The sequence below is a fragment of the Eisenbergiella massiliensis genome (genome assembly GCF_003435485.1).
The window spans coordinates 230,685-288,355 of the sequence record NZ_QVLV01000003.1 but is presented as its reverse complement, the minus strand read 5'-3'; the positions used below and the strand labels follow the sequence as shown (position 1 = coordinate 288,355).

At 49.8% G+C, this 57,671-nt stretch carries 49 protein-coding genes (1 of these 49 only partly in view); 37 read left to right on the top strand and 12 right to left on the bottom strand.

The window, feature by feature from the left end:
* The first annotated feature begins 231 nt into the window (after nt 1–231).
* The 15 genes from DXC51_RS06420 to DXC51_RS06340 all read left to right on the top strand — a co-directional run bounded on the left by DXC51_RS06420 (nt 232) and on the right by DXC51_RS06340 (nt 17,941).
* Nucleotides 232–1,914, top strand: coding sequence for a glutamine--tRNA ligase/YqeY domain fusion protein (locus tag DXC51_RS06420; RefSeq protein WP_330413810.1), 1,683 nt, complete (start codon nt 232–234; stop codon nt 1,912–1,914).
* Nucleotides 1,915–1,988: 74 nt separating this feature from the next.
* Complete coding sequence (gene pdxR / locus DXC51_RS06415; RefSeq protein ID WP_021638179.1) at nt 1,989–3,404, top strand: MocR-like pyridoxine biosynthesis transcription factor PdxR; 1,416 nt, start codon at nt 1,989–1,991, stop codon at nt 3,402–3,404.
* A gap of 24 nt (nt 3,405–3,428) precedes the next feature.
* Nucleotides 3,429–4,841 (top strand): aldehyde dehydrogenase, encoded by a 1,413-nt coding sequence (locus tag DXC51_RS06410; protein WP_278336970.1) that lies wholly within the window; start codon nt 3,429–3,431, stop codon nt 4,839–4,841.
* Nucleotides 4,842–4,934: 93 nt separating this feature from the next.
* Entirely contained in the window at nt 4,935–5,312 is a 378-nt protein-coding gene (locus DXC51_RS06405; RefSeq protein WP_025488793.1) for a DUF3783 domain-containing protein, read from the top strand.
* Nucleotides 5,313–6,301: 989 nt separating this feature from the next.
* The gene (locus DXC51_RS06390) at nt 6,302–7,285 is read left to right on the top strand and encodes a LacI family DNA-binding transcriptional regulator (RefSeq protein ID WP_021638192.1); all 984 of its coding nucleotides are present in this window, start codon (nt 6,302–6,304) and stop codon (nt 7,283–7,285) included.
* A 664-nt stretch (nt 7,286–7,949) separates the two neighbouring features.
* Nucleotides 7,950–9,302, top strand: coding sequence for an ABC transporter substrate-binding protein (locus DXC51_RS06385; RefSeq protein ID WP_117530771.1), 1,353 nt, complete (start codon nt 7,950–7,952; stop codon nt 9,300–9,302).
* A gap of 179 nt (nt 9,303–9,481) precedes the next feature.
* A complete protein-coding gene (locus DXC51_RS06380; RefSeq protein WP_021638196.1) occupies nt 9,482–10,366 on the top strand; it encodes a carbohydrate ABC transporter permease in 885 nt (294 codons plus the stop codon).
* Nucleotides 10,366–11,226 carry a carbohydrate ABC transporter permease gene (locus tag DXC51_RS06375; RefSeq protein ID WP_021638197.1) on the top strand — a complete coding sequence of 287 codons (861 nt, stop codon included), beginning with the start codon at nt 10,366–10,368 and terminating at the stop codon, nt 11,224–11,226. Before DXC51_RS06380 ends, DXC51_RS06375 begins: the two co-directional genes overlap by 1 nt.
* Before the next feature lie 127 nt (nt 11,227–11,353).
* Entirely contained in the window at nt 11,354–12,919 is a 1,566-nt protein-coding gene (locus DXC51_RS06370; RefSeq protein WP_102287804.1) for an alpha-amylase family glycosyl hydrolase, read from the top strand.
* Between the two features lie 134 nt (nt 12,920–13,053).
* On the top strand, nt 13,054–14,043 hold the full coding sequence (locus DXC51_RS06365; protein ID WP_021638199.1) for a LacI family DNA-binding transcriptional regulator: 990 nt from the start codon (nt 13,054–13,056) through the stop codon (nt 14,041–14,043).
* 21 nt (nt 14,044–14,064) lie between these two features.
* The gene (gtfA, locus tag DXC51_RS06360; RefSeq protein WP_102287805.1) at nt 14,065–15,513 is read left to right on the top strand and encodes a sucrose phosphorylase; all 1,449 of its coding nucleotides are present in this window, start codon (nt 14,065–14,067) and stop codon (nt 15,511–15,513) included.
* A gap of 138 nt (nt 15,514–15,651) precedes the next feature.
* The gene (locus tag DXC51_RS29455; RefSeq protein WP_180998150.1) at nt 15,652–15,822 is read left to right on the top strand and encodes a hypothetical protein; all 171 of its coding nucleotides are present in this window, start codon (nt 15,652–15,654) and stop codon (nt 15,820–15,822) included.
* A 48-nt stretch (nt 15,823–15,870) separates the two neighbouring features.
* Nucleotides 15,871–16,527, top strand: a complete 657-nt coding sequence (locus tag DXC51_RS06350) for a ThuA domain-containing protein (protein ID WP_025488804.1) — start codon at nt 15,871–15,873, stop codon at nt 16,525–16,527.
* Between the two features lie 90 nt (nt 16,528–16,617).
* Nucleotides 16,618–17,310, top strand: a complete 693-nt coding sequence (locus DXC51_RS06345; protein ID WP_102287807.1) for an SDR family NAD(P)-dependent oxidoreductase — start codon at nt 16,618–16,620, stop codon at nt 17,308–17,310.
* A gap of 22 nt (nt 17,311–17,332) precedes the next feature.
* Nucleotides 17,333–17,941 carry a hypothetical protein gene (locus DXC51_RS06340; protein ID WP_102287808.1) on the top strand — a complete coding sequence of 203 codons (609 nt, stop codon included), beginning with the start codon at nt 17,333–17,335 and terminating at the stop codon, nt 17,939–17,941.
* A gap of 96 nt (nt 17,942–18,037) precedes the next feature.
* Here the strand turns inward: DXC51_RS06340 and DXC51_RS06335 are convergent, their stop codons facing one another.
* The 3 genes from DXC51_RS06335 to DXC51_RS06330 form a co-directional block, all read right to left on the bottom strand.
* On the bottom strand, nt 18,038–18,889 hold the full coding sequence (locus DXC51_RS06335; RefSeq protein WP_021638205.1) for a hypothetical protein: 852 nt from the start codon (nt 18,887–18,889) through the stop codon (nt 18,038–18,040).
* A gap of 413 nt (nt 18,890–19,302) precedes the next feature.
* Nucleotides 19,303–19,386: a putative holin-like toxin gene (locus tag DXC51_RS30715; protein ID WP_408608844.1), complete on the bottom strand. Its 84-nt coding sequence runs from the start codon at nt 19,384–19,386 to the stop codon at nt 19,303–19,305.
* 90 nt (nt 19,387–19,476) lie between these two features.
* Nucleotides 19,477–19,686 (bottom strand): hypothetical protein, encoded by a 210-nt coding sequence (locus tag DXC51_RS06330; RefSeq protein WP_021638206.1) that lies wholly within the window; start codon nt 19,684–19,686, stop codon nt 19,477–19,479.
* A gap of 287 nt (nt 19,687–19,973) precedes the next feature.
* Here DXC51_RS06330 and DXC51_RS30255 point away from each other — a divergent pair, with 287 nt between their 5' ends.
* The 10 genes from DXC51_RS30255 (at nt 19,974) to DXC51_RS06285 (ending at nt 30,994) form a co-directional block, all read left to right on the top strand.
* On the top strand, nt 19,974–20,099 hold the full coding sequence (locus DXC51_RS30255) for a hypothetical protein (protein ID WP_278336589.1): 126 nt from the start codon (nt 19,974–19,976) through the stop codon (nt 20,097–20,099).
* Nucleotides 20,100–20,171: 72 nt separating this feature from the next.
* Nucleotides 20,172–20,525, top strand: a complete 354-nt coding sequence (locus DXC51_RS06325) for a hypothetical protein (RefSeq protein WP_102287809.1) — start codon at nt 20,172–20,174, stop codon at nt 20,523–20,525.
* Between the two features lie 91 nt (nt 20,526–20,616).
* Nucleotides 20,617–21,225 (top strand): hypothetical protein, encoded by a 609-nt coding sequence (locus DXC51_RS06320; RefSeq protein ID WP_102287810.1) that lies wholly within the window; start codon nt 20,617–20,619, stop codon nt 21,223–21,225.
* The gene (locus DXC51_RS06315; protein WP_102287811.1) at nt 21,222–21,821 is read left to right on the top strand and encodes a TetR/AcrR family transcriptional regulator; all 600 of its coding nucleotides are present in this window, start codon (nt 21,222–21,224) and stop codon (nt 21,819–21,821) included. Before DXC51_RS06320 ends, DXC51_RS06315 begins: the two co-directional genes overlap by 4 nt.
* 10 nt (nt 21,822–21,831) lie before the next feature.
* Nucleotides 21,832–22,917, top strand: coding sequence for an AraC family transcriptional regulator (locus DXC51_RS06310; protein ID WP_102287812.1), 1,086 nt, complete (start codon nt 21,832–21,834; stop codon nt 22,915–22,917).
* 16 nt (nt 22,918–22,933) lie between these two features.
* Nucleotides 22,934–23,974 carry an AraC family transcriptional regulator gene (locus DXC51_RS06305; protein ID WP_102287813.1) on the top strand — a complete coding sequence of 347 codons (1,041 nt, stop codon included), beginning with the start codon at nt 22,934–22,936 and terminating at the stop codon, nt 23,972–23,974.
* Nucleotides 23,975–24,352: 378 nt separating this feature from the next.
* Complete coding sequence (locus DXC51_RS06300) at nt 24,353–26,032, top strand: extracellular solute-binding protein (RefSeq protein WP_102287814.1); 1,680 nt, start codon at nt 24,353–24,355, stop codon at nt 26,030–26,032.
* Nucleotides 26,033–26,206: 174 nt separating this feature from the next.
* On the top strand, nt 26,207–27,142 hold the full coding sequence (locus tag DXC51_RS06295) for an ABC transporter permease (protein WP_102288586.1): 936 nt from the start codon (nt 26,207–26,209) through the stop codon (nt 27,140–27,142).
* Between the two features lie 23 nt (nt 27,143–27,165).
* On the top strand, nt 27,166–28,038 hold the full coding sequence (locus tag DXC51_RS06290; RefSeq protein ID WP_102288587.1) for a carbohydrate ABC transporter permease: 873 nt from the start codon (nt 27,166–27,168) through the stop codon (nt 28,036–28,038).
* 139 nt (nt 28,039–28,177) lie between these two features.
* The gene (locus DXC51_RS06285; protein WP_117530773.1) at nt 28,178–30,994 is read left to right on the top strand and encodes an alpha-L-rhamnosidase; all 2,817 of its coding nucleotides are present in this window, start codon (nt 28,178–28,180) and stop codon (nt 30,992–30,994) included.
* 228 nt (nt 30,995–31,222) lie between these two features.
* On the opposite strand, the gene DXC51_RS06280 is transcribed toward DXC51_RS06285, so the two are convergent.
* From DXC51_RS06280 to DXC51_RS06265, 4 genes are all read right to left on the bottom strand, one after another.
* On the bottom strand, nt 31,223–32,305 hold the full coding sequence (locus DXC51_RS06280; protein WP_117530774.1) for an immunity protein Imm33 domain-containing protein: 1,083 nt from the start codon (nt 32,303–32,305) through the stop codon (nt 31,223–31,225).
* A gap of 56 nt (nt 32,306–32,361) precedes the next feature.
* Entirely contained in the window at nt 32,362–33,141 is a 780-nt protein-coding gene (locus DXC51_RS06275; protein WP_117530775.1) for a sugar phosphate isomerase/epimerase family protein, read from the bottom strand.
* A 260-nt stretch (nt 33,142–33,401) separates the two neighbouring features.
* A complete protein-coding gene (locus DXC51_RS06270; RefSeq protein WP_117530776.1) occupies nt 33,402–34,037 on the bottom strand; it encodes an ATP-binding protein in 636 nt (211 codons plus the stop codon).
* 261 nt (nt 34,038–34,298) lie between these two features.
* Entirely contained in the window at nt 34,299–35,060 is a 762-nt protein-coding gene (locus DXC51_RS06265; protein ID WP_102287821.1) for a DUF6062 family protein, read from the bottom strand.
* A gap of 598 nt (nt 35,061–35,658) precedes the next feature.
* On the opposite strand from DXC51_RS06265, the gene DXC51_RS06255 reads away from it, so the two are divergent.
* The 4 genes from DXC51_RS06255 to DXC51_RS06240 all read left to right on the top strand — a co-directional run bounded on the left by DXC51_RS06255 (nt 35,659) and on the right by DXC51_RS06240 (nt 40,428).
* Nucleotides 35,659–36,354: a hypothetical protein gene (locus DXC51_RS06255; protein ID WP_243003140.1), complete on the top strand. Its 696-nt coding sequence runs from the start codon at nt 35,659–35,661 to the stop codon at nt 36,352–36,354.
* Nucleotides 36,355–36,520: 166 nt separating this feature from the next.
* Nucleotides 36,521–37,768, top strand: a complete 1,248-nt coding sequence (codB, locus tag DXC51_RS06250; protein WP_025488833.1) for a cytosine permease — start codon at nt 36,521–36,523, stop codon at nt 37,766–37,768.
* 68 nt (nt 37,769–37,836) lie between these two features.
* Nucleotides 37,837–39,072 carry a cytosine deaminase gene (gene codA / locus DXC51_RS06245; RefSeq protein ID WP_117530778.1) on the top strand — a complete coding sequence of 412 codons (1,236 nt, stop codon included), beginning with the start codon at nt 37,837–37,839 and terminating at the stop codon, nt 39,070–39,072.
* Between the two features lie 87 nt (nt 39,073–39,159).
* Entirely contained in the window at nt 39,160–40,428 is a 1,269-nt protein-coding gene (locus DXC51_RS06240; RefSeq protein WP_025488835.1) for a uracil-xanthine permease family protein, read from the top strand.
* Between the two features lie 254 nt (nt 40,429–40,682).
* Here the strand turns inward: DXC51_RS06240 and DXC51_RS06235 are convergent, their stop codons facing one another.
* Genes DXC51_RS06235 through DXC51_RS06225 form a run of 3 tightly spaced genes read right to left on the bottom strand, consistent with a single transcriptional unit; the run spans nt 40,683 to nt 42,668 of the window.
* Nucleotides 40,683–41,771 carry a DUF4097 family beta strand repeat-containing protein gene (locus DXC51_RS06235; protein ID WP_117530779.1) on the bottom strand — a complete coding sequence of 363 codons (1,089 nt, stop codon included), beginning with the start codon at nt 41,769–41,771 and terminating at the stop codon, nt 40,683–40,685.
* The gene (locus tag DXC51_RS06230) at nt 41,758–42,354 is read right to left on the bottom strand and encodes a DUF1700 domain-containing protein (RefSeq protein ID WP_025488837.1); all 597 of its coding nucleotides are present in this window, start codon (nt 42,352–42,354) and stop codon (nt 41,758–41,760) included. Before DXC51_RS06230 ends, DXC51_RS06235 begins: the two co-directional genes overlap by 14 nt.
* A complete protein-coding gene (locus tag DXC51_RS06225) occupies nt 42,351–42,668 on the bottom strand; it encodes a PadR family transcriptional regulator (RefSeq protein WP_021638261.1) in 318 nt (105 codons plus the stop codon). Before DXC51_RS06225 ends, DXC51_RS06230 begins: the two co-directional genes overlap by 4 nt.
* 367 nt (nt 42,669–43,035) lie before the next feature.
* On the opposite strand from DXC51_RS06225, the gene DXC51_RS06220 reads away from it, so the two are divergent.
* The gene (locus DXC51_RS06220) at nt 43,036–45,849 is read left to right on the top strand and encodes a cation-translocating P-type ATPase (RefSeq protein ID WP_021638262.1); all 2,814 of its coding nucleotides are present in this window, start codon (nt 43,036–43,038) and stop codon (nt 45,847–45,849) included.
* A gap of 91 nt (nt 45,850–45,940) precedes the next feature.
* Here the strand turns inward: DXC51_RS06220 and DXC51_RS06215 are convergent, their stop codons facing one another.
* Nucleotides 45,941–46,255 carry a helix-turn-helix domain-containing protein gene (locus tag DXC51_RS06215; protein WP_025488839.1) on the bottom strand — a complete coding sequence of 105 codons (315 nt, stop codon included), beginning with the start codon at nt 46,253–46,255 and terminating at the stop codon, nt 45,941–45,943.
* Nucleotides 46,256–46,410: 155 nt separating this feature from the next.
* Here DXC51_RS06215 and DXC51_RS06210 point away from each other — a divergent pair, with 155 nt between their 5' ends.
* The 6 genes from DXC51_RS06210 to DXC51_RS06185 all read left to right on the top strand — a co-directional run bounded on the left by DXC51_RS06210 (nt 46,411) and on the right by DXC51_RS06185 (nt 51,607).
* Entirely contained in the window at nt 46,411–46,644 is a 234-nt protein-coding gene (locus tag DXC51_RS06210; protein WP_021638264.1) for a sporulation initiation factor Spo0A C-terminal domain-containing protein, read from the top strand.
* A 359-nt stretch (nt 46,645–47,003) separates the two neighbouring features.
* Nucleotides 47,004–47,630, top strand: a complete 627-nt coding sequence (locus tag DXC51_RS06205) for a TetR/AcrR family transcriptional regulator (RefSeq protein ID WP_025488840.1) — start codon at nt 47,004–47,006, stop codon at nt 47,628–47,630.
* 183 nt (nt 47,631–47,813) lie between these two features.
* Nucleotides 47,814–50,432: a calcium-translocating P-type ATPase, PMCA-type gene (locus DXC51_RS06200; RefSeq protein ID WP_117544115.1), complete on the top strand. Its 2,619-nt coding sequence runs from the start codon at nt 47,814–47,816 to the stop codon at nt 50,430–50,432.
* Nucleotides 50,433–50,633: 201 nt separating this feature from the next.
* Nucleotides 50,634–50,813: an AAA family ATPase gene (locus DXC51_RS30560; protein WP_021638268.1), complete on the top strand. Its 180-nt coding sequence runs from the start codon at nt 50,634–50,636 to the stop codon at nt 50,811–50,813.
* 66 nt (nt 50,814–50,879) lie between these two features.
* Entirely contained in the window at nt 50,880–51,023 is a 144-nt protein-coding gene (locus DXC51_RS06190; protein ID WP_162162446.1) for a hypothetical protein, read from the top strand.
* Nucleotides 51,024–51,181: 158 nt separating this feature from the next.
* Entirely contained in the window at nt 51,182–51,607 is a 426-nt protein-coding gene (locus tag DXC51_RS06185) for a VanZ family protein (RefSeq protein WP_025488841.1), read from the top strand.
* Nucleotides 51,608–51,646: 39 nt separating this feature from the next.
* Here the strand turns inward: DXC51_RS06185 and DXC51_RS06180 are convergent, their stop codons facing one another.
* Nucleotides 51,647–54,022, bottom strand: coding sequence for a glycoside hydrolase family 2 protein (locus DXC51_RS06180; protein WP_117530783.1), 2,376 nt, complete (start codon nt 54,020–54,022; stop codon nt 51,647–51,649).
* A gap of 471 nt (nt 54,023–54,493) precedes the next feature.
* Here DXC51_RS06180 and addB point away from each other — a divergent pair, with 471 nt between their 5' ends.
* A protein-coding gene (gene addB, locus DXC51_RS06175; RefSeq protein ID WP_117530784.1) for a helicase-exonuclease AddAB subunit AddB crosses the window boundary here: on the top strand, nt 54,494–57,671 show its 5' portion. Its footprint extends 305 nt past the window's final position; only the first 3,178 of its 3,483 coding nucleotides appear in the window; its start codon is at nt 54,494–54,496; the stop codon falls past the right edge of the window.

Genomic DNA, 57,671 nt, shown 5'->3' with positions numbered 1-57,671 from the left:
AGATAATTTTTAACAGCTATTCAGCAGGTCTGCGCATCGGCTGCGCAGATCATGAAAAAGTGCAGCGCCGGAAGGTAAAAATCCGCCTCTGTAGGCGATGGGACATGGATTTTTACATTTTTACCCGCCGCTGAGATAATGCAGTTACAGATTATAATAAAGTATGGTTCAAGGAGGGAGTACCCGCCGGAAAGACAGGCAGCGCAGGCTTACAGGAGCTGTGAAGGCCGTATGGGCGGGAAAAAGAGCATGAGCAGTGAGATAAGCAAGAATTTTATTGAGCAGATGATTGACAAGGACCTGGCAGAGGGTGTCTATGATACGGTGCATACCCGTTTCCCGCCGGAGCCCAATGGCTACCTGCATATCGGACATGCCAAGAGCATCCTTTTAAACTCCGGTCTGGCAAAGGAATACGGCGGAAAATTCAATCTCCGTTTTGATGATACGAATCCCACCAAGGAAAAGCAGGAATTCGTGGAATCTATTAAGGAAGATGTGAAGTGGCTGGGCGCAGACTGGGAGGACAGGCTTTTCTTTGCCTCCAATTATTTTGACCAGATGTATGAGGCTGCTGTTAAGCTGATCAAAAAGGGAAAGGCTTATGTATCCGATCTTTCCGCAGAGCAGATCAGGGAATACAGAGGTACGCTGACAGAGCCCGGCAAGGAGGATCCTGCCAGCGCAAGAAGCGTGGAAGAAAATCTTACGCTGTTTGAAGATATGAAAAACGGCAGGTATGCCGACGGGGAAAAGGTGCTGCGCGCCAGAATCGACATGACCTCCCCGAATATGAACATGCGTGATCCGGTAATTTACCGTGTGGCGCATATGAGCCACCATAATACGGGAGATAAATGGTGCATTTATCCCATGTATGATTTTGCCCATCCCATTGAGGACGCGATTGAAGGGATTACGCATTCCATTTGTACGCTGGAATTTGAGGATCACAGGCCGTTGTATGACTGGGTTGTGAGGGAACTGGAATATCCGCAGCCCCCCAGGCAGATCGAATTTGCAAAAATGTACCTTACCAACGTGGTAACGGGAAAACGTTATATCAAGAGGCTGGTAGAGGAAGGCATCGTGGACGGCTGGGATGATCCCAGGCTTGTTTCCGTGGCTGCCCTTAGAAGAAGAGGCTTCACGCCGGAGTCCATCCAGATGTTTGTGGATCTTTGTGGTGTATCCAAGAGCAACTCCTCCGTGGATTACGCTATGCTGGAGTACTGCATCAGGGAGGATTTGAAGCTGAAGAAGCCCAGAGTCATGGCGGTTCTGGATCCTGTTAAGCTGGTGATTGACAATTATCCGGAAGGACAGATTGAGATGCTGGAGGCTCCCAACAACCTGGAAAATGAGGAACTGGGAAGCCGTGAGATTCCTTTCGGGAGAGAGCTGTATATCGAAAGAGACGATTTTATGGAAGAACCGCCAAAGAAGTATTTCCGTCTGTTCCCCGGCAATGAGGTGCGCCTGATGAACGCATATTTTGTGACCTGCACGGGCTTTGAAAAGGACGAAGACGGCAATGTGACGGTGGTGCACTGTACCTACGATCCGGAAACCAAATCCGGCAGCGGCTTCAATGCCCGTAAGGTGAAGGGAACCATTCACTGGGTATGCGCAGATAAGGCCTTCAAGGCTGAGGTGAGGCTGTATGAGAATATCATTGATGAGGAGAAGGGCGTTTATAATGAAGACGGCAGCCTGAATTTGAATCCCAATTCTCTGATCGTGAAGGAATGCTATCTGGAGCCTTCCCTGAAGGAGGCGGCTCCTTATGAGAGCTTCCAGTTTGTAAGGCAGGGCTTTTTCTGTGCGGACTATAAGGATTCCAAACCGGGCGCGCCGGTGTTCAACCGTATCGTATCCCTGAAGAGCTCTTTCAAGCTGCCCAAACAGGGCTAAGCCGGGAAGGCGCTTTCCAATTACTGGGTGATGCAGTATCACAGGAGGACCTGTGATATGCAGCAGGTAAAAATATGAATGATTTGGCAATACAGCTGACGGAGGACGGCAGCAGACATCTGTATGAACAGATTTACGAATACATCAGAGATGAAATTAAGGAGGGGAAGCTTCTTGCAGGAGAGAAGCTTCCCTCCACGCGTTCCCTGGCGGAATATCTGCAGGTGGCGCGCAGCACGGTGGAGCTTGCCTATGGGCAGCTGCTATCGGAGGGGTATATAGAAGCCTCCGCTTACCGGGGCTATTATGTGTGCCGGGTGGAGGAGCTTTACCAGATGATGTCGGAGCTTTCCCGGGAGAAGGGGGATGGCGCTGACAAACCCGACCTGCAGCAAAAGCAGCAGAAGGCTTTTGATTACGATTTTTCTCCCAACGCCATTGACATGAGCGCCTTTCCCTTCGGAACATGGAGGAAAATAACAAAAGAGATTCTAAGCGGTGACAGGAAGGAACTGTTTGCGCTGGGAGAACCGAGGGGGGACAAGGATTTCCGCCTGACTATCTGCCGTTATCTTCATTCCTCAAGAGGGGTGAATGCATCCCCGGAGCAGATTATCGTGGGTGCGGGAAACGATTATCTTCTGCTTCTTCTGCAATACATTCTGGGCAGGGATATCTGTGTGGCCTTTGAAAATCCCTCCTACCGGAGAGCCTATCGTATTTTCTCGTCCTTTGCATCCGGGGTGGTGACTGTCCCTGTGGATGAAAACGGGATTTCCGTGAAGCAGCTGGCGCTTTCCGGAGCAAATGTAGCCTACTGTATGCCCTCCCATCAATATCCCACCGGCGTGGTGATGCCTATCGGCAGGCGGATGGAGCTTTTGAAATGGGCTGCGGGGGCGTCGGACAGGTATCTGATTGAGGATGATTACGACAGTGAATTCCGTTACCGGGGCAAGCCGGTGCCGTCCCTGCAGGCTTCGGATACGGCGGGAAAGGTGATTTATATCGGTACATTTTCCAAGTCCATAGCGCCGGCGATCCGCGTAAGCTTTATGGTGCTGCCGCCTGCGCTGCTGAAGCGGTATGAAAAGGAGTGCGGCTTTTTTTCCTCCACGGTGTCCCGGATCGATCAGACCATACTGAACGAATTTATACGAAGCGGCGCGTTCGAACGTCATTTGAACAAAATGCGCAAGCTGTATAAGGAAAAGCATGATATCCTCCTGGAGGAGCTGAAGCCTTTGTTGAAAAAATACCGTCTGTCCGGGGAATATGCGGGCCTGCATGTGCTGCTCACCTCCAGGGAGCATGTGGAGGAGGAAGCACTTTTACGGCGGGCGGAGGAGAAAAGAGTCAGGCTTTACGGGCTGCATGAAGCGTCGCTGGGACCCGCCCTGGAGCAGGAGGCTACGTTATTAATCGGCTATGCCGGATTGGGGAAAGAAGAGATCAGGGAAGGGATTGGCAGGCTTAGGGAAGTGCTGTAGGAACGGGAAACACAGTTGACGGAACTGTTACGGGAGCCGGGCGCAGTTGCTGAAAGGAGCAAGGGTATGGAAATAGAAGAACTGGTGCAAAGACAAAGGGATTTTTTCCGGACAGGGCGTACGAAGGACGTGGCCTTCCGCATAGCAGCCCTGCAGAAGCTGGAGAATTCCATCGTGAAATACGAAAAGGAAATCAATGAGGCGCTGTATGCGGATCTGCACAAATCCGCCTTTGAGGGCTACATGACGGAAGTGGGGTTATCCCTGAGCGAGCTTCGTTTTCTCATAAAGAACACGGCCGCGTGGAGTAAAACCAGACGGGTGCGCACGCCGTTGGCGCAGTTTCATGCCAAAAGCTATGTGGTGCAGGAGCCTTACGGCGCGGCGCTTGTCATGTCTCCCTGGAATTATCCCTTTATGCTGTCCCTGGAGCCTGTGGCGGGAGCCATTGCGGCAGGTAACTGCTGTATTATTAAGCCCTCGGCCTATGCGCCGGCAACCTCTTCCATTCTCAAAAGGATTATCAGCGAGACCTTCCAGGAGGATTATGTGGCGGTGGTGGAGGGCGGCAGGCAGGAAAACGCCCGGCTCCTGGAACAGAAGTTTGACTATATTTTCTTTACCGGAAGCGTGGCGGTGGGACGCCTGGTGATGGAAAAGGCCGCAGCCCACCTGACTCCTGTCACGCTGGAGCTGGGAGGAAAAAGCCCCTGTATTGTGGATCGGGATGCAAAGCTTTCCCTGGCGGCAAAAAGGATTGTGTTCGGCAAGTTTTTAAACAGCGGACAGACCTGCGTAGCCCCGGATTACTGTTTTGTCCATGAATCGGTGAAGGAGGAGTTCATCGGTTATCTGGTGAAATGGATTGATAAAATGATCGGGAAACAGCCCTTCAGCAACCCTGATTATCCCAAAATGATCAATGAAAAGCATTATGATCGGGTATTGGGTCTTGTGCAGGGCGAGAAGATTGTCACCGGCGGCTGCGGAAAACGGGAAACTTTACAGATCGCGCCTACGGTTTTAAAGGATGTAAGCCCGGATGCGCCGGTGATGCAGGAGGAAATTTTTGGGCCTGTGCTGCCGGTAATGACGTTCCGGGATATCAGCGAGGTGGAGCGGTTCGTGACGGACAGGCCCAAACCGCTTGCGCTGTACCTGTTTACAAACAGCAGGGAGACGGCAGATCGGATTACGGGCAGTCTTTCCTTCGGCGGCGGCTGCATCAACGATACCATCATCCATCTTGCCACTTCCCGTATGGGCTTCGGCGGCGTGGGGGCGAGCGGCATGGGCTCCTATCATGGAAAAAAGAGCTTCGAAACCTTCAGCCATGAAAAGTCCGTTGTGAATAAATCCACCTGGATGGATTTGCCTGTCCGCTATATGCCATATACGAAAACGAAGGATAAGCTGATGCGGAAATTTTTAAAATAATCTGACAGGGCGGCAGCTGTGAAGCACAAAACATTACAGTTCTGCCCGCTGCAGTGAAGGAAGCGCGTGCCCGGCACGCAGATGGGAGCGAATATGGAGAAAATGGTTCTGCTGTATCATTTTGAAGGAATCCGGCTGGCACAGGCGCATAAAGCCCTGGAAAAGCTGCCGTTTCGGATTCGTGAAGTAAAAAAGGAAGAATACGGATATCCGTTGGGCTATCTTGCCGGACTACCGGGAATCCTTCCGCTGGGAAAAGTATATGAAGGCCCCCAGCTGGAGCAGGAAATGGTGGTTTTTGCGGGATTCATCGGAGACGATATCGATAAGGCGCTGGACGCCTTCCGTCAGAACGGACTGGCTGGGGTAGGCCTGAAGGCTGTCCTTACGGAAACCAATCAGGTCTGGAGTTCCCTGCAGCTGTTTGAGGAGCTGAAAAAGGAACATGCCCAGATGCATGGGAAGCGCTGAGCATTTGAATGAGATCGGAGTTTCCCCCAATATATGGAAGCCTTTATATAACAGCAGCCTGCCGGGCTGCTGTTATATTGTGCGCCGACAGAGCAATATGAGCGGCTGGACCTGCAAAAATACAGATAAATTTTATGTAAATAAGGAATGTCAACCGCTTGTCATAAGAACATGCCGGAGAAAAATCGGACAAATTCGGCGCTGATTCCAGAAAGAAACATGACAAAGTGCGGAAAACGGCACAAGTGGTGAAAAAAAGAGGGTTAAAAAATTAACAAAAACTGAATCTGAAAAAGGAAACACTTGTGGAAAACAACGATTCTTATGACAACCGATTGACATAGAAAAAAAACCATGTTATTATCTAAGCACAGTAAGACATACCCCAATAAAAACACCGCTGTCTCCCCAGAACAGCTCCATAGAACACTTTTTCCCCCTCCCTTTTCTTTGTGTTTGGACAGTTGTTTGACGGCGGTGAACCCCCCCTTTTTTATAAATAAATTGTCTTGCTGTAAACAGCCCCCTCCCGATATCTTTCAACCCGGAAGATATCGTTACCATAGAAATAAGGGGCGCTCCAAAGGATTCCCCCCGGAGGAACGTCCCTAACCCCCCCCTTCTTTTTCATAATCCGGATGGGCCAGCGATGACCCATACGGTTTTTTTTGTTATAGAAAACTATGTGAGGAAAAAGTGTGGTTTTTGGGAGATGCAGCCTGGGATTTGCGTTGCGGCAGCCTTTTATGGCAACGGTCTGCATTTGGAACAGAAGATTGCGCCTTTCCTTCTTTATGATATAATAATGCTGAGACGACATTATAACTGTAAGGAAGTGCTTCAGGAGCGCTGAAATCCATCGCCAAAGGTGATTTAGAATGGATTTTAGCAGTAACTGTGAGGGATACTGAACAATTACGTATAATAAATAAAAATTCAGGTAAAGGATTGAAAAAGCGGCATTTGAAAGCGGCTGACCGGAGGAGAGTATGGCAACACTGAAGGATGTGGCGAAGGAAACCGGGCTGACTGTAAGCACGGTTTCCAGAGTATTGAATAATCGCGGCTATATCAGCGCAGATGCGAGGGAAAGGGTTTATGAAGCGATGAAGAGGCTGAATTATCAGCCCAATGAGCTTGCAAGATCCCTTTCCAAACAGACGACAAATACAATCGGTGTGATTGTGCCTCACATTGATCATCCTTATTTTGCCAGACTTCTGAGCAGTCTGGAAACGGCGGCTTACAAAAGCGGCTATAAGCTTCTTCTTTTTAATTCCGGAGAGCGGGACGAAAAAGAGGACAGATACCTGGAAATGTGTAAGGGCAGCCGTGTGGCAGGAATTATTCTGTGCAGCGGCAGGGTGGAAACGCAGTGTTTTGAAGGACTGGGCGTGCCGCTGGTTACGGTGGAACGGTTTCTTGAAAGCGGGACGGCTGCGGTGGAATGTGATAACCGCCAGGGTGGCCGTCTGGCGGCTAAACACCTTTTAGAGCGCGGTTGCAGGAAAGTGGTATATCTGGGCGGAGAAAATGAGGAAAATATGCCCGCTGATGACAGAGCGCTGGGCTTCATGGAGGTTTGTCTGCGCGAGGGCCTGGAGTTTCTGGATCCGGGACGGGAAAAGGATGCCGGGTTATATGCTTCCCTGGATTATCACAGCTATATAGAAAAGATACTGGAGGCTCATCCGGAGATTGACGGTATTTTTGCAAGCAGCGACGTTATTGCCGCTCAGGTCATACAGATCTGCGGCAAAAAGGGGATCCGTATTCCGGAGCAGGTGAAGGTGGTGGGCTTTGACGACTGCGGCCTCGCTTCCATGACCACACCGAGCATTACCACGATCCGGCAGCCTGTGGACGAAATGGCACAGCTTGCGGTGGAGATGCTTATCCGGGCAAACCGTAATGAACTGGTGCCAAGCCGTACAACCCTTCCGGTTACTCTGATACGCAGGGAGACTACCTGATACATTGCCGGACTGATGTATGGCAAAGATGTATGGCAAAAATTCATGATGTAATCTGTTGCGGACTGTTATATGATAATATGATATAGCCGGTTATACTTTCGTGCCTGTTTTTACAGGAAGCAGTATAAGCCGGCGTATTTTTTATCGGGTAAAAATCTGTCACATCTGTGTCTGTTTCACTTGTATGTAAAGTTCACTTTTTTTCCACAATTGATTTCAAAAGTAAAAAAATTACTGCCGGATACTTATTTTATCCGGCAGATGACGAGCCTGACGAAGAGGAAATGCGGCTGCCGGGGAAGGAAGAAACGGTGATTCTACAGGCTTAATGCTTCCGTTGCAGGCGTATAAAATATCAACAATAAGTGAATCGATTCACAAAATGGTGCAAAAATGTAAAATAACAATTTATGAATCGTTTTATATTTTCAAAGTGCACAATTATAGATGTATTTTATGAGGCTGAATATATAAAAATATCATTTATATACAAAAAAATTAAAATAAGTTATTGACAATTATATTGCAGGGTGGTATTGTTAAAGCACGATATGAATCGATTCAAGTTCATGCAGACAATTATTACAGAGTAAATGTGACATAATTGTAATCAGTAAGCAGAAGAGATATCTGCTACCCAATTTTAAGGAGGAGTAAGAAGATGAAGAAGAAATTACTCAGTGCAATTCTTTCAGTTGCCATGGTGGCAACAGTGCTTGCAGGATGCGGCGGGAGCAGCTCATCCACAGGTGAGAGCACAGCAGCGGGAGACAGTGCAGCAGCTGTGGAGGAAGGAAGCGCGGCAGCTTCCACGAATACATCCACGGACGGTGTGAAGATTACCATTCTGAATACCAAGAGCGAGATTCAGACACAGTGGGAAGAGCTGGCACAGGAATATAAAGAGCTGACAGGCGTGGATGTAGAGGTTTCCGTAACCGTCGGCGATTCACCTTCCCAGGATATTACCAAGAGATATGCTTCCGGCGAAGTACCGACCATCTTCATGGGAGACATTCAGGATATCATTATGCTGGATGAATATGCGCTGGACCTGTCAGGCGAAGACTGGGCCAAGGACGGCGGCTCCGATTACGGATGCAATTACAACGGCAGGCTGATTGGCTTCCCCTTCTGTATTGAAGCCCGCGGCCTTATGTATAACAAGACAGCAATTGAAGCGGCTACGGGAGAGGCCTTTGACCCTACGGCTGTGAAATCCCTGGATGACTTTACCGCACTGCTTGACAAGCTGGTTGCCGGCGGCATGGAAACACCGGTTGCCCTGAATATGGAAGACTGGTCACTGGGCGGACATTATCTGACACAGGTATATGAGGAACAGGACGGCACCCTGGAAGGCGCAACAGCATTCCTTGACGGCCTGAAGGCAGGTACTGAAGATTTGAAGACCAATGCAAGATGGAACTCCCTCATGGATACCTTTGATGTATTAATGAAATACAATATGAACGGCGCGGATCCTCTGGCAGCTGATTACAACAACAACGCCGTTTCCCTGGCAGAAGGCGACATTGCATTCTGGTTCAACGGAAACTGGGCATGGGCTGAAATGTCAGACTTTGCGGTAGAAGGAAGCGAATACGGAATTATGCCCGTAGCACAGCCTGACAGCTCCAACGGTGCAGTTGACAAGCTGGCCGGCGGCGCAAGCAAGTACTGCATGATTGATACCAAGTACAACAGCGAAGCACAGCAGCAGGCAGCAAAAGATTTCCTGAACTGGCTTGTATATGATGAAAAAGGACAGGATTTCCTTGTAAACCAGTGCAGCCTTGTTCCCGCATTCTCCAATATCACCATGGAAGTAACCAATCCCATGGGACGTTCCGTACAGAGCTATGCAAATGAAGGTAACCTGATTCCCGGATATCCGGAATATCCCGGAGACCACTGGAAAGAAATGGGCGCCGAGATGCAGAAGTACCTGGGCGGCCAGGAAAGTAGGGACCAGCTTGCAGACAACATTGCGGCATACTGGAAGGCACAGTAAATAGGTATATTTTTGAAATATGGCTGAAAACGAAGGGCCGGATCTGAAAGGGTCCGGCCCTTTTTTCCGGGGCGTGTCTGAAAATTATTAACAGCGGATTGTGGGCAGGGCATCACACCGGCTCCTGTAGTTTTCAGACGCGCTCCGGGTTCTCCCATAGAGAAGAGAGGAGCGATTCAATGCAGAATCAGAATAAGTTCCATTACAAAGCGATGATGTTTCTCAGCTTTGCGGGTCCTGCTGTAATATTGTTTTCAGCAGTAGTCATTGTCCCCTTCCTGTTTGGTCTTTATCTGACCTTCACGGGCTGGGACGGTATTTCCAGCAGCATTCCCTTCGTAGGGCTGGAAAATTATGTGGCGCTGTTCCAGGATGGAAGCTTTTGGGTTTCCCTGGGAAGGACCATCCTGTATGCCTTTGTTGCAGTAATCCTCGCCAATGTGGTGGCCTTTGGCCTGGCATATCTGGTGACGAGCAAAATAAAAGGAAGCAATTTTTTCCGGGCGGCATTTTTTACCCCTAACCTGATTGGCGGTATCGTACTTGGTTATATCTGGCAGTTCGTATTCAAGCAGGCGATTCTTGTAATCGGCGATGCCACAGGCTTCAGCCTGTTTTCCACCTCCTGGCTGTCCGACCCGATCAAGGCCTTCTGGGCATTGATTATCGTAACAGTGTGGCAGCTGTCCGGTTATCTGATGCTGATTTATATCGCAGGCCTTATGGGCGTATCCGATGACCTGAAGGAAGCGGCCAAGATCGACGGCTGTGATGAAAAGAAAACCACGCGTTATATCACCCTCCCCATGATGGCAGGAACCTTTACCATCTGTTTCTTCCTTGCAATCACGAGGGCATTTGTAACCTACGATGTGAACATATCCCTGACGGAAGGCGGCCCTTACGGTTCCACAACCCTGGCGGCCATGTACGTTTACAATATGGCATTCTCATCCAAGAAATACGGCCTTGGCCAGGCGGAAGCCCTAATCCTGTTCCTTGTAATTGCAATTATCGCAGTTACGCAGGCATTCATCGGTAAGAGTAAGGAGGTAGAAGCATAATGGATCTGAATACAAAAGGATTTATTAAGAAAAAAGTCTCTTTGGTATTAAAGATGATCGTATTGCTGGCATGCTTTATCATCTACATGTTCCCTTTTGTTATGGTGGTAATCAACTCCTTTAAGACAAAAAGAGATATTATCAAGGAACCTCTTGCCCTGATTGGAACGAACGGCGCATCCGTTACCAACTATCTGCAGGCCTTTACGAAAATGAATTTCCCCAGGACGTTCATGAACTCCCTGTGCATCACGGGTATCAGCGTTCTTTTGATAATCATTGTTTCTTCCATGTGCGCATACATTTTCGTGCGTACTGATTACAAGCTGAATAAAATTTTCTTTTCCCTGATGATTGCTTCCATGGTAATTCCGTTCCAGGTAATCATGATTCCGCTGGTTTCCATTTACGGCGGACAGCTGCACCTGCTGAACCACAGACTGACGCTGATTCTGATGCATGTGGGATTTTCCACGGCCATGTCTGTATTCATGTACCACGGCTTCATCAAGAGCAGTATCCCTTTGTCGCTGGAGGAAGCGGCGCGGCTTGACGGCTGCTCCAGGCATCAGACCTTTTTCCGGGTAGTGCTGCCGCTGCTTAAGCCTACCACGGCGACGCTGGTTATCCTGTATGCCATGGCCCTGTGGAATGACTTCCTTCTTCCTTCCCTGATTTTGACAAAGAAGGAGCTGTATACACTGCCCATCGCAACACAGATGTTCTATGGCACCTATTCTTCGGATTTGGGGCTGATTATGGCGTCCCTGATTATGGTTGTCATTCCGGTAATCATCCTTTATCTGTTCCTGCAGAAGTACATTATCGCAGGAGTGGTTGCCGGTGCGGTAAAATCCTGATTTTTTACGGAAAGGGCTTTTTCCCGGTTTTTCACCCGCTGTCCCGGCGGACGGCGGTGTGGGTAAGCCCTTTACACGATATATAAAAAAATGTAACCGTGATGGTACGGGACAGTGGGAGCAGAATATGGCTGAATGGTTAAAAAAAGCAATATTTTATGAGGTGTATCCTCAGAGCTTTAAGGACAGCAATGGAGACGGCATCGGAGACATTCCCGGCCTGATGGAGAAGCTTGATTATATCAGGGAGCTGGGGATGAATGCCATCTGGATCAATCCCTGCTTTGATTCCCCTTTTTATGATGCGGGGTATGATGTGGCGGATTACTACAGGGTAGCTCCCAGATACGGAACCAATGAGGACTTGAAGCGGTTATTTGAAAAGGCGCATTCTTATGGGATGCATGTATTGTTGGATCTGGTGCCGGGGCATACGGCAGTGACGCATCCCTGGTTCCTGGAATCCATGAAGGCGGAAAAAAACGAGTATACTGACCGGTATGTGTGGACGGACAGTCCCTATAAACGGATGGAAAATGTCCGGGGGATTGTGAGCATCCTTCGGGGGATTTCCCCCAGGTACGGAACCTGTGGGGTAAACTGCTTCAGTACGCAGCCAGCGTTAAATTACGGCTTTGCCAGGATAGATGATCCGGCGTGGCAGCAGCCGGTGGACGCGCCGGGGCCGCGGGCTTCCAGGGAGGAGCTGATGAATATCATGCGCTTCTGGCTGGGCCTGGGCTGTGACGGCTTCCGAGTGGATATGGCCGGTTCTCTGGTGAAAAATGATGATGACAAGACGGAAACCATCCGGCTGTGGCAGGAGGTAAGGGCTTTTCTGGATCGGGAGTTCCCGGAAGCAGTCCTGGTATCGGAATGGGGCAGGCCGGAGGTATCGCTGAAGGCAGGCTTCCATATGGATTTTTTCCTGCATTTCGGCGACACCGGTTATATGGATCTGTTCCGGACAGAGCATCCTTTTTTCAATGAAGAAGGAAAAGGGGACATTTCCGTATTTGTGAAGCATTATCAGGAAAATGAGAAGGCGTCCGGAGGAAAAGGTATGATGTGCATGCCCTCGGGTAACCATGACATGATCCGGATTTCAAAGCAGCTGGACACACGCCAGATGAAGCTGGCATATGCTTTTATCTACGCGCTGCCGGGAGCGCCGTTTCTGTATTACGGGGATGAAATCGGCATGCGTTATGTGGAGGATCTGGTTTCTGTGGAGGGCGGCTATGAGAGAACCGGGAGCAGAAGCCCGATGCAGTGGGATAAATCCACCAACGCAGGATTTTCCAGCGCGCCTGCTGAAGCGCTTTATATCCCTCTGGATCCGGGAGATGACAGGCCCGATGCGGCTTCCCAGATGGAGGAAACGGACTCTTTGTACAATACGGTAAAAAAACTGATTTCTGTGCGACAGGCCCACAGCGCCCTGCAGGGGGACGGAAAAATTGAATTTCTGTATGCCGGAGATCATACGTATCCGCTTGTTTTTGAAAGAAGCTCAGCAGAGGAAAAGGTGCTTGTTATCATTAATCCGTCGGGAAAGGAGCAGGAATGCCAGGTTCCCTGCGAGGGATCCTGGGAGGTTATTTATTCCTGCGGAGGGCTTCCGGTAATGGAAAGCGGGAAAGTGAAGGCGGCTGCCGTCAGCGCCTGCTGGATGAAAAAGACACTGATTTAAGAAAGTTTCTGATTGCCATTACAGTGAGGGCAAGGTATCATGATGACAGGAAGAGTGTCGAATTTTGGAGGAACGTTTATGAATTAACGGTTCCTGAAAAAAACGGACGGATATTCACTGGGAGGTAAGTAAGAATGGTAACGATTAAGGATGTAGCGGCGGATGCCGGCGTATCAGTGGGAACAGTATCAAAGGTATTGAATAATATGTATGTCAAGGCTGACAACCGGCGGAGGGTGGAGGAATCCATACACAGGCTTGGCTATCAGGTAAATACCTATGCCAGGGGCCTGAAGGCCCAGCAGACATTTACGGCGGCGATTATTGTTCCGGATTTAATCAACCCATTTTTTGCCCTGCTGGTGAATTATGTGGAGCAGGTGCTGGCGGCGGTCGGCTATAAGCTGCTTGTATGCAATTCCCATTGTAATGAGGACAGGGAGCTTGCCTATATCAATATGGCAAAACAGAACAAGGTAGACGGCCTGATTGCCGTTACCTACAGCAATACGGATGAATATCTGGAGGCGGATATGCCTCTGGTTTCCATAGACAGACATTTCAAGCATCAGATATGCTGTGTGTCCAGCGATAATGAAATGGGCGGCCGCCTGGCTGCTCAGAAGTTTATAGATACAGGCTGCAAAAATGTAATTTACATCAGAAACGGTTCCAATGTGGAGGGGGAAACCCTGAAGAGAGGGAAAGCGTTTGTGGATACCTGTGAGCAGGGAGGCGTGGAGGCTACCCGGATGGATTTCGGGGAGGAAACCACACTGTCCAAGCAGCAGATGAATAAAATTAACAGCTTCCTGGAGCAATGCGTAAAGGGCGGGAGCTTCCTGTACGACGGTATTTTTACCAGCTCCGACGTACATGCCATTGTGGTTGAGAAGCAGCTGACTGCGATGGGGATCCGTGTGCCGGAAGACGTACAGATCATAGGCTATGACGGGCTCCGTATCCTGAACGTGGGGGATTACCCGGTGTCCAGCATCGCGCAGCCGGTAAAGGAAATGGCAGTGACCTGTGTGGACACGCTCATCAAGCTGATTGAGAAAAAGCCTGTGGAAAGGCGGATTATTCTGCCCGTTACTTTTGTGGAGGGCGGAACTACAAGATAAAGTTTGAAAGGCGGCAGTAAAATGAAAAAATTAGAAAATAAAGTCATGTTGATAACGTACTCCGATTCCATGGGGCATAATCTGAAGGATCTGGAGAAAATACTTTCCGAATATTTTAGGGATGCAGTGGGCGGCGTCCATATTCTTCCCTTTTTTCCCTCTTCAGGGGACAGGGGTTTTGCGCCCATGGATTATACCAAAGTGGATCCGGCCTTCGGCGGCTGGGAGGATGTGGAACGGCTGGCGGACAAATATTATCTGATGTTTGACTATATGATTAACCATATTTCGGCGCAGAGCGAGTATTATAAGGATTTTCTTGCAAAAAAGGAGGATTCGGAATATAAGGATCTGTTCATCCGCTATAAGGATTTCTGGGAAGGCGGCGAGCCCACGCAGGAGCAGGTGGATGTGATTTATAAAAGAAAACCGCGCGCGCCTTATGTGGACGCACATTTTGCGGACGGGACGACGGAAAAGGTTTGGTGTACCTTTGATGAGGAGCAGATCGATATCAACTGCAAGTCGGAAACCGCGAAGAAATTTATCAGGGACAATCTTGTGGGGATGTGCAGGCACGGCGCTGCCATGATCCGCCTGGATGCCTTTGCCTATGCAACCAAGAAGGCGGGAACCAGCTGCTTTTTCATTGAGCCTGAAATCTGGGAGCTGCTGGATGAGTGCACGGAAATCCTGAAGCCTTATCAGGTGGAAATCCTTCCGGAGATCCATGAGCATTACACGATGCAGAAGAAAATAGAGGATAAGGGTTATTATGTGTATGATTTTGCGCTGCCCATGCTGCTTATCAATGCGCTGTATTACGGACAGACAAAGTATCTGAAGCACTGGCTGGAAATCTGCCCCAGAAAGCAGTTCACCACCCTGGATACCCATGACGGAATCGGCGTTGTGGATGTGAAGGATCTGCTTCCGGATGAGGAAATCAACCGGACAAAGGAGGATATTTTCAAATACGGCGCGAATGTGAAGAAAATCTACAATACCGCCGCTTACAATAATCTGGATATTTATCAGGTAAACTGTACCTATTATTCTGCGCTGGGCGATGATGATGACGCATATCTCCTGGCAAGGGCGGTCCAGTTCTTTGCACCCGGCATTCCGCAGGTATATTATGTGGGCCTGATGGCGGGGAAGAACGATCTGCAGCTTCTGGAAGAAACCAAGGTGGGAAGAAATATCAACCGCCATTATTACACGGAAGAGGAAATTACCGAAGAGGTGAAGCGTCCTGTTGTGGAGAAGCTGATCCGGCTGATGGAATTCAGGAATTCCTTCCCGGCGTTTGACGGAAGCTTTGCCATGAAGGAATGCGAGGATGGAAAACTTGTCATTGTGAGAGAAAGCAACGGCTATACGGCGGAGCTGGAGGCGGACTTCGCGGAGAAGAAGTTTACGATATACACCACTCAGCCCGGAGGTGAGAGGCAGGTCCTGGATAAATAAGGCTTCTGCCGGGAGTGACTGGTTGTTATCAGCAATTGTTTATATTGAATGTGTATAAAACAGGAAGTAGCGGTGACTGCAGCCGGAAATTTTGGGCTGTGGCGCTGCTGCTTTTTTTGTGGTTTTCATGAGGTTTTTATGGGGGCATGGGAAGTTCTTACGGGAACGGTGACCTTTCTGATGTGGGAGTATGACAGGGGAATGGTAAAGGTGGGAAAAACAGGAGGAACCGGGTGGACAGGAGAGGAGGAAGGTGATAGATTAAAGATAAAACCAGCCGGAGACAGTTATGCATTTCGGAAAAGGTAATAATAATAAATGATGGAAGCCGTAGAAAACGGCTTCAGGGAGGGGACTATGAAAATACTTATACTTTGCGATGATAAATGGCATCCTGCGGAGGTGGTGGAAAGGGGGCTTGCTTTTCTGGCAGAGGAAGGGCATGCGCTTGATTTTGTCCGGGATGCCAAGGATATTCTGACACCGGCATTTCTGGGCCGGTACCCGGTGGTGATCAATGCCAAGGGGAATGCGCTTACCGGGGCAAATGATGCGCCCTGGTTTGAGGAGGGAGTGACGGAGGCCGGGCCGGAGGAGCTGCGGGAGTATGTGGAAGCGGGCGGCGGATTCCTTTCCCTTCATGCGGGCAACAGTTTTAAGGCGGAGGAGAATAAAGCCTACACGGATTTTGTGGGGAACAGTTTTGTTAAGCATCCGCCCAGATGTACGGTCAGGGTAACGGTTGACAGAACACATCCTGTAACAGAGGGCGTACATGATTTTGAAATCAGGGATGAGCATTATGAGCTTGAACATCTGGCGGCGGATATCCTGCCTCTTCTTTCAACGGTATCGGAGAGCGGAGGAAAGCAGATGGGAGGGTATGTGAGAAGCATAGGCAAGGGGCGTCTCTGTGTCCTGACACCAGGTCATATACTTTCTGTGTGGGAGAATGAAGAATACCGGAAGCTTGTCAGAAATGCGGTTTTCTGGTGTGCAGGCGGTGTGAAGTGAGTTTTTTATGCAATAAGGAATAAGATGAACAGTAAATAAAACAAAAGGTTGATACATTATCTTTTTTATAAGGGGAGGGCTTGCAGGGTTATGGAAAATGTATTTATCACCGGAGCGGACAGGGGAGTGGGCTTTGCACTGTGTGAAGAGTTTGCCGCGCATGGCTTCCGGGTGCTGGCGGGGCAGTATATGCCTGAATGGGGAGCGCTTGCAGAGCTTGCGGAGAAATACCCCGGACAGGTGGAATGCATTCTTTTGGATGTGTCTGATACGGCTTCGGTACAGGAGGCGGTCAGGACAGCTTCGGAGCTTGTGGATAGGATCGACATTCTGGTGAACTGTGCGGGAATCATCCGGGATGACAGCAGAAAGGGATTTTACGATACGCTGAATACGAATACCGTAGGGACGCTGCGCACTGTGGAGCTGTTTCTGCCGTTGATGAAGGCGGGCAGGCGGAGGCTGTGTTTCTTTTCTTCGGAAGCGGGGAGTATTTCCATGCTTCACAGGACCGGGGATGGAGACACCTCCTATTGCGTTTCCAAAGCGATGCTGAATATGACGGTGCGCCTGATGTTCAATGAACTGCGTCCCGAAGGGTACACCTTCCGGGTTTATCATCCCGGCTGGGTGCGATCTTATATGTCAGGGAAAAAGGCGGACCGGGGGCATTATGAACCTGAGGAGTCGGCTGCGGTTGCCTTCCGGCAGTTTACGCAGGAGCGCAGCTTTGAGGATGCGCTTGTCATGACAGATATTAAGGGAGAGGTTTGGCCCTTCTGATGGGCGGGAGAGGAGAAAAGTGATGAAAACAGCGTTCCTGTTTGATATGAAAATGCCCGGGGCCAGGCGGGCAGCGGACTGGCTGCAAAAAAACGGTTATCAGGTGGACGGCGCAGTGACGGGTGAAATGACAGAGGAAGCTTTGCAGCAGCTGGAGAGAAGGACTCTGGATCTGCTGGTTATCTGCCCGGATACGGATTATGGAGCTTGTGACGGTGCGGTAGGAAGCGGCCGTGATTATGAGAAAACAGCGGAATTTGCAGCCGGGAGAATGGCGGAAATCCATGAGGTTTTGGAGCGGAGCATCCCGGCGCTGGACAGAGGCGGAGAAAAACGTATTGCTTTTCTTACCCACGCCTGTTCCAGCATCAACTGGTGTGTAGACAGGCAGGATTTTGCCGCGCATATGCTCCTTGGTGGGCTTAATATGCAGGCAAAGCTTCTGTTTAACAGGTTGCGGCCGCTGGGCTTTACGATGCGGTGCTATGCTTTAGGGGAAAATGGAGCGGGCATTGGCCCGGGAGAATATATCGGGCTGGATTTCTGCTTTGACCCGGGAGAGCCTGTTGTACATTCAGATGAAAACAGGCTTGTAATGCGTGATCGTTTTTTCAGGGAGATTGCGTGGTAGGATAATAATTTTTATCGCCGGATAAAATACGGGAGCCGCTCAAAGGAACGACTCCCGTAAATATTGATTATTTTAATGTAATTTTAATCCGCAGTGTTAAATTTCAGTGCCATCCTCAGTGTTGTTATCATTTTCCGCCGCTTCACGGGCGGTACTGCTGATGTCTGCGGCATCCTTAACGCTGTCTGTAATGTCATCCGCCGCTTCTTTGACAGTGTCATCCGCCTGTGCCGGTTCCGGGGAAGGAGCTGCTGATTCATCGGTAGTATTTTCGCCGTCTTCGAAAGTGGAGCTGTCGGCCTTTCCGGCCATATCTTCCGCAGCGCCCATGGTCGCATTTATTTTCTGGCCGACCTTGCTGACTGCCTTTTCCGTGGCTTCCTTAACCTTATTGAGGGCGGATTCCATCTGTTCGTCAACATTGGCGTATTCATTGCTGTTCTTAATTCTCTCTACCGCGTCATTTATTTTGTGGGTGACCGACTCAAACTCTTCGGAATTCTTCAGCTTGGTAACCGCCTCGTCCACCTTGCTTGTCACCGTCTCATATTCTTCGGAGGCTTTGATTTTCTGAACGGTGTCTTCCACCTTTTCAGAAACATTATTGAGAAGGGCGTCCGCCTTTTCCTTCGCTTTCTTCAAATCAAGAGAAACATAGGAACGGTTTCCTTCCGTATGGGCCTCGGAGGAGTGTGTCTCCTGTTCCTTGCCTGCATCCGCATTCTCCTGTGTCTCTCCGGCAGCGGAGGAGGCTGCGTCCGTATCGTCATCGTTGAGTTCGTCATCATCAAACTCATCGAAGTCATCAAATTCATCACCGCTGTCGTCACTGTCATTATTGACGCGGGAATCCCTGTTTTTCAGGTAGTAATAGGTGCCGGCCGCTGCTGCGCCGACTACAGCTGCTGCAGCGAGTAATCTTCCAAATCCATTTGACTTTCTGGCCATCGTAAAATACCCCTTTCTTAAGGCTGTGATTAAGCTGAGCAGCACCCTGCGGACAGGTTCAGACGAAAAGTAACCCCTGAACGGCCGGGCGCTATACTGCTATAAAACGGACCGGATGCACCGGACCTGAAATCCCTTCGCGGCGAAATCCGCTTAGTGTTATTTTAATACTATTTTGCGGAATTGAAAAGAAAATATGTATTAAAATTGTATTAATTTCCCAATATTTTTATGACAGGGTTTCCGTATATTTGTTAAAATGCGTGGAGGAACGGTTCCTTTTGACAAAACGGACGGTTTAACTTATAATATACTTAACAAGACAGCCGACGAGTAGATGCACACTACCCGTTCCGGCAATATTATTCAGTTATAAGAAATAGCCGCCTATCTTTTACCAGAGACCAGGGCGGCTATTTCTTATTTGTATATTTGAGAATTGCTACGATTAAGCTGGCTGTTGTCAAAATAATCATTAGTGTCTCATATGTACTCATAAGCATTTCCCCTTTCTGCAAGACTTAGAATGGGTAATGAACCGCCACTGTCGGCTACCTGGGTAAATATATTAAAATCACTGAAAAACCTCAGCTTCCGCTGGTATCCTTACAGCGCATCAACTCCTTATCTAATACCGTATCCACCATGTCTTTACCGTATTTATCGAGAAGGCGGTACTTACCTATATGCTTCATTTCCTCATATCTCAGCCTTTCGGGACAGTAATCCACAGCGTTCAGCTCATCCTGATGCAGGTAATTGGCATCACATTTCAGGGCATTAAAAAGCCTGTACATATATTCCGGCCTCGGGGAACTGAAAGCTTGTAGATGTAGGTTGGTTATACAAGAATAGTGCTGTATACTGCGGGATGCTGCGGGACATAGGTGTATGAGACATGAGTCCTGTATAAATGCCCGGAATATTATGGGTAGGATAACCGAAAGAACAGGGTTTTCCTAGTTTAAAATGTTTATTTTTCAGGGATTTCAGGGGTGTGGATACGCAGAAGCTATAAGATATCCCAAAAAAGAAAAAATATGTTTTTTCAGGGTGTATTGGTGTAAGATGACGTGTATACTAAATGACATATAAAGGTTACCTTTTTGTGATTGGAGGAAATAAAATGGAATACAGGAAACGTGTGGAAAAGCTGCTGTTGTCTTTGGGAAGAGAGGGGATGGAAAAGCTTCTGGAATGGATGGCGTAAAACGGCTATTATGATGAGCCGGATTGTGACAGCCAAAGCTCTCCGGCGGGCGGAAGCCTGGCAGCGCAGAGCTTGTATGTTCTGGGAATCATGGAGGACATGGCCTATCTTCTTCTGCATGATAATGAGGACACATTGGAAGCAAAGCAGAATTCACTGGCTGTCTGCGCCCTGCTGCACAGGATTGGCATTTTGGGGACAGGACTTGAGGAAACAAAGGAGGGCGAAGCGGAAAAAAAGGCTGTCGATATCGTATCTTCATTTATTACGCTGGACAAGGAAGAGGAGCGGGCGCTGTTATGTAATGAGGTGGTAGGTCGTGACTTCGCGGCCAATAAGGGGGCTGCCGGGATGGATTATGCCCTGCTGTTATTCTTTGCTGAAAAATGGGTGGCAAACGAAGGGAAAAACGGGGTAAAAGGGTGAAGGATATGGTATAATGGCGTTATGTGATTGGCGGCAGAATCATAGATGGCATAAATCTGCAGGCAGAAAAATATGATTGGAGAATCGTGATATGAAGATGTTGCTTGTGCTGTTTGATAAGCAGGGGCAGATTCTGCTGTGCAGGAACCCATCGGGATATTCTGTTCCGACGAATGGGGCCGAGGTTGATGAGGGCTTTGGCTTTGGTTCACCACAGGAAGAAAACAGGTGGTTTTGGGAAAACTGCGGTCTGCTTGTATACCGGCGTTATATTTGCTTTTATAAGGATTATTGTGCCGCTGTATTTGAGCTGTATGGCGAATGTAATGTGGGAAAAGAGTTTATCTGGATGGACAGCGGCAGTTTAGATAAATTTATTGTGGGGAACAGCTTAACAGTCTTGCTGAAAGCTGTGGTGAAAAACTATAATTGCAGCAAAACAGTTCCCTGGGTAAATAAGGACGGATTTCAGCCTTATCTGAATTGGGCATTGAAGGCTGCAGGCAGTGACACTCAATTGACATACGGTAAAATAGAACAGATAAAAAATACTTATGTTTCAACGATTTTCCGATTCCAGGCAGGTGAGGAAATCTTCTATTTGAAGATTCCCGGCAAAACATATCTTAATGATGCTGTGCAGATAGAAAAATTTCTTGTAGTATTGCAGGGGTATACCAAAGAGGAGGCAGGACTATGAACGATAAGTTCTTTGATGTGAAAAAAGAGAAACAGGACAGGATAATTAATGCTTCCTTGAAGATGTTTGCGTTAAATGGCTACAGGCATGCCAGTACGGATGATATGGTGAGGGAGGCGGCTATCAGCAAAGGGCTGCTGTTCCATTATTTTGGAAGTAAGCTGGGGCTGTATGTGTTTTTGTATGATTACAGCACTAGATTTATGCTGTTGGAGTTTTCCAGGGAAATTAAGGCTGTGGATACGGATTTCTTTGTGCTGGCGGGGAAAATGGAGACTGCGCGGATGCGGGTGATGAAAATGTATCCCTACATGAGGCGTTTCCTGGATGCGGTGCAGAAGGAAGACTGTGCAGAGGCGGCGGAGGCCGTCCGGGAAATCCGGGAAAAATATCAGGAAAGCCTGAATAAATACATAAGACAGGCCGATTTTGACAGGTTTGTACCGAAGGCAAAACCGGAAATGGTGATGAAATGTGTGGAGTATACGCTGAACGGCCTGACGGAGGAATTCAGCGGCCGGGGCGGTTTGGAAACAGAGGCTCTGAAGAAAGAAATAGAGGATTATCTGCGGATGTTTGCCGCAGTGTTTCAATAAAGGAAAAACGATGGACAGAGAGGCCTTTTTAAAGATATTGACGCCATTGGATGTGCATGATACATATCGGGAGCTGTACTTTCGGAATCCGGCGGCTTTTGCGGTGCCGGTCAGGAGCTGGGAAGAGTTCTGCGGGCGTTATAATGAGCTGGAGGGGGAGGGAAAGACAAAGCTCCCTCCGGTGCCGCCCACGCCGATTGCGCCTGTTTTTTCGGAGGAGGAGTATTTTCCGCAGGAGGACTGGGGAGAGGTGAGCGTGATTGTAAACGCCCGCTACTGCCCGGCTTTTCTGCATGAGCTGGAGTTTATCAAAATTATTTATGTGTTCCGGGGAAGCTGCTTTTTTTATATTGACGGCAGGTGGATATCCATGACGGAAGGAAATGCCTGTATTGTGGCGCCGGGGGTGGAGCAGACCGTTTTTTCCTGTGCGGATGAGGATATTGTGCTGAATCTGCTGATTCGCAGGAGTACCTTTGCGGAGTCCTTCTGGGAGCTGCTGGAATCCAATGACGGCGGCGTGATTGCGGATTTTTTCTGGAAGATGCTTTATCATAAGCCGGGCGGGGAGGTGCTGCTTTTTAACAGCAGGCCGGATATGCTGCTGGAGGAGAGCGTGGTGGATCTCTATGAAGAAGCGCTGCTGCAGTCGGTGAAAAGCGGCCTGGTCATGAAGAGCATGATGATGGCCATATTTGCCTATATTCTCAGATGGAAGGAAAAGGACGTGGTATGGCTCAGAAAAAAGGAAAAGCACAGGGAGTATCCCCTGGCACAGTATCTGCTGTACATGAAGGAGCATATTGACGAGGTGTCTCTTGCTTCCCTGGCGGGGAATTTTTATGTGAGCGAGGGGTATCTGAGCCGGTATTTCCGCAGGGAAACGGGATTTACCTTCAGCCATCTCCTGCAGGAAATGAAGATGAAAAGGGCAGCGGAGCTGCTGATAAAGACGGAGTGCAATATAGAGAAGATTGTTGCGCTGATCGGGTATACGGATCAGAGTATTTTTTTCAGGAATTTTAAAGCAGCCTATGGGATGACGCCTCTTGTTTACAGGAAGAAAAAACGGCAGGCGGAATTCATGTATACATAAAACAGGGGGGAACGGTTTGCGGCTGAGTGAAGGTCTGGGAGAAGAGGAGCAGTTATATAAAAGCCTGTATGCAAGGTGCCCTGAGGTCTGGGAGGAGCCGGTGGAGGACTGGGCCGGGCTGGTGAGGCGGTGTCATAAGGCCGGAATAAACGATATTCCGAATGAAGCACCTTCCATGATGGGCAGCGTATTGACGGAGGATGATTTTTTCACAGAGAATTTCAAGGAGGTTGTCTGCTTTAATAACCTCAGGTATTGTCCGCCGTTTCTTCATAAGCTGGAGTTTATCAAGATTATTTATGTGTGGAGCGGAAGCGTGACCGTGTATCTGGATAATGTGAAATATGAGCTTTTATCGGGGAATTTCTGCATAATTACGCCGGGAATCCGGCATACGGTGTTTTCCAGGCACGATGAGGATGTGATCATCAATATCCTAATGCGCATCAGTTCCTTTGCCAATGCGTTTTCGGGGATCTTGATGGAACAGAATATCCTGGCTGATTTTTTCTGGAAAATCCTTTATACGAAGCACAGCAACCGGGTATTGATGTTTGGCTGCAATAATGATCCGAAGCTGGACCGGTGGGTGGAGAGGATGTTTGATGAGTCAGCGCGGCAGCAGGCGGCAAGCAACCTTCTGATGAAAAGCTATGCCATGATTTTCCTGGGTATCGTTATGAGGGAGCATCTGCCGCAGCTGCAGCTGAAGGAAGAGCTGACGGACGAGGTTTATGTGCTTCCCGCCATCATCCAGGCGATCAGGCAGAACCTGAAGAGTATTACGCTGGAGGAGCTGACAAGGCAGTTCGGTATGAGTGAGAGTGAATTAAAACGGTATATCGTCAGGGAAAGCGGCTATACCTACCGGTATCTGCTGCGGGATCTGCGGCTGAGAAGGGCAGTGGAGCTGCTGCGGAATACCAACCTGAGTATGGAGAGAATTATGGAGGAAACCGGGTACAGCAATATGAATAATTTTTACCGTAGCTTTAAGGAGCATTTCGGGCAGACGCCTCTGGAGTTCCGGAAAAATGGGGAAGAGATTTTGATTTGAGGGAAAAGACGGCTGGCAGGAGAAAGAAACGGCAGGAGAAAGAAACGGCAGGTAGGAGAAAACATCAGCAGGCGGTAATAACAGCAGTTCTTATACAGGAGAGCTGAAATAAACGCTTGGGAAAATATCATAAACTGTAATAAATTCAGACGGAGGAGCCGGTACGATCATTGGATTGTACCGGCTTTTTTCTGTACTGACGGGGCTTGGCTAAGAGAGGATGCCTGAAAGAGAATGGCCAAAAAAGGTCATATAAAACAAGTTTTGTGTAGAGTGATAAAGTAAGACGCTAAATATATAATAAAACCACACAAAACATACAAAACGGATCCAGATAAAAGGGGATTGTATTGTGAAATTATCAAGGAGGGAATGGAAATGGCTAAAAAATTGTCAGCAATAGTTTTGGCGGCAGCATTATCATTGTCATTATTGACAGGCTGCGGAAGCGGAAGTACGGATACCGCGGCTTCGGCGCCGGCCGAAACAAAGGGGACGGAGGGAAGCGCAGCAGCGGCGGAGGAGGGAAACGGTGAATTGATTCCCGTTACCTTCAGCAGGGCGCAGGACTCCCTGATGGAAACAGATATTTTTGCCAGGATGGAAGGCGCAACCTATGAGGATAATCTGTGGACGGATTTGATCGCGGAAAAGCTGGGATATGATGTGAAATACCTGTGGATCGCTTCCAGCGCGGAGCTTCAGACGCAGAAGTTCAATGCGGCTATGGCGGCGGGGACGATCCCGGATATCGTGTGTGTGAATAAGACCGATTTGAAGCAGCTTGTGGAAGCGGGCCTGGTAGTGGATATGAAGCCTTATTTTGATGAATATGCCAGTGATTTCGTGAAGGAGCTGATTGCAGCCGGCGGGGATGCGGCGATTCAGGCATGTACCTACGACGGCGTGCAGTACGGAATTCCTTATGTGGACTGTGATATTGAAACAGCGCAGATGCTCTGGCTGCGTCAGGACTGGATGGACGAGCTGGGACTGAAGGCGCCGGAAACGCTGGATGAATTAAGGGAAATTTTAAAAACCTTCAAGGAGCATGCCGGAAGCGGCGGCGTTGGGCTGGCTGTCAGCAACGATATTTACGGCAACAACTTTGACATTAAAGGCTGGTGCAATGCCTACGGCGCATATCCCAAATACTGGATCGACGACGGAAGCGGCAAGCTGGTTTACGGCAGTACGACCCCTGAAATGAAGGAAGCACTGGGAAGCCTGGCGGAGCTGTTCCAGGAGGGGCTGATTGATCCGGAATTTTATGTAAATGACAATGATAAGACCAAGGAAGCGCTTGTAAACGGAAAATGCGGGGCAATGTACGGTTATCATGCCGGTTCTCTGTGGCCTTTGCAGGATGTGGTGGATGCGGATCCCGAAGCAGACTGGCGTCCTTATAAGCTGCCTGTGAAAAATACGGGAGACAAAATCAGGCCCGGCATCCATATGTGTACGGCAAGCTGGTATGCGGTGAGCAAGGATTGTGCGCATCCGGAAGCGCTGGTGCAGATGCTGAACCTGTATTGTGAAAAGGTGCTTGATCCGGAACTGAATGAATATGCGGTATATGCAAATCCCGGCGATGGCCTGGAAGGCGTGTGGAGACTGACCCCGGTAACCATCAACAGCCCGAACAAGAACCAGGTAACAGCCAAGGCGATTGAAGAGCCTCTGAAAACAGGGGAACCCGGGGATCTGACCGGCGAGCAGTACAGTATGTGGGAGTACAGCTACAAGGCACAGAACGGCGATACCCAGCTGTGGGGCTGGAACAGGGTATTCGGTGCGGACGGTTCCCAGCAGCTGCTGATGAGCTATCAGAACGACAGCAACGTGGAATTGGTATATGATCAGTTCTTCGGCGCCCCCGGCGAGGTTATGACCACAAAGAAAACCACGCTGGATGATATGCTGGATCAGGTATTTATCAAAATTATTGCCGGACAGGAGCCGCTGGATTCCTTCGATTCCGTTGTGGAGCAGTGGAGCGCGGCAGGCGGACAGGATATGACTGATGAAGTAAATGAGTGGTATGCTTCCAGCAAATAAAAATGTGGTTTTCAGAAACAGTTTTTACATAAGATTTAAGTCGGAATAGGAAAAATGCAGACTTATTTCAGAACATCCGGGGCAGCAGAATATGCTGCCTCAAATGTTCCAGACGTTACAGGCGGGCTGTTTGCGCCGGTTACGTGCATGTCAGGAGGTAAGGAGAGGAGCAGTATGGCTTCAGGAAAGAAAAAGGTAAAAAATAAATATACATTTGCCATATTTAAAAGAGAACTGCCGCTGCATCTGATGCTGCTGCCGGGGTTGATTCTGGTGGCCGTGTTCAGCTATACGCCGATGGCGGGGCTTGTCATTGCATTCCAGAAATTCATACCCAGCAAGGGGATGTTCGGGGATCAGCAGTGGGTGGGGCTGGGAAATTTCAGCTATGTGTTCAGCCTTCCAGGCTTTAACCAGGCTTTGAAAAATACGATCGTTATCGCCTTCTGGAAAATCATACTGGGCCTGGCGGTGCCGATTGTTTTTGCCCTGATGTTAAATGAAGTTAACAGAAATGGCTTCAAAAGAACTGTGCAGACTGTGGTGTATCTGCCCTACTTTTTATCATGGGTGGTACTGGGCGGTATTTTCCTGGATATGCTTTCCCCCAGCAGCGGAATCATCAATCAGATCATTACGGCGCTGGGAGGAAAGAGTATTTTCTTCCTGGGGGATAACCGTTATTTCAAGCCTACACTGATCTTGACGGATATCTGGAAAAATTTCGGCTATGGAGCAATTGTTTATCTGGCGGCCATATTGGGAATCGATACGGATCTGTATGAGGCGGCGCAGATCGACGGGGCCAACCGCTGGAAGCAGGTGTGGCATGTGACGCTTCCGGGAATGCGCATGATTATTGTGCTGATGATGGTGCTCAGCCTGGGGAATGTGCTGAATGCGGGCTTCGATCAGATTTTTAACCTGTACAGCAAGGCCGTGTATGAATCAGGAGATATCCTGGATACCTTTGTATACCGTCTGGGCCTGATAGACGCGCAGTACGGGCCGGCGACCGCCGTGGGGCTGTTTAAATCGATCATTTCCACGATGTTTATTTCGGTTTCCTACTGGCTTGCCTACAGGTTTGCGGATTACCGGATTTTTTAGGGGAGGGAATCACAGTGAAAAAAATGACAAAGGGACGTATTGTCTTTCAAATTATCAATTATACGGTTCTGATTCTGTTGTCCGTCCTGTGCCTGTTTCCGCTGCTGAATATACTGGCCATGTCCTTTTCCAGCGCAACGGCGGTATCTGCGGGAAGGGTTTCCCTCTGGCCGGTGGAGTTTAATACCTATGCCTACAGCTATGTTATCGGAAAGCGGGATTTCTGGAATTCTCTGCTGAAATCCGTGGAAAGGGTATGTATCGGCGTACCTTTTTCCATGCTGATTACCATTCTGGTAGCCTATCCGCTGTCCAAGGAACGCACGCAGCTGAGGCTGAGAAGCTTTTATTCCTGGATTTTCTTTTTCACCATGCTGTTTTCCGGCGGGCTGATCCCGGGATATCTGCTGATACAGAACCTGCACCTGATGGATACCATCTGGGCGCTGATCCTGCCTATGGCGGTGCCGGTTTACAACATCGTGCTCATGCTGAATTTTTTCCGGGGTATTCCCCATGAGCTGGAGGAGGCTGCCCTGATTGACGGTGCAAACCAGTTCCAGACCTGTTTCCGGATTTATGTGCCCTGTGCCAAGCCGTCCATTGCGACGCTGACCCTGTTCTGTTTTATTACTCATTGGAACAGCTACTTTGATGGATTGATTTTTTCCAATTTCCCGGAAAGCTATCCGCTGGCTTCCTTCCTGTATACGGTGGTGGTGCAGCGGGATATGAGCCTTTTGAGCATGGAGCAGATCAGGGAGCTTTCGCTGGTGGATGACAGGACCATCCGCTGCGCGCAGATTTTTATTGCGCTGATTCCCATTATGCTGATTTATCCGTTTGCCCAGAAGTATTTTGTAAAGGGCATGACGGTGGGATCCGTGAAGGGCTGAGTGCTGCCGCCCGCAGCTATTGTTTCGTGGGAAAGCGCCGGGAACGGAGGAAAAAGGTGACTGTGAAGGTACGAAGCAGTTACGGAAACGGCGCAAAGGCAGCTGAAATGAGATTACATACCGGGAGAAGGATTTTATAATGAAGCTTACCAGACTTTTAACACAGAATTTAGATAATCCCATTGGCCTGGGATGTACAAAACCCTGCTTTTGCTATACCCTGCAGTCAGAGGAAAGGGGAAGCAGGCAGACTGCCTGTCAGATACTTGCCGCATCCTCACCGGAGCTTCTGGAGGAAGGACGGGCCGATCTGTGGGACAGCGGAAAAATGCAGGAAGAAAGAAATTATGCCATTCCCTATGAAGGCGCTCCGCTTGTGTCCAGGCAGGAGGTTTTCTGGAAGGCAAGGGTGTGGGATGAAAAAGGGAACGTTTCGCCGTGGAGCGGGCCTGCCTCTTTTGAAATGGGGCTGCTTGAGGAGAAGGACTGGAAAGCGGCCTGGATCGGCCAGGGGGATGATTTTACCGGAGATAAGTCAGCGGCGCCGGCCATTGTGGGCCGTTTTACGGTAAAGGCCCGGGGCCGGGTAAAAAAGGCGAGGCTCTATATCAGCGGCCTGGGGCTTTTTACGGCGGGCGTCAATGGAAAGCCGCTTTCCGAAAACCTGTTTGAGCCGGGGGAGAGTGAGTTTAACCGCAGGGTATATTATGTTACTTATGATATCCTCCCTTTTCTGCAAGAGGGGGAGAATGCGGTGGGCGTGGTTCTGGGAAATGGGCAGTATGTGAATTTTGCCGTGGATCCTGTGATGAAAAAAGGGGATGGAACCCTGTCGGAAAAGCATCGTTACCAGAAGGATGACACGATTTTTCTCAAGGACGGCATCTGCGGGAATAAGAAGCTGCTTGCCCAGGTGGAGCTGACCATGGAGGACGGAGCTGTGGTAATAGCGGCGGCCAGCAGCGAAGCCTGGAAAACAGGGGAAAGTCCTGTGACCTTTCAGAACTGGTACGGCGGAGAGGATTATGATGGGGTGAAGGCGCTTCAGATGAAGGGCTGGGATACGCCGGAGGCAGAGCTTAAGGGCTGGGGGAATGCGGCAGTCATGGAACCGCCCAAGGGAAAGCTGGCGGCAAGGGAATTCCTGCCCATACGTATCTGGGAAAGATGGACTGCCGCGAGTGTTGTCAGGCTTCCAGACGGTAACTGGCTGGTGGATATGGGGAAAAACAGCGCGGGTTTTGTCTGCCTGAGGCTGGAGAATACCCGGCCCTTTGCGGGGCAGAAAATTGAGCTGTATCCGGGGGAGGTGCTGAAGGCGGACGGCAGCGGTGTGGATCAGGCCTCCTGTACCCAGAGCTGCGATACGTTGTATCAGTGCAGGGTGATGGACAGCTATGTTGTGGCCGGAACCGGAAGCGAGCAGTGGCATCCGCATTTTTGCTATCATGGTTTTCAGTATGTGGAGGTGGCGGGATTCCCGGGCATTCCCACCGTGGAAAATTTTGAGGGCTGTGCGGTCAGGCTGATGAATGAAAAGCATTCGGATTTTGAAACGGATCAGGAGATACTGAATGCGGTGAACCGGATGACGGACCGTTCCATTGAGAGCAACATGATGTGCAGCTTTACGGATTGTCCGCAGATCGAAAAACTGGGATGGCTGGAAACAACGCAGCTGATGTTTTCTTCCATGGCGGCGGGATATGATATCCGCAGCTGGATTCCGAAAATCATGGATGATATGCAGGATGCGCAGGTAACGGAGGAGCTGCTTGGGGAAGCCCCCATGAAAAACGATCCGGAAAGCTATCCGGGCTTTGCGGTTGACCGTTTTGACAACAGGGAGACGGAGGAGGCGGGCTTTGTGCCGGGGATAGCGCCTGAATATTTCAGGATTGGACGTCTTTTTAAGGATCCCAACTGGGGCGGGGCCTGCGTGATGACACCCTGGTATTACTATATGGAATATGGCGACGAGGGAATCCTGCGGAAGAATTTCGGCATGATGAGGGGATATGTGGATCATCTGGAACGGCAGTCCGTGAACGGCGTGCTGAAGGGGTATGCCCATATGGGAGAGTGGGGACAGCTGAATGAGGAGACGCCCACTACGCTGGTGGCAACCTGCGCTTTTTATCTGCAGGCGGTGACGCTTTCCCGGATAGCCGGGATTCTGGAGGAGACGAAACTGCAGGAGCGTTACCGGAACCTGGCGGAGCGGATACGGAGCGGATTTTACGAGGATGGGGAGTGCTGGCGGCCGGAGGAGGAAAGCTATGGAAACGGCAGCCAGGCAAGCTTTGGCTGTGCATTGTTTTCCGGTATTGTGCCGCAGGAGAAGGAGGAGGCCGCGCTGCGCGGGCTTATGGCTGCGGTAACGGCGCGGGGCGATCATTTATCCTCCGGCGAGGTGGGATTAAAGCAGGTGTTTCATGCACTGGCCTCCCGTGGGGAAAATGATACGGTGTACCGTATGGTCATGAACCCTACAGCACCCAGCTACAGGCATCATGTGGATCAGGGCCTGACCACACTGCCGGAGTTCTGGAATTATACGGAGCTGTGGAATGGGCTGGGACGCTCCCGGAACCATGCGATGATGGGGCATGTGAAGGAATGGCTGTGCCGATTTGTGCTGGGAATTACGCCTGTTGAGCCAGGGTATGGCAGAGTGAGGATCCGGCCGTGGCTGAATGAGGAAATCAGCCGGGTGAAGGGGTCGGTATTCACCGTGCGCGGAAAAGTTAAAGTGGAATGCAGCAGACGGGACGGACAGGTTTTGATGGTAACTGTGATTCCTGTGGGAGCAAAAGCGGAGGTCTTTGTGCCCTTTGAAGAGGGGAAACGCTGTTTCCTGGACGGAGAGGAATTCCATGATTTTGTAAAAACGGGGGATGGGTATATCAGAATTGATGGGGTGCCTTCCGGGCGGTATGAATGGAGTGTCAGGTGACAACAGGGGAATGATGGATGCTGATTAATCCGGATAGCGGATACAGAGAGCGAAATTTGTTTGTAAGCCGGACTGTAGAACCTTGGCCTGTAATTTATAAAAAGAGCTGGGAGAAAGGAGGAGTTATGACCTTTCACGCCGGCTCTTTTTTGCTGTTACATTGGGAAGCTATATGTTTAACAGTTTCCCGCATGCCTCGGTCTTTGTTTGAACGGGTATTCTAATCGGTTAAAAGAATTCAGGATTCATAAACGGCATGATCAGTTCGGTCACTTCACCATCGGAATCAAGCCCCCAGTAAGCGCTGTAAATGCCGTCGCCCATACCGCTTGCGAACATGATGACATGGTGCCCTGTCCGGGGCAGCTGCCAGCTAAGGAAGCTGCCGCCCTGATTTTGTACATGGGGGAATTTTCGGCGACTTTCTTCAAAAAGCGCCGCAAAATAGTCGTCGTATCTGTTTTTCCCCGGATTTTCCTTGTGCCACTGTGCAAAAAAATCCCGGTATTCTTCCCCGATTTTTACGTCGGTACAGCATGCAAGGCCTGTATCCACACCGAAAAGCGTCCATACGCCCGGTTGTCCCAATTCCTCCGGTTTCTTACCCTTTGGCATGGCGATTTCATATCGGACGGCCGGACTGTCACTGACAATAAGCCTTGCCGCGGCAATCCGCAGACCGGCCAGTTCAGAATGTAAGACAGCCAATTCCAGCGGATAGCTCCCGGCAGGAACCTTTCTGTCCAGATAAGTCGCATATTCGCCGCCGAGATAAGCAAGCGGATCGGCCAGTACAACTTCTCCGGTGGGAAAATCGGCGTTCCCCGGGATAAAAGTTTCCAACCGGCCGCCGGTCTGAAACAGGCCCTGAAAAAATTCGGAAGGATAATTGTCCTGATTTAAGAACTTCAGATTTTTTTCAAACGCCAGCTGTACCGGGTGCTTCACCGGCTCCCGGATTTCTTTTCCGTCCCGCGTATCAAGAAAGTAGTTTCCCGACGGGTCGGAGCATAGCTCCAAGTCACTTCCCACGGGCATATAAAAAACATTTACAACCGCCGGTTCAATATTGGCGAGGGTGTTAAAATCCACAATCGTCATATTGTCGGGATTATCAACATATTCCTGGGTATCCGTGTCGCCCAGGGCAACCCAGCCGTTGCCGTATTCGCTGTTTTCCCGGAATAACCATTTCAGCTTTGAGGTGCCTTCCAGAATTGATTTGCTGACAATAGTCCCGCCGGCGCCGGTGATATATTGTTTCATTTCTTTGGGGGGCGGTTCGTTTTTCTTTTTGTTGAATAGTGCCATATTGATTCTCCTTTTATAAGTTTTAAATCAGGTTCTTATATTTCTTATTTATCATTTTAAACTGAATTATCAGACAAACGTTCCAGTGTTTTTGCCCGATCAAAGGCTAAGCGTAAAAAAGTTTCCGGAGGCAGGTTCTGATACCCTCCATTTTCAGCTTCTAATGCTATAGCGCCTTTGTAACCGGATTGCCTGATTTGACGCATAGTAGTCTGCCAGTCAATCGTACCGTCAAAAGGGATCAGGTGTTGATCTTCAATTCTGTTATTATCATGCAAATGAAGTGCCATCAGGCGGGAACCATATTGTGCCAGCAGATTACATTTCGGGTGCCAGTAGTGGTGGTGTCCGGTATCATAACAAAATCCGGCGCGCGGGGAGTCAATATTATCTAAGATATATTTTAAATATTCATATCTTCTCATATTTTCAAAAGCCACATATATATTATATTTTTCCGCCTTATCTATAATCCGTCTGATTCTGTCAAGACCAAGCGGATTATATGGCGGTACGTTATTCCCTGAGGAGGGATGCATGACTATCGTTGGTATTCCGTATTCTGCGCATTCGGTTATTAAATGTAAATAGTATTCTGTAAGATCATTCCCGACGATATTATCAAGCCAAATATTATTTATTCTTTTAAAGGGCGCATGGATATTTTCAACATACAGCCCGGACTTCCGTGCTAAATCCGGATTGCCGCGGTATTCTATGTCGCCAAAAGAATCGTCCCACCATAACATTACGCCGTCAAAACCAGCTTGCTTTATCCTTTTGAAGTTCTCGGACATTGACAGTTCGTAACCAAACCAACTAAAGGTTGTAATCATAGCATAGCCCCAATGTAAATTTTTTGATTAACCGACAGTGATATATTTAATCCTACGAGGATAATACAATTCTGTCAAATGTATTTGTGAGTTGGAAGAGTATGGCGGAATTATTGAATAAAATGTAATTGCCACCTCCAATACACTTTTGGTACAAAAAAGGATACATCAGCTTTCACGGCTTTTGTATCCTATTATTTGAGTTTCTATCAATTCCGACCGTCTTTGCCATCCAGTTGGTATTAATACGCTTCCGTTTATCACCGGATGACCAGTTCGTTATTGGTGATTTCGGAAACTTTATCAATATAATCAGTACTTATCATATGGCTGTTTTCATCCATGAGTGATGTTAAAGAATCTGCTGCATTTTCTACTTTATATGCAGCAAATTTATGATAGGATAATCGTATGCTTCGGGGAATTACCGGTTTTTCTTCTCCTCTATAGTTATTTTCCACCTTTTCTGAATATAATAAAATATTTGAGGAAGTAAGAATGTAAGGACTGTGTGTGGTGATTATTACCCGGCTGTCGGTGGCATTTACCATTAAAGCAATAAGGCTTATCATATCTTTTTGGGCTATAGGAAATAAGTGGGCTTCCTGTTGTCCGGAGGATCCATACATCAGCTTTACCCAATGATGTTCATCAAAATAAATTTTTTCACCGTCGCTGTCATTTACATAATCGGCTTTTAATATTTTTTTAATCAGTTCATATGCGTGGGTGACTGCTGAATTATTAATTTGTCCTTTCACTGTTTTTGTATAGTTCTGGACCATTTCTGGTATCTTTGTACCAAATTGGCTTTTTGTAGCTCTGATTAACTTTACAAATTCCTGCATGGTCAAATCCATTTCACTAACAGAGATATCATGCAGCTGTTCTGACATAGTAGCCAGCAGGCTTCTTCCTGCCGGAATATAAATGATTTCAGCTCCATTTTTAAAATGTCGTTGAAGGAGAAAAGGACATAACCATCTTTATTTAGGCAGATCTCTATTTTTTTTCATCAAACAAATAAGTGATACGGAACTTTTGCATATGCTTTGTAGTTCCAAAACACCCAATGAACTGCTTCGTCATTGATTGGGCCCAAATTTCGTATTAAAATTTTATAATTCATAATCTGCTCTTTCTGCACCTGTATTTGATTATTTATTCATTTTATACACCGGATCCGCCGGATACCCGCCCTTGAGCTTCTGCATTCCGCGCTGTACCGCGTCTTTGGAGGTCTTCCAGTCCGCGTCCTTGTTCCGGTAGTCGAATTTTTCGATGAGCCAGTCCACATCACCGGAAACGCGTTCCATATTTTCCTCCATCAGGCGGAATACCAGAGGATAAAAGTCCTTTTTTTCAGCATCACCCAGATGGGCGTCCGCATTCGCGCACAGATCTCCGAAATGATGGAGGCAGAAGCCCTTGCTGTTTTTCAGCTTTTCACGGAAGGCTTCGTCATTTTTATACAGGTAGAAAAAGGTATCCATGTAGCGTGCGTATTCCTTGGTGAAATAATCGCAGATATAGCAGGTTTTTTCCTTTTCCGCAACCCAGGAGGCGATGGCGTTGGCATCCGCGGGTCTGCCCTTCAGCTTATCCATCAGGGAGGTTTTGCCGGGAGTGAAGTGGGAGAACTGATCCTTCATTTCCGCAATGAGCTTCTTATAATGGGTCTTCAGAATCCAGCCGTTTCCTAGCGTGTTACCGTAATCGAACATTTTCTTGTAGTGCATGCGGCAGAAGCCGGCTTTGTCGGTGGCCTCCCTGGTATCGCTTTCCATATAAGAAGCGCAGGAGCCGAGAACATAGTCCATGATATCCTGCTCCACATTTCTTTCAATAAAGCAGAAGGGACATTCGTCCTCCGCATTCATGGCATCGTTGAGCGGGATGGTGTATAGTTTTTCTTTCATTAATCTTTCCTCCGGATATAGGTGTATGTTTGTTGCCTGTTGCAGTTTGGCTGCAGGCCAGGCTGCAGCGTCCGTCTGCGTCCGGTATTTCGGACGCTCTGTTTCTATTGTATCGGATTGGGGGGCAGAATACAATCACATATTCATGAAGGGTGTCCGTTCAATAAAAAAGAATATACAACCTGCCATTGAGGGTAAGTTCCCACAGGGCAGGCAGCGCATTCCTTTCTGTAAGGACGGATTTTTCTCTGAAACGTTGAATGTGCATATACAAAGTAAGTTTAGAAAATTTTAATTGGAAAATTTATAGGGAGGCTGTTAAACTGATAATACATCGGCGGCCGGAATTATGTGTAAGCCCTGTCGTCTGCCGGAACCAATAATGCCAATCTGCATTTACCTTACCACTATATTTCAATTCATTTTTTCTGTCCGAATCGGACGAAGATTTCATTCATTTATTAAAGATAACATACCTGTGTAAATACAGGGACAAAAATCAAGACAAAATGTAGGATACGGTTGCCCGATGTCGAATTAACAGCTATAATTATATGACAGGCAGGACTTTATACATAGCTTACGGAACGGAGGCTGTGTGAAAGGACACAAGAATAACGAAGAAGAGAAGGACGTAAAAGCTGTAACAGAGAATTCACGAAGAAGGAAAGCTGTACGCGAAAACACTCAAAAAGAGGCTGAATTACGGATTGAATTTCAGAAAGCAGCGGCGCAGCAGGAGGCTGGCGTACAAAGCAGCAGTGAACAGGCGGAGGGAAAGTCCGTCTGGCATCATGAGGATCTGGCCCTGAAGACAGCTGTCCAATATTTCGGTGAGGAGCTTATGCCGTTGTTGGGAATTAAAGGGAAAGCGGAGTATATCGCCCCTACCGAAATTGTAAAGCTTGAGGCCCGGGATCTGTATCAGGATTTTAATTATGCCATGAAGGAAAAATGCTGGGTGCATCTGAAAATCCTGCAGACATCGCAGGATTGTATAACTCAGCTGGAATTGGAAAAGATGCAGGCGGTTCTGTATACGTTTGCGGATAAATTCCTGACCGGAGATGAGTTAAATAATGTGAAAGAGGTGTTAGTAATGACGAAGCTTGGGCAGATGATTTTTAATGATGGCATTGAAGAAGGGCTTGAAAAAGGTATTCGTGCCTTAATTCTGGACAATCTGGAAGAAGGGGTAAGGGAAGAACGGATTCTTGAAAAACTCCAAAAACGGTTCTCCCTTACCCGGACGGAGGCAGCGGAAAAGCTGCGGGAATACAAAACACAATTATAAACAGCAGGAGCACACAGCAGGGAACTTTCCATCCTGTTTAAGCTGTTAGTTTTAACTATAACAAAAGATGTTTTTCGTAAAATTTACCGTTGTACACTCCTGCCGGATATGGTAGTATCTTAGGAAGAGTATTTTGGAGGAAAACAACAGGAGAGGAGACAAGAATTTGAGCACGAAAGAACAGAAAGTAAAAGTGGATGCGGATTATTCGCTGATGCCCGTTCCCAGACATGCCCGCCGGAATATCGTGACAATGTTCATGATCATGTTGGGGTTCACTTTTTTCTCAGCCAGTATGTGGACCGGACAGGAGCTGGGAATCGGACTTGATTTGAAAGGTTTCGTCGAAGCATTATTGCTGGGCGGCGCAATTCTTGGTATTTATACGGCACTACTGGCCTATGTTGGCTGTAAAACCGGATTATCCATGGATTTGCTGGCCCAGCATTCTTTTGGTAAAAAAGGCTCTTATCTGCCTTCCGCCCTCATCAGCTTCACACAGATAGGCTGGTTTGGCGTGGGCGTGGCCATGTTTGCCATTCCGGTTGCCAAACTGATTGCGCCGGACAAGCCGTGGGTGGTGCCGCTGCTGGTGGCCCTTGCGGGTATCTGCATGACCGGATCGGCCTTCTTCGGCATCCGGGCCATGACGATAGTAAGCTATATTTCCGTTCCCCTGATTGCCATGCTGGGAATTACGGCCATGATAATGGCGGTCCGCCAGGGAGATGCCTCCCTTGCTGAAAAATTTGCGGAAAGCCAGGGGCTTGGCGTCATCACCGGCGCGGGAATGGTTATCGGTTCCTTTGTCAGCGGCGGTACGGCAACTCCGAATTTTGCCAGATTTGCAAAGACGCCGAAAGCGGCTGTCTGGACCACTGCGATTGCCTTTTTCCTGGGAAACAGCCTGATGTTCTGCTTCGGTGCGTTCAGCGGCGTCTATGTGGGAGGCAACGATATTTTTGAGGTAATGATTGCCCTGAACCTCACCGTTTTCGCCATCATTGTCCTTGGCCTGAACATCTGGACTACCAATGACAATGCGCTTTATTCCGCGGGACTGGGGCTTTCCAATATCACGAAAATCAAGAAAAGCCCGCTGGTGCTCATTTCCGGCGCACTGGGAACCGTGGCCGCCATTTGGCTTTACAATAACTTTACGGGCTGGCTGAACATCCTTAACTGCACCCTGCCGCCTGTGGGCGCCATCCTGATTCTGGGTTATTTCTGCCATAAGGAGGATTATGACCAGGATAAGGAAAATACGCTGGAGGTGAACTGGTTTGCCATTGCCGGCGTAATCCTGGGAGCTGTTGTGGCGAATGTAGTCCCGGTGGGAATTGCATCCATCAACGGAATGGCCGTGGCGGTGGTCTGCTATCTTGTGGGTTTTGCGGCCGGCAGGAAAAAATAACTGTGAAGGCATTGCCAGCAGGAAAAGATAACAGTGAAGGTATCGCAGGCAGGAAAGGAAGAAAGTAAATGCTGATTAAGAATATTCATCTGGAAAACAGTGCGGAAACAACGGATATCAGAATAAACGACGGCGTGTTCGGGGAAATTGCGCCGTCCCTCCAGGCGCTGCCGGGAGAAGAGGTCATTGACGGAACCGGCAAAATGATTCTTCCGCCCTTTATTGAGTCCCATGTGCATCTGGATACCTGCCTGACGGCAGGAGATCCGGTCTGGAATATGTCCGGGACCTTATTTGAAGGCATTGAATGCTGGAGCAAACGGAAGGAAAAGCTGACGAAGCAGGATGTGAAGGAGCGGGCCGGAAGGGCCATCCGCATGCAGGCTGCAAACGGCGTGCAGTTCGTCCGCACCCATGTGGATGTGACGGATCCCAAGCTGGTGGCCATGGAAGCCATGCTGGAGCTGAGGGAAGAGCTGAAAAATGAGGTTACCGTCCAGATTGTTGCCTTTCCCCAGGAGGGAATTTTAAGCTATCCCAACGGTAAAGCGCTGATGGAAAATGCTGTGAAGATGGGAGCCGACTGTGTGGGAGCCATTCCCCATTTTGAGTTTACAAGGGAATACAGTGTGGAATCCCTGAATTTTGCCATGGATCTTGCATACCGCTATGACAGGCTGGTGGATGTGCACTGCGATGAAATCGACGACGAAGCGTCCAGGGGGCTGGAGACGCTGGCGGCAAGGGCCTATGAAATGGAAATGTTCGATAAGGTGACGGCCAGCCACACCACCGCCATGCATTCCTACAATAATGCCTATGTGAACCGCCTGATGAGGCTGCTGAAAATGAGCCGCATCAACTTTGTGGCCAATCCGCTGGTGAATACGCATCTGCAGGGCCGCACGGATACTTATCCCAAACGACGCGGCGTAACGAGGGTGAAGGAGCTGCTGGAGGCCGGGCTGAACGTTTCCTTCGGCCATGACGATATTTTCGACCCCTGGTATCCGCTGGGAACCGGAAATATGCGGGATACCGTATTCATGGGCCTGCATGTATGCCAGATGATGGGATATCAGGATATCTGCGATTCCTATAAGCTTATCACCTACAACGCCGCCAAAACCCTCCATCTGGGAGAAACCTACGGCATCCGGGAAAAGAATCCCGCGGATTTCATCATCCTGAACGCGGATAATTTTTACGATGCCCTGAACAAAAAAAGCGAGGTGCTCTATTCCTTCCGGGGCGGGAAAATGCTTGCCAAAACCGTACCGGCGCAGACGGAGATCTGTTTCTAGCCGTCGTCTGTCATCTGAATTTGTCAAAAAGCCGAAAGGCTTTTAAATAACCTGTTTAATACTATACTTATGAGGAGGATTAAAAAAATGGGTGAAAGAACCAAGAAGCAAAAGCTGATTCTCGGCATTCAGCATACCCTTGCCATGTTCGGCGCCACGGTGCTGGTTCCGGCATTGACAGGGCTGAATACGTCAATCACACTGTTTTGTGCCGGACTCGGCACGCTGCTGTTCCACTGGGTAACGAAGAAAAAGGTGCCCGTATTCCTGGGCTCCAGTTTTGCCTTTATGGCAGGAATCATGGCAATTATCGGGGACTCCCGTATGGGGGATCCGGATTTTATGGAGAAGCTGGCCTCGGTCAAGGGCGCGCTTATCATTGCCGGCCTGGTATATGTGCTGTTTGCCGGCCTGATCAAGATTTTCGGCTATGAAAAGGTGAACAAGCTGCTGCCCCCTATCGTGACCGGCCCGATTATCATTGTTATCGGCCTGCGTCTGAGCGGCACCGCCATCAACAGCGCTTTTTATTACAACGGAGAATTCAGCCTGAAATCCGTGCTGGTTACGGTGGTAATTCTGACTGTGGTCATCTGTGTATCCATTTTTGCAAAAGGGATTTTCAACCTGATGCCGATTCTGTTTGCCATTATCGCAGGCTACCTTGTCTGCCTGCCGCTTGGCTTCTGCGATTTTACCGCAGTGAGAGAGGCTCACTTCCTTTCCTTTATGGATAAGGACATTGTGGCGCAGCTGCTGTGCATACCTCAGTTCAAGCTGGACGCCATCCTCGCCATTGCCCCCATCGCACTGGTTACGATGATTGAGCATGTGGGCGACATCACCACCAACGGCGCCGTGGTAGGCAAGAACTTCATGGTGGATCCGGGCGTTCACAGAACGATTCTGGGCGACGGCCTTGCAACTGCGCTGGCAGGCCTTCTGGGCGGCCCTGCTAACACAACCTATGGAGAAAATACGGGCGTTCTGGCCGTAACCAAGGTATACGATCCTTCCGTTATCCGTATCGCGGCTGTGTTTGCCATGATTCTGGGTATCTTCGGAAAATTCGGCGGATTTATCACAAGCATCCCGTCACCCGTTACCGGCGGCATCAGCATCGTGCTTTACGGTATGATTTCCGCAGTGGGCGTGCGTATCCTGATTAATTCCAGGCTGAACTTCGGCAACAGCCGCAACCTGCTGGTGGCCGCTATCATCCTGGTTCTGGGAATCGGCTGCGACAGCATTCCCGTATACGGCGCGGTTACCATTTCCGGCCTGGCGCTGGCAGCGGTTGTTGGCATCATTCTGGCATTCATCCTTCCTGAAGGGGACGACAGCGTGCTGAACTGACCTGCATAATTTACAGGTTATAGGTAACAGCTCAGAACGGCAGAGCCATGAAAGAAGATATCCGGCCTGGACTGTTACATTTCCAAAATAAAAAGACGTCTGAGTACTTCCGTATAGCGGCAGCATTCAGACGTCTTTTTTTCCTTACAGGCGGCGGATACAGGCGGAACCGGTGAATAGCGGCGGGAACGGCAGATAAGTAACGATAGCCCGGCCTGCAGCCTGCCAATTCGCCGCTCCGCTAATCCGATCCGTCAATCCGTCTGTGTAGTAATCCTGATATCCCCGGAGCTGCATTTGATTCGCACCCAGTTGTCAAATTCTTTGTCAAAGGTATAATAGGTATCGCCCAGGTCATGTTTATTTATCCTGATATTCCCGTAATCTGTCTTTAAATCATAACCGAAGGAATCCGTAAGCTGCGTTACAAGCTCCACACTGCCATAATCCGATTTAATATCCAGATTTTTGAAAAGGAAGCCTTCTGCTTTCATGTCCCCGCTGCTCAGAGTGAGTCTGGCATTTTCAGAGGTGATACCGTTCAAATCCACATTGCCGTAATCACTGTCCACAGTGAGCGCCCCGGTGGAGGACTGCTGCATTTTCAGCGTTCCGCTGCTTAAGAAGAGTGTGGTATTACCTGAGATTTCCGAGTTTTTCAGAATGCAGTCGCCATAGTCATCGGAAAGCTTCAGACTTTCCGCCTTCAGGTTATCCGCGGTAAACTTCCCGGAGCTTAGGCTGAAATCCGCGCTGGTACAGGTGATATCCGTAAGACGCGCGTCGCCGTAATCATTATCTATTGTAAGCTGGCCCGTTTTCAGCCCGGACAGCTCCGTTTTCCCGGAGGAGGTGGACACATACACTGTGTCAAGCTGCGTATTTTCCGGAATATATACTGTGAGATATTCTCTGGAGCTGTTCCAGCTGTTGTATACAGTGCCGGAAAAACTGCTGCCGAAAAGGAAAAAACGGTTATTACCGTAGTTATGCGGAGGCTGGCTTATGGTCAGGCAGCCGTTTTTCACGCTGATAACAGGCTTCTCCCATGCGGTCAGTTCATATTCCAGAGAAAAATGATCCGATTCTTCAATGGTAATATCAGCATAATCCATCCGGATATCTATCCGTGTGAATGGCTCCAGCTGATCGATTTTATCCGTCTGCACGGAGGGACCGTTGGGCTGGTTGCTTACCAGGGGGGAATAGACCACAAGCCCGTTTCCCGGTTCATAGCCCACGCCGGTCACAGCGCCTCCCAGAAGGCGTCCCGTCAGGGCCAGAAGCATCCCCACCCCGCACAGGATCCCACACACTATAAAAAATGTTTTACGCTTGCTCATTTCGTTCCCCCTTCTTTTTCAGGATACGGCCAAAGAGCCGGGCCATTCCGATAATTGTCCATTTACATGCCAGAACTATGCCATATACAGCTATCAGCCCAAAGCCCGTAAAGAAAAGGCCCATGCCAAAGCAGGTCATTGCAGCTGCGGGTGCGGATAGGAGCACTGTAAAGCCTGCGGCGAAGATCACCGGGCCAAGGACTGCCACACACAGCGCGAGTAAAACAAATGCAGCCAGCATGAGAAGTATGCACAACAGGCACAGCAGCACAAGCGCCAGAAGCAGCAGGGCGAACGGCAGCGCCACCGGCACCGCGCAGATGGCAAGAATTCCGATCCACAGTGCGTTCATATTTTTCCTGATTCCTTTATGCGGTACGGAAGTCTTGTCAATTGCCATATTGGTGATAATCTGTTCGGCAGCGTTTTCCGGGCTCCCCAGATCCTCTATGGCCTGCTGTTCCCGCTCCGGCCCCGCTTCATCAAAATATTCCTGAAAATATGCCATGGCCTCCCGGTAACTGTCGCCGGGCAGAATGCGGAGCCGCTTTTCCAGGGCATTCATGTATTCGGTTCTGTTCACTGTTTTTCACCTCCATGGGCAATTTCATATATAGCATTCACATAAAGGCGCCACTCATTTTCAAGATACTGACAGACACCCCGGCCCTCCGGCGTAATCTGGTAATATCTCCGGTTGCGCCCCTGATACTGCTGATCATAGGTTACCACCAGACCGTTTCCCTGCAGCCGCTTCAGAATCGGATACAGCGTGGAATCCTTTGTATTGGTAACAGTTTTCAGCTGCTGGCTGATTTCATACCCATAGCTGTCCCTTTTGCATAATACAGACAAAATCAGATATTCCAGCTGCGGCGTGCTGAGAGGATAAATCATATGACCCCTCCTTCCCCTTTATATATTATCTTATTGTATATATACTAATTTTATATATTATATTACGTATAATATATGCGGTCAACATTAATAAGAAATTATTAAGTATCTTTTTTTACAGTGCAGGCAGGCCTGCGGCATCATAAACGACCACGAACGGGGATGTTTCCTCTATAAAAAGATCATAGACACCCATCCCATGCTTACAAACTCACAGACGGCTGATTTTTTCCTTTACCCGGCAGACATATTCCTGTCCTGTATTTCATAAGGTTTATTAGAGCATGTCTGAAAAATCACCGCACCCCTCCGGCCGGATGCGCGGACGCTTCAGACAGGCATCAGGACAAGATAAAGGAGTGGGAACGTGTTTGAGTCAAAAAGCATTCAGGAAACATGCATACAGCTGGACAGCGATATAGACAAAGGACTGACGGAAAAGGAAGCGGCGAGGCGATACCAGGAATATGGAAAAAATGAGTTGAAGGAACCGCGGAAGAAAACTGTGATTGAATCCTTCCTGGAGCAGCTTAACGATCCGCTGATCTATGTGCTGCTTGCAGCGGCCATCATTTCCCTCCTGCTTCATGAGGTGAGCGACGCGGTGATCATAGCCATTGTGGTATTCATGAATGCCATAGTGGGGATGATTCAGGAGGGAAAGGCACAGAAGGCCCTGGATTCCCTGAAAAAGCTGACAAGTCCCAGGGCCTACGTGATAAGGGAAGGGAAGGAGCGGGAGATTCCGGCGTCACAGCTGGTGGTGGGCGATATTGTCTGCCTTGACGCAGGCTGCCAGGTGCCCGCGGATCTACGCCTGACCAGAACAAGCAGCCTGAAGGTGGAGGAATCGGCGCTTACCGGGGAGTCCCTGCCTATTGAAAAGGACGCAGCCTTCATCGCCAGGGGTGCAGCCGCCTTCGGACGCAGCTCACAGTCCGGGAAAATGTCCGATCTGGCGGCAGCGGATTCCGGCCTGACGGCTGCGGGTAAACGGGAAGCAAAAGTACAGAAGGAGATGCACATTCCCCTGGGAGACCGGTATAACATGGCCTACATGTCCACCATTGTGACTTATGGAAGAGGAGAGGGGATCGTTACCGCCACAGGCATGGATACGGAAATTGGGAAAATCGCCTCCCTCATCAACGAAAGCCATGAGGATATCACACCCCTGCAGAAGCGTCTTGGAGAACTGGGAAAGATTTTGAGCCTGCTTTCCCTGCTTTTATGCGCGGCGCTGTTCCTGATAGCGCTGATTCAGAAGAGAAATATGATTGAAATGCTCATCACCGCCATATCCCTAGCGGTTGCGGCGGTGCCGGAGGGGCTTCCCGCGGTGGTCACCATCTGCCTGGCCCTGAGCGTTACCAAAATGGTGAAGGTGCATACCATAGTCAGAAAACTCCCCTCGGTGGAAACCCTGGGCGCGGTCAGCGTTGTATGCTCGGATAAAACAGGCACGCTGACCCAGAATAAAATGACGGTGGAAACCTGCTTTACCAACCAGAAAATGGTGGGGAAAAAGGAGCTGGCCCGGGAAGAATACCGGGAATTTTTAAAGGGCATGACCCTGTGCAACGACGCCGTGCTGGAAGGCGGGGAACGAATCGGGGATCCCACGGAGCTGGCGCTTCTGGATTTGTCCGCGCGCTACGGCCTGCACCGGCAGGCCCTGGAAAAGGAATATCCGAGAACCAGGGAGCTTGCCTTTGACTCCACACGCAAGATGATGTCCACCTTCCATCAGCGGGGAAACCAGACGGTTACCTATACGAAGGGCGCGCCGGATGAAATCCTGAAAAAATGCACCGGCGTCCTGCTGTACGGAAAGCCTGTGCCCATATCGGACCAGCAGAGAAGGCAGATAAAAAAAGCGGTGGAGGAAATGTCCTCCCAGGCGCTGCGTACCCTTGCCGTAGCCATGCGCACCGGCGGCAGCGGCCCGGTGGAAGCGGAGCTTACGTTTGTGGGGATGGTGGGAATGAAGGATCCGGCCCGTCCGGAAGCGGCGAATGCCGTGGAACGGTTCCGGGATGCCGGCGTCACAACGGTGATGATAACCGGGGATCATGTGGATACGGCCTTTGCCATAGGAAAGCAGCTGGGGATAGTGAGCCGCCCGGAGCAGTGCATGACAGGGGAGGAGGTATCGCATCTGCCGGAGGAACGTTTTCTGAAGAAGCTGGATCAGGTGCGGGTGTTTGCCAGGGTGTCGCCGGAGCATAAGGTGAGGATTGTAAAGGGTTTTAAGGAAAAGGGAAATATCGTGGCCATGACCGGAGACGGCGTAAACGACGCTCCCTCCCTGAAGGCCGCGGATATCGGGATTGCCATGGGAATGACAGGGACAGATGTGGCAAAGCAGGCCTCTGACATCATCCTTACGGACGATAATTTTGCCACGATAGAAAAGGCGATTGTGGAGGGCAGAGGGGTGTATGAGAACATCAAAAAATCCGTGATATTCCTCCTTTCCTCCAATCTGGGCGAAATCATGACCATGTTCTTAGCGGTGCTGTGCGGCCTGGCCTCCCCCTTGAAATCCAGCCACATCCTGTGGATTAACCTGATTACAGATTCCCTTCCCGCGCTGGCGCTGGGGGTGGACGACAATGATGAGGAAAGCCTGATGCGCCGGCCGCCCCGGGATCCGAAGGAAAGCCTTTTCGCAGGCGGCGGCCTGGCCTGTACCTGTTTTTACGGACTGCTGATTGCGGGAATCAGCCTGACGGCATTTTTTACCATTCCCTATGCTGTAATTCTTGAAAAACAGATTCCGCTGACCATCAATAATTTTGCCACGGTGCTTTCCCATGAAGCTATCCTGAACCGGGCGCAGACCTATGCCTTCACGGTTCTTGGCATGTCGCAGCTGTTCCATGCGGTGGGAATGCGGGATATGCGAAAGTCCATATTCCGGATGAACCACTTTAACAACAAGCTGATGATAGCGGCCTGTGTGATTGGATTCCTGCTGCAGTTTGCTGTGACGGAAATACCGTTCCTGACGGCGGCGTTCGGAACCGCGCATCTGTCCCTGCGGGAATGGCTGCGTCTTGGCATCCTGGCGGCCTTCCCGCTGCTGGCCCATGAGCTGATGATCCTTTTTTCCTTTGACTTTGTAAAAAAAGGGAACCGGAAGCACAAGCTGCAGGCCAATACCGTTTCGGAATCATAACAGGCGGCTGCCCGGGACGGCGGAAATAAGAACAGACTGAATAAACCGGCCGGAATCCGGCCAGGCTTTATCAGTCTGTTTTTTTAAAACTTTATTCTGGCCTGTACAGCCTTTCCAACATATCTGCGATCAGCTTGGTATCGTAATCATTTAACAGGCGGATATACTGAATGGCCCTTTGCTGCTGGGCCGAAGTATGTTCCGTATCGTTAAAAAATTCCATGGGAGTAATGTTGAAATAATCGCATATGTAAAGAAATTCTGTCATGGAAGGCAGAGCCCGGCCGGAGGCAATGCTGTGAATATAGCTTGTACTGTGCCCGAGTTCAATGCTCATTTTTCTCTCTGCAACGTCTTTTTGGAGCCGAAGCTCGGTTATCCGATCCCGAATAAATTGTTCTTCCATGAAATCCGCCTCCCTCCATGTGATAATCATAATATACAATTGTTATAATTACGAATATTTATAGCGTCTGTTATTGTTGAAACGTACGCTGGAATCGTCTATAATGAAGTAGCAGATGCACATAACAGACGTCTGCCGACAGGAGAAAATAATAAATGAATAAAAAAAGTATTTATCGGAAGGTGGCAAAGGAGTATGGGGTAAGCGTCCAGGAAGTAAAACAGGAAATGCAGGCAGCGTTGGAGCATACATACAAAAATACGCCAAATGACGGAATTACCGGAGCGTGGCAGAACAAGGTGCCGAAAAAAGGGGAAATTCCCACCCCGGATGAACTGCTTCGGTATGCGCAGAGGGAATTTTTATGGAAGGAAAACGGAAAGGGTTAAACCGGCTTACCGGCAGTTTTTAAAATGAACATAGTACACAGCAAATAAGAAGCCCCCACAAAAAACTGTGGAGGCTTCTTATTCTTATGAGGGGGGAGATAGTTTAACAAAACTTGTGAGTTATTGTTTCTCTATCTGTTATTTATGATACAGGAAAAGTGTGTCCTAAGTGTGACGCAAATCAAAAAATCTTATAAAAAGTATGAAGGATTTCTTTCCGAAATATAAAAAGAAAGCTTTTGGGGAGACTGTTTAATGAAAATAAAAATAAATAACTGACTTACTATTTACAAAAAGTCAGTCAGTTGCTATAATACACAAAAAGGCGGCAGAACAGCCAATAAAAGGCAGGTGACAGAATGCGGGTAACGAAGGAACCGGAAATACGCCGGGCGGAGCTGATAGAAGCGGCCCGGCAGCTGTTTGACAAAAACGGAATCAAAAATACACAGGTCAGCCAGATTGTGGAAAAGGTAGGCGTTGCCAAGGGACTTTTTTACTATTATTTTAAATCCAAGGATGAAATAGTTAATGAGGTTGTGGATTTGGTAATGTCGGAGCTTAAGGAAGCCTCCCTGAAAATCCTGGCGGATACGCAGCTTACTTTTTATCAGAAAACGTCGGAATTCGTTGCGCTTTATATGCACATGATTGACCAGTTTTCAGGAGATGAGGAAGAGAATCTGGACAGCATGCTGGAAATCATTTCCCATAACCCCATCGCCCAGGATGCCAATGAGCTTCTGCAGGCACAGCTGGAATGGCTGATCCGGCAGGGGGTCAGGGAAGGGCATCTGACCATTGCGTATCCTGAAGAAACCGTCAGAGTCCTGATTTTCGGACTGCTGGCTCAGTCCAGGAAGCGGCTTCTTTCCATGGAACAGGTGATTACGATCGTAGAGCAGACCATGCATCTGCCGGCCGGGTCACTGAAAGACGAGATGGTTTGGCAAAAGGAGCACAGGGCTTTGAACGGACCGCAGTAAAAAGAGAACGGAAAACCAGGAGGGAAATCCTCTGCTCGCAGAGGGCTCGCATTTTCCTTCGGAAAACAAGGAGGAAAATCCTCTGCTCGCATAGAGCTCGCATTTTCCTTCGGAAAACAAGGAGGAAAATCCTCTGCTCGCGTAGAGCTCGCATTTTCCTTCGGAAAACTAGGAGGATTGAAAATGGCTCAGTATAGTAAACCATTGGATGAAGTAATAAGTGAACTGCACAGCAGCCGGTCGGAAGGGCTGTCGGGCGCGCAGGCTGAGGAGAGGCTTGCGCAGTACGGACCTAACCGGCTGCGGGCTAAGAAGAAGAAAAGCAATCTGCAGAGATTTCTGGAGCAGTTCAAGGATGTGATGATACTCATATTGATTGCTGCGGCAGTCGTTTCTTTTATCGTTGCTTGCAACGGCCATGATACATCGGAATTTTTTGAACCGCTGCTGATTCTGGTAATCGTGATTCTGAACGCCGTTATGGGCATGGTGCAGGAAAGCAAGGCGGAAAAAGCCATGGAAGCGCTGCAGAGTATGTCGGCGCCCCATGCAAGGGTTATCCGTGACGGGAAAGAGCTGCTCATTGACGCCGATAAGGTGGTTCCCGGCGACATTATACTGGTGGAAGCAGGCGACAATATCCCTGCGGATGCCAGGCTGATTGAATCGGCCAGCCTGAAATCGGAGGAATCGGCGCTCACCGGAGAATCCGTGCCCAGTGAAAAGGATGCATCTCTTCAAATAGAAGAAAAAGCGCCTCTGGGAGATCGGGCCAACATGATTTATTCCGGCTGCAGCGTGGCCTACGGACGCGGCAGAGCTATCGTTACGGCCACTGGGATGCAGACGGAAATGGGACATATCGCAGGGCTTCTGGAGGGCGAGTCGGATACCCAGACACCCTTGCAGCAGAAGCTGGCGCAGCTGGGCAAATACCTGGGCTTTCTGGCGATTGCCGTATGTGCGGTCATTTTTGTCATTGGCCTGATTGACGGCATGGCCGTGATGGAAATTTTCATGACAGCCGTATCCCTTGCCGTATCAGCGATTCCGGAAGGGCTTCCGGCGATTGTTACCATCGTGCTTTCCATCGGCGTGCAGCGTATGGTGAAGCAGAATGCCATCATCCGCAGGCTTCCCGCCGTGGAAACGCTGGGCAGCGCCTCTGTTATCTGCTCGGATAAGACCGGTACGCTGACCCAGAACCGCATGACCCTGGTGAAGGCCTATGATGCGGCAGAGAATCTGATGGAGGACATTTCCGATGAGGATACGCCTGCCATCCGCAGGCTGCTGCAGTATGCTTCCCTTTGCTGCGACGGTTCAGTGATTGTCAAGGACGGAGAAGTACAGCATATTGGGGATCCCACGGAAACCTCCATTGTATATGCCGCCATGAGAAACGGCAGTCCCAAGGAAACCCTGACCAGGGAATATCCCAGACTGACGGAGCTGCCCTTTGATTCCGACCGTAAGCTGATGACCGTTGTCTGCAGAATCGATGGGAAAAATGTGGTCATCACCAAGGGCGCCTTTGATTCCATGCTGCCCATCTGCACCACAGGCGATATGAAAAAGGCGCAGGAGCTGGTTGACTCCATGAGCTCCAACGCCCTCCGCGTCCTGGCAGTGGGCTATAAGGAAATCGACAGTGTGCCTGAAAATCCTACCATTGAAGAACTGGAAAGCAATCTTACCTTTATGGGGCTTGTGGGCATGATCGATCCGCCCCGCCCGGAGGTACGCGATGCGGTGGCTGTCTGCCGGAAGGCCGGCATTAAGCCTGTTATGATAACCGGCGACCATGTGGTGACGGCTTCCGCCATTGCAAAGGATCTGGGAATTATGGAGGAAGGCGACGAAGCCATTACCGGCGCACAGCTGGCGCAGATGAGCGAAGAAGAATTGAACCGGAAGGTACGCCATATATCCGTATACGCCAGAGTTTCTCCGGAGGATAAGATCCGCATCGTCAAGGCCTGGCAGGCACAGGGCGAAATCGTTTCCATGACGGGAGACGGCGTAAACGATGCGCCCGCGCTGAAGGCGGCGGATATCGGCTGCGCCATGGGCATAACAGGTACGGACGTGGCAAAGGGCGCGGCGGATATGACGCTGACAGATGATAATTTTACCACCATCGTTTCCGCAGTGAAGGAAGGCCGGGGGATTTACGGCAATATCAAGCACGCGGTGGCGTTCCTGCTGGGAACGAACATCGGCGAGGTGCTGACGGTATTTTTATCCATGCTGTTCTGGAAGCAGAGCCCGCTGCTTTCCATGCAGCTTCTGTGGATCAACCTGGTAACAGACAGCCTGCCCGCCATTGCGCTGGGTATGGAAGCTGTGCCTGATGATGTGATGGAGAAGAAGCCCAAGCCGAAGAATGAAGGCATTTTTGCCCATGGGCTGGGCGTGCGGATCGTTCTGCAGGGCGCCATGTTCGCTGCCCTGACGCTGTTTGGCTTCTGGCTGGGATGGAATGAAACGGGCACGGTGGAAGCGGGCCGTACCATGGCTTTCATGGTGCTGGCATCCACACAGGTGTTCCATGCCTTTAATATGCGATCCAGCCATTCGCTGTTTAAGACCGGATTTTTTACCAATAAGTATTTAAACGGCGCGGCTGCCCTGTCGCTGGTGCTGATTGCACTGATTACCTTTGTGCCCCCGCTGGCGCTGGTTTTCGGCCTGACTGCACTGCCCGGGCATCTGTATTTGACGGCCCTCGGCCTGGCACTGGTGCCGGTGGTGGTGCTGGAAATCGCCAAGGCGGCGGGGATGATTGCGCATCATCAGTAAGCAAGAGATGGAAATTTTTGCAAAATATATGGAGAAAACAGTCCTGTCACGGATGTGGACTGTTTTCTCCATTTTTTTATGCCCGGAAGTAACACAATATCCATGTTAAAAAAGCGATCTTCCATGCTGGAATCAGTTAACAGATTGCAGGAGACCTAAAAACAGGGTATAATCTTTTAGAGAGAAAGAGCGGATCCTAGTATGAACAGACCTTTACCAATCGGGATTGAAGATTTTAAAAAGTTACGGGACAATGACTTTTACTATGTAGATAAATCGATGTTTATAAAAGAACTGCTGGATAACAGAAGCGGGGGCAGTCTGGTTATGCGCCCACGCAGATTTGGAAAAAACTTAGGCCTCAGCATGCTGAAATACTAATTTGAAAAAGCTTTTGATGAAGCAGGCAGTCAAATAGACAAAAAGGTGGCGGATACCTATGCCAAATTGGAAGAAAAGGCGGAAGAGGCTTTAAAGCAGATAGAAGAAAAACAGTATGATGCGGAGCTTCGTCTGGAAGGATACCATACCTTTGTGAAATATGAGATTGCTTTTTATAAGAAGCTCTGTAAAGTGATTAGTAAATATTAAAAAAGGAATTGAGCTATGGAAATCCAGGGCCTGTAGTTACATCCTTGAAAGTTAACCAGCTGGCCGATAGCTGGACAAGTTGTGGATTGGGGGTAAACCAACATGAATGCAAAGTTGAAATTCTTTGGGAAAAGTTATAATACAGGAGGTACCAATGTTTGACTCTGACACTGATTAAGCCCTTTTATATCCACCTGTTTTTCACCATCCTCTGGTTCCTCTTCATGACCTGGCTGTCGCACCAGGACGGCGAACACACCAGCAGAACAAGCCTGGAACTGGCAAACCATATGAAGCACTGGTTCCCGGTCAGGGATATCGGCAAACTCAACCAGCAGCTGAGAAGAGCGGCCCACGTGATTCTCTTTGCCGTTTTCACAATACTCCTGACCGGAACCCTGCACTCGGCCAATGTATCAACAGCCGCCATGGCAGCGGGGCTGATCCTGGCAGTCTTCTGGGGATGGGCGGATGAGGCGACCAAACCGATGATTCAGGGCCGCCATTTTTCCTGGTTTGATGTCCGCCTGAACTGGATGGGAACCGGAATCGGCATCCTGGCCGGAATTCTTCTTTACAGATGATTTTTCCAAAGTCCTCCGGCCGGATCCACTTTCCCGCATCTATTTCTTCTTGACCTTATTCAACTCCGCATTCACCACCTGCAGGGCATTTTCCGGTACATTATCACCCATGCCCATTCCGGTCATCATTTCCATCAGCCCTTCCACGCTTTTTTCGCCCATCATCCCCATCATGCTCTTCTTCAGCTTCATCCCGGTCATGGCATAAAGAGCGCCGGCCAGCACAGCTGCGGCGTCCTCCTGGTCCAGAACCTCCTTCACCGTGTCCTTTATGGAAAAGAACCCTTCCGGAAATTCCATAGCCGCATTGGCATCCACAGCCGCAGCCTCGTCAAACCAGTTAGCGGCGCCCTCCATATCGTCTTCATCCTCTTCCACAGGAAGCGTATAGATTTCAGGCTTTGTCTCCACCTTTTCCAGCGTCATAGTATCGGAACACTCGCCCGTACAGGCGGTCAGGCAGGTAAAACCGTCAAAAAGAGGGACCTGCTCAAACAAAAATACCTTATCACCCTTCAAGGTCTGATATAACTCCCCGTTTACATACAGGCTCACTTCCGGCTGATTGGAATACACCTTCACGCGGGTACTTCCGCCGGCTATGGAAGCTTCTGGGACGCCATTTCCGTTGCCTTTTTTATTCTCAGTGGGAGTTTTACCATCCAGGCGGTCCGTATCCCCGGGCCGCTGCGCATACCGCCGTCCGCACATATGCACAAAGGGCTCCCTGCTCCAATACGCTTTATAAAGATAAAAAGCATCCTTTTTAATTTTCCGATCCAGCGTCACCAGCCCCTTATTATTCCGGCCTGCAGTGCCGCCTTCGTTGCGCGCCGCGCAGCCGAAATCAAACATATTCCACACATGGGTGCTCCATAAATAGGGGCGGGCCATAAGGATTTCGGCCATGTGCTCGTGGTACTCCGCCTGATAGCTTTCCGAGTAATCCCGGCATTTCGGCTCATCGGGCTGATAGGTTATGATACCCTCCGCGCCGTATTCCGACAGTCCCAGGCAGATTTCAGGATGCTTTTCGTGAAAATTATCCAGCCATTTTTCATTATCTGTGTATTTTCCGCCGTACCAGCCAAAATAATGGTTATAGCTTTCCAGATCCGTGATGCCGTGAAGACGGCTGTCCAGGGGAACCATGCTCACATGGGCCATGGTAGTCAGGCGGGTGGGATCGATTTCTTTTACCAGCGCGTTCAAATCCTTATGATTTTCCACGAGGCCCGGTTTTTCGCCGGCTATGGTGATTTCGTTGGAAATTCCCCAGAAACAGATAGATGGGTGATTATAATTCTGATACACCAGCTCCTGCATCTGTGTCCGGCAGTTTTCATGCGCCTTTGGGTCGTCGCTCTGGCTGCTGATATAAGGAATCTCCGCCCATACTATAAAACCATATTCGTCACAGGCATCGTAAAAATCCCTGCTGTGCTGGTAATGGGCAAGACGCACGGTATTCGCTCCCAGCTCGTGGATGAGGGCGGCGTCCTCATAGTGCTCCTGCCTGGTGAGCGCATTTCCTTTATAAAGGCGATCCTGATGGCGGGAAACACCGCGCAGCATCATAGGTTTACCATTAAGGGAAAATCCCTTTTCAGGATCCACGGCAAAGGAACGGATGCCGAAACGGCAGCTGATTTCGTCCACGGTTTCGTTCCGGTAAACAAGGGCTGCGGTGCAGGTATACAGATAAGGATCCTCCACACCCTGCCACAGATGGGCTTTGGGCAGAAAGACGCTTGTCCCCGGATTTTCGGCAGGCCGCCAGCATTCGGCCGTGTTTTTGCCCTGTGCGTCCGTAATGGTATAGCATACCGTATAATCGGCATCCGCATTTTTTACCCAGCTTTGCAGCTTCAGGAAGGCGCTTTCTCCATCCGGCTGGGGGGTGACGGAAAGGCCGGGTGCGCCCCAGTATTCCAGGTCAAAGTGTACCCGGGGAACAACAATGAGGTTAACGCCGCGGTACAGTCCGCCATAGAAGGTGAAATCCGCCATACGCGGGTAAATATGAGGGCGGTCGGAATTGTCCGCTGCGATGGCGATCAGGTTGGCTTTCCCTGAGCCTTCCGGGTGGAGATAGTCCGTGATATCCGCGGTAAAGGAGGAAAAACCTCCTTCATGATAAGCGGCTTCTTTGCCATTGACGAACACCCTTCCGGAAAGGGAAGCGGCCAGGACCTCCACGTACAAGCGGCTGTCACATAAGCCGGAGGGCGTGGGAAATTCCTTTGCATACCAGCAGGCGCCTCTGTAGTAGCTGCCTTTGCCGTCCTGTCCGTCCACCGCATTCCAGGTGTGGGGCAGCGTCACGGTTTCCCAGTCCGCAGGAAGCGTCAGGGGAAGGCCCGTATCTTCTTTTCGGAAGGACCAGTTTTCGTTGAAGGGAATCACTTTTCTCATAGTTGTCTCCTTTTCTATTTGTAAAATTCCGGGAGGCCGGGGAAAACAGCGCGGCCGGTCATAATTAGTAATGGCCCGGAATTGTCCAGCACGTTTCCAGTTACGATAGTATTACCTATATTTTACTTTTTATCATGGAAGAAAACAAGGCAGGGATAGAATTTGGAAGCTGTCAGGCCATGGGATATATGGTATAATGTCGGCGTAGCCGACATTATACCTGCGCATACTGTTTTCTGCGTCTACCGCAGAAAATCAGGCGCTGAATTCCGCCGGAGGCCCATATCCGCGAAGCGGATATGGTATAATGTCGGAGTAGCCGACATTATACCTGCGCATACTGTTTTCTGCGTTCACCGCAGAAAATCAGGCGCTGAATTCCGCCGGAGGCCCGTATCCGCGAAGCGGATATGGTATAGTAATAGGGAGTAATTATTCAGCCAGGCCATATCACCACAGGAGGAAAAAAGCGTGTCATTACGTTTTTATACAGGAGCATCCGGCGCGGGAAAAAGCACCGGATTATATAAGGAAATCATTGCGCGGTCGCAGCAGGAGCCGGATCGGAATTTCCTGATCATCGTGCCGGATCAGTTTACGATGCAGACGCAGAAGGATTTGGTGATGATGCATCCGCAGCAGGGGATCATGAACATTGACGTACTCAGCTTCGGACGGCTTTCCCACCGTATTTTTGAAGAGGTGGGGGCGGATGAGCGGCCAGTGCTTGATGATACCGGCAAGAGCCTGGTGCTGCGCCGGATTGCGGGGCAGCTGAAGGGGGAGACGGCGGTCATCGGCGGCAACCTGAATAAGACAGGCTACATCCATGAAGTAAAATCAGCTATTTCCGAGTTCATGCAGTACGGGATCGGTGTGGAGGAGCTGGAAAAGCTCACCGATTTTTCAAAAAAGAGAGGCCAGCTGTACCATAAGCTGAAGGATCTGGGCGTGCTTTACCGGGGCTTTCAGGAGTTTATCCATGAAAAATATATCACTACGGAGGAAACGCTGGATCTGCTTGCCAGGCTCCTGCCGAAATCCCGCCTGGTGAAGGGAAGCGTCATCGCCTTTGATGGCTTCACCGGCTTTACGCCGGTGCAGAACCGGGTTCTGCGGCAGCTGATGGAGCTGGCACAGGAGGTAATCGTAACAGCAGTGCTGGATGGCAGCGAGGATATGTATGATGAAAAGGAGGAGCAGAACCTGTTCCATCTGAGTAAAAAAACGGTGGCCTCCCTGACCCGGCTGGCCGCGGAGGCGGGCGTGGCCAGGGGGGAGGATGTAATCCTGCGGAATAATCCGGTGCCCAGGTTCCGGGACAACCCTTCCATGGCGCATCTGGAAAAACATCTGTTCCGTTACCCCCTAAGGCCTTATGAGGGAGAGACGCGGATTCGGATCATGGAGGCCTCCAGCCAGCGTGAGGAGGTGCGCCAGGTCTGTATTGCGATCCGGGAATATCTGCGCCGTACGGGAAACTGCTACCGGGATGTGGCGGTAATTGCAGGGGATTTGTCGGCTTATGCCAGTTTCCTGGAAACAGAAGGCGGGCTTTACGGAATTCCCTTCTACCTGGATCAGACACGGGGAATCGTGTTGAATCCGTTTATTGAATATCTGAAGAGCGCGCTTCAGATCGTGACCCAGGGCTTCACCTACGAATCGGTATTTCACTATATCAGAAGCGGCCTTGCCGATTTTACCCCGGAGGAAGCGGACAGGCTGGAAAATTATGTGCTTGCCACCGGCGTGCGGGGGAAAAAGAGATGGAATACACTCTTCGTGCGTAAACGTCCGGATATGGAAAATGAACTGGAGGAGCTGGAGGGACTGAACGAAAGCCGGCGTAAGCTCCTTGACCAGCTGGAGCCTTTGATGGGGCGCTTTGCGGACACGAAGGCGCTGGTGATGGGATTGTATGCTTTTATCGAACAAAACCAGGTGCAGCTGAAGCTGAAGGTCTATGAAGAACAGTTTGAAAAAGAAGGGGATGCGGTAAAGCAGAGGGAATATGCACAGATTTACAGGCTGGTGATGGACCTGCTTGACAGCATCGTGGAGCTGATTGGCAGCGAACCGGTAAAAATGGATGAGTTTTCCAGGATTATGGAGGCGGGCTTCCAGGAAATCCAGGTGGGAACCATCCCTCAGAACGTAGATCGCGTCATGGCCGGAGATATGGAAAGAACCCGTTTAAAACAGGTAAAGGCGCTCTTTTTCCTGGGTGTGAACGACGGATATATCCCGAAACAGGCGGGAAGCGGCGGCATTATTTCGGATATGGACAGGGAATTCCTGGCGGAAAGCGGGATGGAGCTTGCGCCTACCCCCAGGCAGCAGATGTATATACAGAAGCTGTATCTTTACATGAATATGACCAAGCCTTCGGACTGCCTGTACCTGTCCTATTCACGGATGAGCGGGGAAGGCCGTTCCATGAGGCCGGCCTACCTGATCGATACGGTACAGAAGCTCTTCCCTTCCATAAGAATAGAAAAGCCAGAGGAGCTGCCAAAGCTTGCACAGGTGCAGACGCTGGAGGACGGCAGATCGGGGCTGGTGCAGGGGCTTAGGCAGTTCGCAGATGCGAGAATGAAGGAAAACAGCAGGGAGGAGCAGGATTTCCGTCATTTATACCAGATCTATGTTACCGAGGAAAAAACGCAGGACTGGACGAAGCAGATGCGGGAAAAAGCTTTCTACAGCTACCGGGACAGACCTTTGGCCAGAGAGGCGGCGCTGGCGCTGTTTGGCCGTACCCTGCTTGGAAGCGTCAGCCGGCTGGAGCAGTATGCCTCCTGCGCCTATGCCCACTTCCTGCAATATGGGCTGATGCTTAAGGAAAGGGAGGGCTACAGCTTTGAGGCGGTGGACATGGGCAACCTGTTCCACGGCGTGCTGGAGATTTTCGGGGAAAAACTGAAGGAAAAGGGCTGGAGCTGGTTCGATTTTCCCAAGGAAGAGGGGGATAGCCTGATAGAGGAGGCGGTGGAGGCCTATGCGGTCACCTACGGAGAATCGGTGCTTTTTGACAATGCGCGCAACCAGTATATTATCACCCGCCTGAAGCGGATTTTGAAGAGGACCGTGTCCACCCTGCAGTACCAGCTGAAAAAAGGAGCCTTCCGGCCGGAGCAGTTTGAGGTGTCTTTTTCCGTGCTGGAGGAGCTGGAATCGGTGAACATTTCCCTCACCGGAGAGGAAAAGCTGCGTTTGCGCGGGCGGATCGACCGGGTGGATGTATGCGAGGAGGAAGACAAGGTTTACGTGAAGGTCATAGACTACAAATCCGGGAACCGGGATTTCAGCCTGGCGGCGCTGTATTACGGGCTGCAGCTGCAGCTGGTGGTCTATATGAACGCGGCGGTTGAAATGGAGGAAAAAGACTATCCTGACCGGAAGGTGGTACCGGCGGCCATGCTGTATTACCGGGTGCACGATCCACTGGTGGAAGGCGAAGAAACGGATACGCCGGAGCAGATCCAGGAAAAAATCCTGGCTGGCCTGCGGATGACGGGCGTGGTAAATGCGGACGAGAAAATCGTGGAAAGCCTGGATCGGGAGTTTGGCACGAAATCCGACGTCATCCCTGTGGAGAGGAAAAAGGACGGTTCTTTCAGCGCCCGTTCCAGCATCCTTGAAGAGA

Excerpts from the sequence above, each read along its gene's own strand:
- DXC51_RS06420 (WP_330413810.1), top strand. The coding sequence starts at position 232 with ATGGGCGGGAAAAAGAGCATGAGCAGTGAGATAAGCAAGAATTTTATT.
- pdxR (WP_021638179.1), top strand. The coding sequence starts at position 1,989 with ATGAATGATTTGGCAATACAGCTGACGGAGGACGGCAGCAGACATCTG.
- DXC51_RS06405 (WP_025488793.1), top strand. The coding sequence starts at position 4,935 with ATGGAGAAAATGGTTCTGCTGTATCATTTTGAAGGAATCCGGCTGGCA.
- DXC51_RS06390 (WP_021638192.1), top strand. The coding sequence starts at position 6,302 with ATGGCAACACTGAAGGATGTGGCGAAGGAAACCGGGCTGACTGTAAGC.
- DXC51_RS06385 (WP_117530771.1), top strand. The coding sequence starts at position 7,950 with ATGAAGAAGAAATTACTCAGTGCAATTCTTTCAGTTGCCATGGTGGCA.
- DXC51_RS06380 (WP_021638196.1), top strand. The coding sequence starts at position 9,482 with ATGCAGAATCAGAATAAGTTCCATTACAAAGCGATGATGTTTCTCAGC.
- DXC51_RS06375 (WP_021638197.1), top strand. The coding sequence starts at position 10,366 with ATGGATCTGAATACAAAAGGATTTATTAAGAAAAAAGTCTCTTTGGTA.
- DXC51_RS06370 (WP_102287804.1), top strand. The coding sequence starts at position 11,354 with ATGGCTGAATGGTTAAAAAAAGCAATATTTTATGAGGTGTATCCTCAG.
- DXC51_RS06365 (WP_021638199.1), top strand. The coding sequence starts at position 13,054 with ATGGTAACGATTAAGGATGTAGCGGCGGATGCCGGCGTATCAGTGGGA.
- gtfA (WP_102287805.1), top strand. The coding sequence starts at position 14,065 with ATGAAAAAATTAGAAAATAAAGTCATGTTGATAACGTACTCCGATTCC.
- DXC51_RS29455 (WP_180998150.1), top strand. The coding sequence starts at position 15,652 with ATGGGGGCATGGGAAGTTCTTACGGGAACGGTGACCTTTCTGATGTGG.
- DXC51_RS06350 (WP_025488804.1), top strand. The coding sequence starts at position 15,871 with ATGAAAATACTTATACTTTGCGATGATAAATGGCATCCTGCGGAGGTG.
- DXC51_RS06345 (WP_102287807.1), top strand. The coding sequence starts at position 16,618 with ATGGAAAATGTATTTATCACCGGAGCGGACAGGGGAGTGGGCTTTGCA.
- DXC51_RS06340 (WP_102287808.1), top strand. The coding sequence starts at position 17,333 with ATGAAAACAGCGTTCCTGTTTGATATGAAAATGCCCGGGGCCAGGCGG.
- DXC51_RS06335 (WP_021638205.1), bottom strand. The coding sequence starts at position 18,889 with ATGGCCAGAAAGTCAAATGGATTTGGAAGATTACTCGCTGCAGCAGCT.
- DXC51_RS30715 (WP_408608844.1), bottom strand. The coding sequence starts at position 19,386 with ATGAGTACATATGAGACACTAATGATTATTTTGACAACAGCCAGCTTA.
- DXC51_RS06330 (WP_021638206.1), bottom strand. The coding sequence starts at position 19,686 with ATGTACAGGCTTTTTAATGCCCTGAAATGTGATGCCAATTACCTGCAT.
- DXC51_RS30255 (WP_278336589.1), top strand. The coding sequence starts at position 19,974 with ATGACATATAAAGGTTACCTTTTTGTGATTGGAGGAAATAAAATGGAA.
- DXC51_RS06320 (WP_102287810.1), top strand. The coding sequence starts at position 20,617 with ATGAAGATGTTGCTTGTGCTGTTTGATAAGCAGGGGCAGATTCTGCTG.
- DXC51_RS06315 (WP_102287811.1), top strand. The coding sequence starts at position 21,222 with ATGAACGATAAGTTCTTTGATGTGAAAAAAGAGAAACAGGACAGGATA.
- DXC51_RS06310 (WP_102287812.1), top strand. The coding sequence starts at position 21,832 with ATGGACAGAGAGGCCTTTTTAAAGATATTGACGCCATTGGATGTGCAT.
- DXC51_RS06300 (WP_102287814.1), top strand. The coding sequence starts at position 24,353 with ATGGCTAAAAAATTGTCAGCAATAGTTTTGGCGGCAGCATTATCATTG.
- DXC51_RS06295 (WP_102288586.1), top strand. The coding sequence starts at position 26,207 with ATGGCTTCAGGAAAGAAAAAGGTAAAAAATAAATATACATTTGCCATA.
- DXC51_RS06290 (WP_102288587.1), top strand. The coding sequence starts at position 27,166 with ATGACAAAGGGACGTATTGTCTTTCAAATTATCAATTATACGGTTCTG.
- DXC51_RS06285 (WP_117530773.1), top strand. The coding sequence starts at position 28,178 with ATGAAGCTTACCAGACTTTTAACACAGAATTTAGATAATCCCATTGGC.
- DXC51_RS06280 (WP_117530774.1), bottom strand. The coding sequence starts at position 32,305 with ATGGCACTATTCAACAAAAAGAAAAACGAACCGCCCCCCAAAGAAATG.
- DXC51_RS06275 (WP_117530775.1), bottom strand. The coding sequence starts at position 33,141 with ATGATTACAACCTTTAGTTGGTTTGGTTACGAACTGTCAATGTCCGAG.
- DXC51_RS06270 (WP_117530776.1), bottom strand. The coding sequence starts at position 34,037 with ATGTCAGAACAGCTGCATGATATCTCTGTTAGTGAAATGGATTTGACC.
- DXC51_RS06265 (WP_102287821.1), bottom strand. The coding sequence starts at position 35,060 with ATGAAAGAAAAACTATACACCATCCCGCTCAACGATGCCATGAATGCG.
- codA (WP_117530778.1), top strand. The coding sequence starts at position 37,837 with ATGCTGATTAAGAATATTCATCTGGAAAACAGTGCGGAAACAACGGAT.
- DXC51_RS06240 (WP_025488835.1), top strand. The coding sequence starts at position 39,160 with ATGGGTGAAAGAACCAAGAAGCAAAAGCTGATTCTCGGCATTCAGCAT.
- DXC51_RS06235 (WP_117530779.1), bottom strand. The coding sequence starts at position 41,771 with ATGAGCAAGCGTAAAACATTTTTTATAGTGTGTGGGATCCTGTGCGGG.
- DXC51_RS06225 (WP_021638261.1), bottom strand. The coding sequence starts at position 42,668 with ATGATTTATCCTCTCAGCACGCCGCAGCTGGAATATCTGATTTTGTCT.
- DXC51_RS06215 (WP_025488839.1), bottom strand. The coding sequence starts at position 46,255 with ATGGAAGAACAATTTATTCGGGATCGGATAACCGAGCTTCGGCTCCAA.
- DXC51_RS06210 (WP_021638264.1), top strand. The coding sequence starts at position 46,411 with ATGAATAAAAAAAGTATTTATCGGAAGGTGGCAAAGGAGTATGGGGTA.
- DXC51_RS06205 (WP_025488840.1), top strand. The coding sequence starts at position 47,004 with ATGCGGGTAACGAAGGAACCGGAAATACGCCGGGCGGAGCTGATAGAA.
- DXC51_RS06200 (WP_117544115.1), top strand. The coding sequence starts at position 47,814 with ATGGCTCAGTATAGTAAACCATTGGATGAAGTAATAAGTGAACTGCAC.
- DXC51_RS30560 (WP_021638268.1), top strand. The coding sequence starts at position 50,634 with ATGAACAGACCTTTACCAATCGGGATTGAAGATTTTAAAAAGTTACGG.
- DXC51_RS06180 (WP_117530783.1), bottom strand. The coding sequence starts at position 54,022 with ATGAGAAAAGTGATTCCCTTCAACGAAAACTGGTCCTTCCGAAAAGAA.